Source organism: Pseudomonas sp. LBUM1664, assembly GCF_059695895.1.
The window spans coordinates 1,542,596-1,599,026 of the sequence record NZ_CP166791.1 but is presented as its reverse complement, the minus strand read 5'-3'; the positions used below and the strand labels follow the sequence as shown (position 1 = coordinate 1,599,026).

At 60.7% G+C, this 56,431-nt stretch carries 54 protein-coding genes and 1 pseudogene (2 of these 55 cut by a window edge); 22 read left to right on the top strand and 33 right to left on the bottom strand.

Annotation, left to right across the window (positions count from 1 at the left end; all coding sequences use genetic code 11):
• On the top strand, window positions 1-54 hold the 3' end of the coding sequence (bglX, locus tag ACA047_RS07560) for a beta-glucosidase BglX (RefSeq protein ID WP_497358066.1). Its footprint begins 2,238 nt before the window's first position; the window shows 54 of its 2,292 coding nt (coding positions 2,239-2,292); its start codon lies beyond the left edge, outside the window; it ends in the stop codon at window positions 52-54.
• Window positions 55-143: 89 nt separating this feature from the next.
• Here bglX and ACA047_RS07555 read toward each other — a convergent pair whose 3' ends face one another.
• The 5 genes from ACA047_RS07555 to ACA047_RS07535 form a co-directional block, all read right to left on the bottom strand.
• Entirely contained in the window at window positions 144-1,301 is a 1,158-nt protein-coding gene (locus ACA047_RS07555) for a phospholipase D-like domain-containing protein (protein WP_497358064.1), read from the bottom strand.
• A gap of 1 nt (window position 1,302) precedes the next feature.
• Window positions 1,303-1,893 carry a YceI family protein gene (locus ACA047_RS07550; RefSeq protein ID WP_497358062.1) on the bottom strand — a complete coding sequence of 197 codons (591 nt, stop codon included), beginning with the start codon at window positions 1,891-1,893 and terminating at the stop codon, window positions 1,303-1,305.
• 120 nt (window positions 1,894-2,013) lie between these two features.
• On the bottom strand, window positions 2,014-2,325 hold the full coding sequence (locus ACA047_RS07545) for an amidase (RefSeq protein WP_497358060.1): 312 nt from the start codon (window positions 2,323-2,325) through the stop codon (window positions 2,014-2,016).
• Entirely contained in the window at window positions 2,322-3,416 is a 1,095-nt protein-coding gene (locus ACA047_RS07540) for a serine hydrolase domain-containing protein (RefSeq protein WP_497358058.1), read from the bottom strand. The genes ACA047_RS07545 and ACA047_RS07540 overlap by 4 nt, the downstream gene beginning before the upstream one ends.
• Window positions 3,417-3,532: 116 nt before the next feature.
• Complete coding sequence (locus tag ACA047_RS07535) at window positions 3,533-4,417, bottom strand: acyl-CoA dehydrogenase middle domain-containing protein (RefSeq protein WP_497358056.1); 885 nt, start codon at window positions 4,415-4,417, stop codon at window positions 3,533-3,535.
• A gap of 153 nt (window positions 4,418-4,570) precedes the next feature.
• Between ACA047_RS07535 and olsB the strand changes: the two genes are divergently transcribed.
• Window positions 4,571-5,326 (top strand): L-ornithine N(alpha)-acyltransferase, encoded by a 756-nt coding sequence (olsB, locus tag ACA047_RS07530; protein ID WP_497358054.1) that lies wholly within the window; start codon window positions 4,571-4,573, stop codon window positions 5,324-5,326.
• Complete coding sequence (locus ACA047_RS07525; RefSeq protein ID WP_497358052.1) at window positions 5,326-6,117, top strand: lysophospholipid acyltransferase family protein; 792 nt, start codon at window positions 5,326-5,328, stop codon at window positions 6,115-6,117. Before olsB ends, ACA047_RS07525 begins: the two co-directional genes overlap by 1 nt.
• Before the next feature lie 147 nt (window positions 6,118-6,264).
• On the opposite strand, the gene ACA047_RS07520 is transcribed toward ACA047_RS07525, so the two are convergent.
• The gene (locus ACA047_RS07520) at window positions 6,265-6,849 is read right to left on the bottom strand and encodes an acyl carrier protein phosphodiesterase (RefSeq protein ID WP_497358050.1); all 585 of its coding nucleotides are present in this window, start codon (window positions 6,847-6,849) and stop codon (window positions 6,265-6,267) included.
• A gap of 156 nt (window positions 6,850-7,005) precedes the next feature.
• Here ACA047_RS07520 and ACA047_RS07515 point away from each other — a divergent pair, with 156 nt between their 5' ends.
• The 4 genes from ACA047_RS07515 to ACA047_RS07500 all read left to right on the top strand — a co-directional run bounded on the left by ACA047_RS07515 (window position 7,006) and on the right by ACA047_RS07500 (window position 10,383).
• On the top strand, window positions 7,006-7,308 hold the full coding sequence (locus ACA047_RS07515) for an ArsR/SmtB family transcription factor (RefSeq protein ID WP_283556134.1): 303 nt from the start codon (window positions 7,006-7,008) through the stop codon (window positions 7,306-7,308).
• Between the two features lie 17 nt (window positions 7,309-7,325).
• Window positions 7,326-8,492, top strand: coding sequence for an MFS transporter (locus ACA047_RS07510; protein ID WP_497358048.1), 1,167 nt, complete (start codon window positions 7,326-7,328; stop codon window positions 8,490-8,492).
• A 32-nt stretch (window positions 8,493-8,524) separates the two neighbouring features.
• Window positions 8,525-9,574: an alkene reductase gene (locus ACA047_RS07505; protein ID WP_497358046.1), complete on the top strand. Its 1,050-nt coding sequence runs from the start codon at window positions 8,525-8,527 to the stop codon at window positions 9,572-9,574.
• A 182-nt stretch (window positions 9,575-9,756) separates the two neighbouring features.
• On the top strand, window positions 9,757-10,383 hold the full coding sequence (locus ACA047_RS07500; protein WP_497358044.1) for a hypothetical protein: 627 nt from the start codon (window positions 9,757-9,759) through the stop codon (window positions 10,381-10,383).
• 245 nt (window positions 10,384-10,628) lie between these two features.
• On the opposite strand, the gene ACA047_RS07495 is transcribed toward ACA047_RS07500, so the two are convergent.
• Entirely contained in the window at window positions 10,629-11,261 is a 633-nt protein-coding gene (locus tag ACA047_RS07495; protein ID WP_497358042.1) for a TetR family transcriptional regulator, read from the bottom strand.
• A 252-nt stretch (window positions 11,262-11,513) separates the two neighbouring features.
• On the opposite strand from ACA047_RS07495, the gene ACA047_RS07490 reads away from it, so the two are divergent.
• The 3 genes from ACA047_RS07490 to ACA047_RS07480 are packed head-to-tail and all read left to right on the top strand — an operon-like array spanning window position 11,514 to window position 17,293.
• Complete coding sequence (locus ACA047_RS07490; protein WP_497358040.1) at window positions 11,514-12,671, top strand: efflux RND transporter periplasmic adaptor subunit; 1,158 nt, start codon at window positions 11,514-11,516, stop codon at window positions 12,669-12,671.
• Between the two features lie 3 nt (window positions 12,672-12,674).
• The gene (gene emhB / locus ACA047_RS07485; protein ID WP_497358038.1) at window positions 12,675-15,839 is read left to right on the top strand and encodes an efflux RND transporter permease subunit EmhB; all 3,165 of its coding nucleotides are present in this window, start codon (window positions 12,675-12,677) and stop codon (window positions 15,837-15,839) included.
• The gene (locus ACA047_RS07480; protein ID WP_497358036.1) at window positions 15,836-17,293 is read left to right on the top strand and encodes an AdeC/AdeK/OprM family multidrug efflux complex outer membrane factor; all 1,458 of its coding nucleotides are present in this window, start codon (window positions 15,836-15,838) and stop codon (window positions 17,291-17,293) included. The genes emhB and ACA047_RS07480 overlap by 4 nt, the downstream gene beginning before the upstream one ends.
• A gap of 189 nt (window positions 17,294-17,482) precedes the next feature.
• On the opposite strand, the gene ACA047_RS07475 is transcribed toward ACA047_RS07480, so the two are convergent.
• Entirely contained in the window at window positions 17,483-17,833 is a 351-nt protein-coding gene (locus ACA047_RS07475) for a DUF6124 family protein (RefSeq protein ID WP_497358034.1), read from the bottom strand.
• A gap of 1,131 nt (window positions 17,834-18,964) precedes the next feature.
• Here ACA047_RS07475 and ACA047_RS07470 point away from each other — a divergent pair.
• Complete coding sequence (locus ACA047_RS07470) at window positions 18,965-20,218, top strand: OprD family porin (RefSeq protein ID WP_497358032.1); 1,254 nt, start codon at window positions 18,965-18,967, stop codon at window positions 20,216-20,218.
• A gap of 205 nt (window positions 20,219-20,423) precedes the next feature.
• On the opposite strand, the gene pcaC is transcribed toward ACA047_RS07470, so the two are convergent.
• The 11 genes from pcaC to pcaR form a co-directional block, all read right to left on the bottom strand.
• Entirely contained in the window at window positions 20,424-20,816 is a 393-nt protein-coding gene (pcaC, locus tag ACA047_RS07465) for a 4-carboxymuconolactone decarboxylase (RefSeq protein WP_497358030.1), read from the bottom strand.
• A 10-nt stretch (window positions 20,817-20,826) separates the two neighbouring features.
• On the bottom strand, window positions 20,827-21,627 hold the full coding sequence (gene pcaD, locus ACA047_RS07460; RefSeq protein WP_497358028.1) for a 3-oxoadipate enol-lactonase: 801 nt from the start codon (window positions 21,625-21,627) through the stop codon (window positions 20,827-20,829).
• Between the two features lie 12 nt (window positions 21,628-21,639).
• On the bottom strand, window positions 21,640-23,004 hold the full coding sequence (locus ACA047_RS07455) for a 3-carboxy-cis,cis-muconate cycloisomerase (RefSeq protein WP_497358026.1): 1,365 nt from the start codon (window positions 23,002-23,004) through the stop codon (window positions 21,640-21,642).
• Between the two features lie 45 nt (window positions 23,005-23,049).
• Window positions 23,050-24,345, bottom strand: a complete 1,296-nt coding sequence (locus tag ACA047_RS07450) for an MFS family transporter (RefSeq protein ID WP_497360259.1) — start codon at window positions 24,343-24,345, stop codon at window positions 23,050-23,052.
• 162 nt (window positions 24,346-24,507) lie between these two features.
• Complete coding sequence (gene pcaG / locus ACA047_RS07445; RefSeq protein ID WP_497358024.1) at window positions 24,508-25,074, bottom strand: protocatechuate 3,4-dioxygenase subunit alpha; 567 nt, start codon at window positions 25,072-25,074, stop codon at window positions 24,508-24,510.
• A 1-nt stretch (window position 25,075) separates the two neighbouring features.
• Window positions 25,076-25,780 carry a protocatechuate 3,4-dioxygenase subunit beta gene (gene pcaH, locus ACA047_RS07440; RefSeq protein ID WP_497358022.1) on the bottom strand — a complete coding sequence of 235 codons (705 nt, stop codon included), beginning with the start codon at window positions 25,778-25,780 and terminating at the stop codon, window positions 25,076-25,078.
• 37 nt (window positions 25,781-25,817) lie between these two features.
• Window positions 25,818-27,023 carry a 3-oxoadipyl-CoA thiolase gene (pcaF, locus tag ACA047_RS07435; RefSeq protein WP_497360257.1) on the bottom strand — a complete coding sequence of 402 codons (1,206 nt, stop codon included), beginning with the start codon at window positions 27,021-27,023 and terminating at the stop codon, window positions 25,818-25,820.
• Window positions 27,020-27,802 (bottom strand): CoA-transferase subunit beta, encoded by a 783-nt coding sequence (locus tag ACA047_RS07430; protein WP_497360255.1) that lies wholly within the window; start codon window positions 27,800-27,802, stop codon window positions 27,020-27,022. The genes pcaF and ACA047_RS07430 overlap by 4 nt, the downstream gene beginning before the upstream one ends.
• Window positions 27,799-28,656: a CoA transferase subunit A gene (locus ACA047_RS07425; RefSeq protein ID WP_497358021.1), complete on the bottom strand. Its 858-nt coding sequence runs from the start codon at window positions 28,654-28,656 to the stop codon at window positions 27,799-27,801. Before ACA047_RS07425 ends, ACA047_RS07430 begins: the two co-directional genes overlap by 4 nt.
• Before the next feature lie 283 nt (window positions 28,657-28,939).
• Window positions 28,940-30,286, bottom strand: a complete 1,347-nt coding sequence (gene pcaK, locus ACA047_RS07420) for a 4-hydroxybenzoate transporter PcaK (protein WP_497358020.1) — start codon at window positions 30,284-30,286, stop codon at window positions 28,940-28,942.
• A gap of 288 nt (window positions 30,287-30,574) precedes the next feature.
• Window positions 30,575-31,417 carry a pca regulon transcriptional regulator PcaR gene (gene pcaR, locus ACA047_RS07415; RefSeq protein WP_497358018.1) on the bottom strand — a complete coding sequence of 281 codons (843 nt, stop codon included), beginning with the start codon at window positions 31,415-31,417 and terminating at the stop codon, window positions 30,575-30,577.
• A gap of 596 nt (window positions 31,418-32,013) precedes the next feature.
• Between pcaR and ACA047_RS07410 the strand changes: the two genes are divergently transcribed.
• On the top strand, window positions 32,014-32,214 hold the full coding sequence (locus tag ACA047_RS07410; RefSeq protein WP_003184509.1) for a hypothetical protein: 201 nt from the start codon (window positions 32,014-32,016) through the stop codon (window positions 32,212-32,214).
• A 364-nt stretch (window positions 32,215-32,578) separates the two neighbouring features.
• Window positions 32,579-34,054 (top strand): inorganic phosphate transporter, encoded by a 1,476-nt coding sequence (locus tag ACA047_RS07405; protein WP_497358017.1) that lies wholly within the window; start codon window positions 32,579-32,581, stop codon window positions 34,052-34,054.
• A gap of 153 nt (window positions 34,055-34,207) precedes the next feature.
• Here ACA047_RS07405 and ccoM read toward each other — a convergent pair whose 3' ends face one another.
• The 3 genes from ccoM to ACA047_RS07390 form a co-directional block, all read right to left on the bottom strand.
• On the bottom strand, window positions 34,208-34,324 hold the full coding sequence (gene ccoM, locus ACA047_RS07400; RefSeq protein WP_497358016.1) for a cytochrome c oxidase subunit CcoM: 117 nt from the start codon (window positions 34,322-34,324) through the stop codon (window positions 34,208-34,210).
• 145 nt (window positions 34,325-34,469) lie between these two features.
• Complete coding sequence (locus ACA047_RS07395) at window positions 34,470-34,631, bottom strand: hypothetical protein (protein WP_440798106.1); 162 nt, start codon at window positions 34,629-34,631, stop codon at window positions 34,470-34,472.
• Window positions 34,632-34,724: 93 nt separating this feature from the next.
• Entirely contained in the window at window positions 34,725-35,066 is a 342-nt protein-coding gene (locus ACA047_RS07390) for an aspartate-semialdehyde dehydrogenase (protein WP_497358014.1), read from the bottom strand.
• Window positions 35,067-35,315: 249 nt separating this feature from the next.
• On the opposite strand from ACA047_RS07390, the gene rapA reads away from it, so the two are divergent.
• Window positions 35,316-38,162: an RNA polymerase-associated protein RapA gene (rapA, locus tag ACA047_RS07385; protein ID WP_497358013.1), complete on the top strand. Its 2,847-nt coding sequence runs from the start codon at window positions 35,316-35,318 to the stop codon at window positions 38,160-38,162.
• Window positions 38,163-38,252: 90 nt separating this feature from the next.
• Here rapA and ACA047_RS07380 read toward each other — a convergent pair whose 3' ends face one another.
• The 4 genes from ACA047_RS07380 to ACA047_RS07365 form a co-directional block, all read right to left on the bottom strand.
• Window positions 38,253-39,095: a cache domain-containing protein gene (locus ACA047_RS07380; RefSeq protein ID WP_497358011.1), complete on the bottom strand. Its 843-nt coding sequence runs from the start codon at window positions 39,093-39,095 to the stop codon at window positions 38,253-38,255.
• Between the two features lie 192 nt (window positions 39,096-39,287).
• Window positions 39,288-40,133, bottom strand: a complete 846-nt coding sequence (locus tag ACA047_RS07375) for an ATPase (protein ID WP_497358010.1) — start codon at window positions 40,131-40,133, stop codon at window positions 39,288-39,290.
• Between the two features lie 129 nt (window positions 40,134-40,262).
• On the bottom strand, window positions 40,263-41,255 hold the full coding sequence (locus ACA047_RS07370; RefSeq protein ID WP_497358009.1) for an NAD-dependent epimerase/dehydratase family protein: 993 nt from the start codon (window positions 41,253-41,255) through the stop codon (window positions 40,263-40,265).
• An 86-nt stretch (window positions 41,256-41,341) separates the two neighbouring features.
• On the bottom strand, window positions 41,342-42,241 hold the full coding sequence (locus tag ACA047_RS07365) for a LysR family transcriptional regulator ArgP (RefSeq protein WP_497358008.1): 900 nt from the start codon (window positions 42,239-42,241) through the stop codon (window positions 41,342-41,344).
• A 98-nt stretch (window positions 42,242-42,339) separates the two neighbouring features.
• On the opposite strand from ACA047_RS07365, the gene ACA047_RS07360 reads away from it, so the two are divergent.
• The 4 genes from ACA047_RS07360 (at window position 42,340) to ACA047_RS07345 (ending at window position 47,675) form a co-directional block, all read left to right on the top strand.
• Complete coding sequence (locus ACA047_RS07360) at window positions 42,340-42,942, top strand: LysE/ArgO family amino acid transporter (RefSeq protein ID WP_497358007.1); 603 nt, start codon at window positions 42,340-42,342, stop codon at window positions 42,940-42,942.
• A gap of 176 nt (window positions 42,943-43,118) precedes the next feature.
• Window positions 43,119-43,715, top strand: coding sequence for a superoxide dismutase (locus tag ACA047_RS07355; RefSeq protein ID WP_497358005.1), 597 nt, complete (start codon window positions 43,119-43,121; stop codon window positions 43,713-43,715).
• A gap of 305 nt (window positions 43,716-44,020) precedes the next feature.
• Window positions 44,021-46,072, top strand: coding sequence for a putative bifunctional diguanylate cyclase/phosphodiesterase (locus tag ACA047_RS07350; protein ID WP_497358003.1), 2,052 nt, complete (start codon window positions 44,021-44,023; stop codon window positions 46,070-46,072).
• A 259-nt stretch (window positions 46,073-46,331) separates the two neighbouring features.
• On the top strand, window positions 46,332-47,675 hold the full coding sequence (locus tag ACA047_RS07345) for an imelysin family protein (protein ID WP_497358001.1): 1,344 nt from the start codon (window positions 46,332-46,334) through the stop codon (window positions 47,673-47,675).
• Between the two features lie 180 nt (window positions 47,676-47,855).
• On the opposite strand, the gene ACA047_RS07340 is transcribed toward ACA047_RS07345, so the two are convergent.
• The 3 genes from ACA047_RS07340 to ACA047_RS07330 all read right to left on the bottom strand — a co-directional run bounded on the left by ACA047_RS07340 (window position 47,856) and on the right by ACA047_RS07330 (window position 49,944).
• Window positions 47,856-49,088: an RNA polymerase sigma factor gene (locus tag ACA047_RS07340; RefSeq protein WP_497357999.1), complete on the bottom strand. Its 1,233-nt coding sequence runs from the start codon at window positions 49,086-49,088 to the stop codon at window positions 47,856-47,858.
• The gene (locus ACA047_RS07335; protein WP_497357997.1) at window positions 49,088-49,441 is read right to left on the bottom strand and encodes a YciI family protein; all 354 of its coding nucleotides are present in this window, start codon (window positions 49,439-49,441) and stop codon (window positions 49,088-49,090) included. The genes ACA047_RS07340 and ACA047_RS07335 overlap by 1 nt, the downstream gene beginning before the upstream one ends.
• A 68-nt stretch (window positions 49,442-49,509) precedes the next feature.
• Window positions 49,510-49,944, bottom strand: a complete 435-nt coding sequence (locus ACA047_RS07330) for a YybH family protein (RefSeq protein ID WP_497357995.1) — start codon at window positions 49,942-49,944, stop codon at window positions 49,510-49,512.
• 141 nt (window positions 49,945-50,085) lie between these two features.
• Here ACA047_RS07330 and ACA047_RS07325 point away from each other — a divergent pair, with 141 nt between their 5' ends.
• A complete protein-coding gene (locus ACA047_RS07325; RefSeq protein WP_497357993.1) occupies window positions 50,086-50,571 on the top strand; it encodes a GNAT family N-acetyltransferase in 486 nt (161 codons plus the stop codon).
• 78 nt (window positions 50,572-50,649) lie between these two features.
• Window positions 50,650-50,841 (top strand): annotated as a pseudogene (locus tag ACA047_RS07320) (pyridoxamine 5'-phosphate oxidase family protein); the annotation flags it as partial.
• 26 nt (window positions 50,842-50,867) lie between these two features.
• Here ACA047_RS07320 and ACA047_RS07315 read toward each other — a convergent pair.
• Window positions 50,868-51,353, bottom strand: coding sequence for a GyrI-like domain-containing protein (locus ACA047_RS07315; RefSeq protein ID WP_497357992.1), 486 nt, complete (start codon window positions 51,351-51,353; stop codon window positions 50,868-50,870).
• A 79-nt stretch (window positions 51,354-51,432) separates the two neighbouring features.
• Window positions 51,433-52,095 carry a LysE family translocator gene (locus ACA047_RS07310; RefSeq protein ID WP_497357990.1) on the bottom strand — a complete coding sequence of 221 codons (663 nt, stop codon included), beginning with the start codon at window positions 52,093-52,095 and terminating at the stop codon, window positions 51,433-51,435.
• A 208-nt stretch (window positions 52,096-52,303) separates the two neighbouring features.
• On the opposite strand from ACA047_RS07310, the gene alaC reads away from it, so the two are divergent.
• Window positions 52,304-53,521: an alanine transaminase gene (alaC, locus tag ACA047_RS07305; RefSeq protein WP_497357989.1), complete on the top strand. Its 1,218-nt coding sequence runs from the start codon at window positions 52,304-52,306 to the stop codon at window positions 53,519-53,521.
• 120 nt (window positions 53,522-53,641) lie between these two features.
• Here alaC and ACA047_RS07300 read toward each other — a convergent pair whose 3' ends face one another.
• Together ACA047_RS07300 and ACA047_RS07295 are read right to left on the bottom strand one after the other, a co-directional pair.
• Entirely contained in the window at window positions 53,642-54,994 is a 1,353-nt protein-coding gene (locus ACA047_RS07300) for a GntP family permease (RefSeq protein WP_497357988.1), read from the bottom strand.
• A 92-nt stretch (window positions 54,995-55,086) separates the two neighbouring features.
• Entirely contained in the window at window positions 55,087-55,620 is a 534-nt protein-coding gene (locus tag ACA047_RS07295) for a gluconokinase (protein WP_497357986.1), read from the bottom strand.
• Window positions 55,621-55,835: 215 nt separating this feature from the next.
• Between ACA047_RS07295 and gntR the strand changes: the two genes are divergently transcribed.
• A protein-coding gene (gene gntR / locus ACA047_RS07290) for an HTH-type transcriptional regulator GntR (protein WP_497357985.1) crosses the window boundary here: on the top strand, window positions 55,836-56,431 show its 5' portion. 436 nt of this gene lie beyond the right edge of the window; only the first 596 of its 1,032 coding nucleotides appear in the window; its start codon is at window positions 55,836-55,838; its stop codon lies off the right edge, out of view.

The window sequence follows — 56,431 nt, the reverse complement described above, 5'->3', positions numbered from 1 at the left end:
CAGATCGGCCTGGATTCCCAGGATGTGAAGCAGCAGAGTTTTGAGTTGCTCTGACCCTCAAAAGATCGCAGCCTCGTTGCACTCGTCAGCTCCTGCAGGGAAAGGTGATCACCTGTAGGAGCTGCCGAAGGCTGCGATCTTTTTCAGCCCCGCCGATCCAACAAATTCACCACCAACCGATCCACCCACCCCCACAACCGCTGCTTGACCCGCTTCCACAGCGGCCGGCGCTGCCAGGCTTCGAGGCTGACTTGCAGGCTCTGGGCGAAGTCCCGTTCGAAACTCGCCGCCACCGCGCTGCTGAGCCCGGAATCGAGGGCTTCCAGGTTGGCTTCCAGGTTAAAGCGCAGGTTCCAGTGATCGAAATTGCAGGAGCCGATGCTGACCCATTCGTCCACCAGCACCATCTTCAGGTGCAGGAAACACGGTTGGTATTCGAATATCTTCACCCCGGCCTTGAGCAACCGCGGGTAATAACGGTGCCCGGCGTAGCGCACGGACGGGTGATCGGTGCGCGGGCCGGTCAGCAGCAGGCGTACGTCAATGCCCCGGGCCGCGGCCTTGCGCAAGGAACGGCGCACGTTCCAAGTCGGTAGGAAATACGGGGTCGCCATCCAGATCCGTTTCTGGCCGCTGTTCAGTGCCCGGGACAGCGATTGCAGAATGTCGCGATGCTGGCGGGAGTCGGCATAGGCCACTCGGGCCATGCCCTCGCCCACCGGCGGAACGCGAGGCAAGCGTGGCAAACCGAAGTTGGAAGCCGGCTTCCAGGCGCGGCGATGATGGTTGGCGAGCCACTGGCGATCAAACAGCAACTGCCAATCCAGCACCAGCGGGCCGACGATCTCCACCATCACTTCGTGCCACTCGCAGCTGTCATCGAGGGGGTTCCAGAATTCATCGGTCACCCCGGTGCCGCCGACCACCGCCAGGCGTTGGTCCACCAATAACAGCTTGCGGTGGTCACGGTAGAGATTGCGTACCCAGCGGCGCCAGCTCAGGCGATTGTAGAAGCGCAGTTCGACGCCGGCCTCGGTCAGGCGGTTGCGCAGGCTCAGGGTAAACGCCAGGCTGCCGTAGTCATCGAACAGGCAACGCACCCGAACACCGCGCTCGGCGGCCTGGACCAGTGCCAGGACCATCGCCTCGGCACAGGCCCCCGCCTCCACCAGGTACAGCTCCAGTTCGACCTGCTCCCGGGCGCGGGCAATTTCCACCAGCATGCGTGGGAAGAACTGCGGACCATCGATCAACAGCTCGAAGCGATTGCCTTCGCGCCAGGGAAATACCGGGCCGCTCATGTCAGCGCGCCGTAAAAATCAGCACCGCATTCACCGGCACCGAGAGGCTGATGGCCGACAACCCAGCCAGGTTTCGCAGCGTTTCCAACCCCGGCGCCAGATCGAAATCCGCCGCGTTGAGCACCACCGGCTCCAGGGTCACGACTTGAAAGCGGCGTTCATCCAGGCGGGTCGCCAGCAGTTCAACGTTGTATTCATGCTGCTTGCCGTGCAGGTTCACCGTCAGCGGCAGGCGCAATTCCAATTGCGCACCGCTGGCCAGGTCCTGGATGGGCGCCAGATCGATCTGCGCGCTGATGGTGGCTTCGGCAAACTGCTTGATCTCGAACAGCTCGGCCCGCATGCGTTCGTCCCGCAGGGGGATGCCGCTGTTAATCGAGTCCAGCTCCACTTCCAGGCGCGCCACCCCGTTGGGCTGGACTTGACCATGAAGCACCAGAAATCGCTGGACCTCGGAAACATTGCCGTTTTTGCTGCTGATGAACGACAGCCGTGACGATTCGCCGTCCAGGTACCAGTCGGCCTGGGCCGGCAGCGCAGCGCAGGCCAGCAGCAAGGTCGCAACAGCGTGAGAGAGAGACCGCTTGAACATACACACTCGGGGGAAGATAAACCTGTGGCGAACCTTAACCGCGCCGAGGGCGCTTGCAAACCTTCTGTTTCAACAGCAGCCCAGGAACACAAGATCCTGTGGCGAGGGGCCGCTTTCGGATTACGGCTCCAACCGACACCCCTGCCGCGTCCCCACCCATTGCGCGCTGTTGGTACGCCCCAACCCGGTGACGGTGATGCGTTTCGCTTCGGGGGTTTCGAAAAAATGGCTGATGGATACCGATTGCTTCACGTAACCGCGGCAATAGTCGGCCGGTTGCTGCATTACGTAGCGGCACGAGCAATATTCCTTGGCGGTGTAGGCACTGATGATGTCGGGGAAAGCCCGCAGCGCCACCCGTTCGAACCAGCCCCAGCTGAGCAGAGCGATAAAAAGCCCCAATAATAGGGTCAACAACAGTCTGCGCCTCATGGCTGTACCGTCCCGGCGAATGCCGCCACGGCTCGTTTGAGCAGTTCGTTGTGGCTATAGCTGCCGTCGCGGTCATCCCCGTAGCGCACGATCACCAGCCTGGCGCTGGGGATGATGTACAACGCCTGGCCCCAGTGGCCCAGCGCAGCGAACGTATCCGTCGGTGCATCGGGCCAGGGGCGGATGGCCGGATCGGCGGCGCGGTTGAGCCACCAATGGCCGCCAGGCACGGCTTCGTCCTGGCCGGCCTGGAACCGGGCGAAGGGCTCGCGATTGAACGCGACCCAGTCCTGGGGGATCAGTTGCCGATCGCCCCAGCGTCCGTCCCGTTGCATCAACAACCCCACGCGCGCCAGGTCCCGAGCCGTGAGATAGGCATAGGACGATCCAACGAAGGTCCCACTGGCATCGGTTTCCCAGGTGGCGTGACGGATGCCCAGCGGATCGAACAGGGCCGTCCAGGGGTAATCGGGATAACGCGCCGGGCCGACGATGTTTTTCAGCGCGGCGGCCAGCAGGTTGCTGTCGCCGCTGGAATAACGGAACGCCTGCCCCGGCGGGCTGTAGCTTTCATGCTGAGCGGTGAACGCCGCCATGTCGCGGCGTCCCCGGGTATAAAGCATCGCCACCACCGAGGAGTTGAGCGGTGCGTATTCGTAGTCCTCCTGCCAGTCCAGGCCCGAGGCCCAGTGGAAAAGATCGGCGAGGGTCATGCTCGGGTACTTGCTCAGGGCTGGGTAATACCTGACGACTGGATCCTGCAGCCCAAACAGCTTTTCACCGTAGGCCACGCCGAACACCGTCGCCATCAGGCTTTTGCTGATGGACCAGGTCAAGTGCGGGGTGTCGGCGGTGGTTGGCCCGGCGTAGCGTTCGTAGACCAGTCGACCGTCCTGGATCACCAGCAGCGCGTCGGTACGGATGCCTTGGCGGGTGGCATCGTCCCGAAGTGGGAAGGCGTATTGCTCCAGGGCTTCGATGGCCGGCCCGGTGGGGGTCGGGCCGGTTGGCCACTGCTCGCCGGGCCAGTCTTCAGCGTGGGCACTCAGGGTGAGCAGCAGGAGCGGGATCAGGAACCAGCCTTTGAACATGCTTGGGCCTCGCAGGATTGAACCTGCTGAGCTTAGGCAGGCTTGATGACAGTTTCAGTGCCTGTGTCGACAGTACCGACGCCATCGCGGGCAAGCCTTGCCCGCGATGAGGGCCCTCAAATCAATGAAGATCCCAACGCCTTGGCCAACCGCTTGGCCCGTGCCCCCGCCGCCATTTCCATCACGGTTTTATCCCGCGTCCACATTTCGCGCCACGACGCAGGCCCGGCCGCCAAGGCGCCGTTCAGTTCGTCTTCGAGCCCGTTGAGCTGGGCGAACAACCCGCCCAGCAGCACATGCCCGGCAGCGCTGGACGGGTTGTGGCGGCTCACTTCTGCGCAACCTGCCAGCAACGCCAGCAGGCGCAACTGCAAAGCCTGGGGCCAGTCGCATTCCTGCCCCACGCCATATAGCCATGCGGTCATGGCGCTGAGTACATAAAGGTCTTCCAGGGTACGGAACGGTTTGACATACGCATCCCAGCCATCCCCCGCCAGCAACTCGCACAGCGCGCCGTCGAGCAATACCCGGCCATGGCTGATGTCTGGCATCAAGGTAATGGCCGGCAGTTTTTCCAGGGTCACGCCGGGCTCGCCGGGATAGACCACCGCCAGGTTCAGCTGCGGCGTTTCCCCGGGCGCTTCGCTGCGGGCGGCGATCAACAGCCATTCAGCGGCGTCGCCGGCGGTGACGAAATCCTTACGCCCGCTCAGGCGCAAATCGATGAGGCGAGTCTGCATGTCCGCCGGGCGCAGGCTGCGTTGTTCGGTGGCACACAAGGCACCGAGGCTTTGAGGCGCGCTCGGCCAAAGCACCCGCAGCGCCGCCTGATACCCCACCAGAAACGCCAGCCCCGGCGTTGCCATTAAACGAGCCCCGGCCACGGCCAACTCGAATGGCGTGACCGGCCCCAGGCGTTGCAACAAGGTCGCATAACCCTCGGCCAGGTCCGGTTGGGCGGCTAGGCGTTCGCCGCGTTCGATCAGGGTTTGCCAGGGCATGGGAGGCTCCTTGTGGGCTGTCACATAAGCATCACCAAAGCTTCATGGCGATGACACCGGGGCTACATAGCCTGACTTTGCACAACATGGCTGCATAAAGAAAGTCGATTGGCTCACCCCAAGACGGGTGCACAGCCCGCACGGAGATTCGCTATGACTCAGATCGCCCGCATCAGCGACACCGGCAATGAACGCCGCCTGCAAGCCGAACGCCTGATTGGCGCCAACGCTCTGCAAGAAGCACAGGCCCTGCGCTTCAACGTCTTCAGCGGCGAATTCAACGCCAAGCTCAAAGGCGCGGAAGTGGGTCTGGACATGGATGATTATGATGTTCACTGCGCCCACATCGGCGTACGCGACCTGAACACCGGCCGTCTCGTAGCGACCACCCGCCTGCTCGACCACCAGGCCGCCAGCAGCCTGGGCCGGTTCTACAGCGAAGAAGAATTCAGCCTCCATGGCCTGGTCCATCTCAAGGGCCCGATCCTGGAAATCGGCCGCACCTGCGTCGACCCGGCCTACCGCAACGGCGGCACCATCGCGGTGCTCTGGGGCGAACTGGCCGAGGTATTAAACGAAGGCGGCTACAGCTACCTGATGGGTTGCGCAAGCATTCCGATGCAGGATGGCGGTATTCAGGCCCAGGCGATCATGCAGCGCCTGCGCGAACGCTACCTGTGCACCGAACACCTGCAAGCCGTGCCGAAAAAACCGTTGCCGAGCCTGGATGTGCCGTCCAACGTCATCGCCGAAATGCCGCCGCTGCTCAAGGCCTACATGCGCCTGGGGGCGAAGATTTGCGGCGAGCCGTGCTGGGACGAGGATTTCCAAGTGGCCGACGTGTTCATCCTGCTCAAGCGCGACGAGCTCTGCCCGCGCTACGCCCGCCACTTCAAGGCGGCAGTGTGATGAGTCGGTTGCGGGTGTACGCGCGTATCGCGCGAGTGCTGCTGGTGGTCGCGCTGGGCTTGAGCATGGCCTGCCTGTTCGGTCTGTTCGAACGCCTGGGCGTCGCCAACTCCATGGTGCGCCGCCAGCGCTGGTCGCGATTCTTCATGGCGCGGCTGAGCAATGCCCTGCCCTTTTGCGTGACCGTCCACGGCCAACTGCCGCAAAAGCCGATGCTGTGGGTCAGCAACCATGTGTCCTGGACCGACATCCCGCTGCTGGGCATGATCACGCCGCTGTCGTTCCTGTCCAAGGCCGAAGTGCGCACCTGGCCGGTGGCCGGATGGCTGGCGGCCAAGGCTGGCAGTTTGTTTATCCGTCGCGGCTCGGGTGATAGCCAGTTGATCCGCAAGCAGATGAGCCGCCATCTGGAACAGGCCCATTCGCTGCTGATGTTTCCCGAAGGGACCACCACCGATGGCCGCTCCCTGCGTACCTTTCATGGTCGCCTGTTGTCGGCCGCCATCGATGCTGATGTGGCGTTGCAGCCGGTGGCGATCCGTTACCTGCGCAATGGTGAGCCTGATTCGCTGGCACCGTTCATTGGCGATGATGACTTGCTGTCGCACCTGATGCGGCTGTTTGCCCACGACCGCGGTGACGTGCACATCTATATGCTGCAGCCGATCGCCTGCCACGGCCAGGAGCGCGCGGCCCTGGCGTTCCAGGCGCAACAGGCGGTGCACAAGGCGTTGTTCGGCAAAATCCCGGAAAAGCAGCAAGCCCCGATGCGACCTGCAATCGCGGCCTGACCCGTGTCTCTATGAGGCCCCCTGTGGGAGCGAGCCTGCTCGCGATAGCGGTTTGTCAGTCAGCTGATTCTTGACTGCCAGGCCCTCATCGCGAGCAGGCTCGCTCCCACATTTGATCTTCAGCAGCCACAAGATCCAGCCCTCACATCACCCCCGCCGTATTGTTTGGCTCAACGCAAAATCCTGGAGCTGCGGGTAGAACAACCGGAAGTCCTCGCTCAACGGTTCATAGAGTTTGATCAGCTCTTGCATCGCTCCGGCCAGTTCCTGTGGCCGGGACAGGCGTCGAGAAATGACTCGCAGCACTTGCCCAATCACTTCGAATTCCCGGTAGGAGCCGAGCCAGTCATCGGCGGCCATATAAGGTGCAATTTGCGCCAGGCGTCCCGGCAGCTGCGGTTCGGCCGCGAGCACCCGGTACACCTGGGAAGTGAACTCCACCAGCGGCCCTTCGCCGTACAGCGTCCAGTCCCGGGCCAGGCAGTGATCGAAAAACACGTCCAGCACGATCCCGGCATAGCGCCGCCGCACCGTGGAAAACCGCGACAGGGCGATGTCCACCAGCGGATGGCGGTCGGTGTACGTGTCGATGCGCCGATGCACGGCAATCGCCGCTTCGATCTGCGGATCGTACTGCCCTTGCAGCGGCCCTTTGACGAAGTCGCCGTAGAGGCTGCCGAGCAGTTGTTCCCGGCCAGGGCCGCCGAGGTGCAGGTGTGCGAGATAGTTCATGACGCGCAGCTTAGCACTGCAGCGCCAATATCGTTATAACCCGATATAGCGATTTGTTCGGCATTCAGATCAAATACATATTGGTATATCGCGAAATAACGATTTAAGGTTCGCCTCATCGCGATACAGCGTTTTACTCATCATGAGCTGCCCACCATGCCCCTCGACCTCGACGAAATAATAAAAGCCCTGGCGCACCCAGTAAGGCGAGACATCCTCAACTGGCTCAAAGACCCCAAGGTCCAGTTCCCCGAACAGTTGCACAACCATGAATTCGGCATTTGCGCCGGGCAGATCGACCAGCGTTGCGGCCTGTCGCAGTCCACGGTTTCGGCCCACCTGGCGGTGTTGCAACGAGCGGGGCTAATCAGCAGCCAGAAGGTCGGGCAATGGCACTTCTTCAAACGCAACGAGGAAGTGATTCAGCAGTTCCTCAAGCAAATGAGCCAAGAGCTCTGATCTGACAAGGACCTACCATGCCCCTCTCACTTCTCATCCTGGCCTTGAGTGCCTTCGCCATCGGCACCACCGAGTTCGTCATCATGGGGCTGTTGCCCGATGTGGCGGCCGACCTGGGTGTGTCGATACCCGGTGCCGGCTGGCTGGTGACCGGCTATGCCCTAGGCGTGGCCATTGGTGCACCGTTCATGGCCCTGGCCACCGCCCGGCTGCCGCGCAAGGCCGCCCTGGTGGCGCTGATGGGGATTTTCATCATCGGCAACCTGCTCTGCGCCATCGCCAGCGACTACAACGTGCTGATGTTCGCCCGGGTTGTCACCGCCCTGTGCCACGGGGCGTTCTTCGGCATCGGCTCGGTGGTGGCCGCCGGCCTGGTTGCGCCCAACAAGCGCGCCTCGGCCGTGGCCCTGATGTTCACCGGCCTGACCCTGGCCAACGTACTTGGCGTGCCTCTGGGCACCGCGCTGGGCCAGGAAGCCGGCTGGCGTTCGACGTTCTGGGCGGTGACCGTCATTGGCGTGATTGCCCTGATTGGCCTGATCCGCTTCTTGCCGGCCAAGCGCGATGAAGAAAAACTCGACATGCGTTCGGAACTGGTGGCGCTCAAGGGTGCAGGTTTGTGGCTGTCCCTGAGCATGACCGCGCTGTTCTCCGCCTCGGTGTTCACCCTGTTCACCTACGTCGCCCCACTGCTGGGGGAAGTCACCGGCGTGTCGCCCCGTGGCGTGACCTGGACCCTGGTGCTGATCGGCCTGGGCCTGACCCTGGGCAACATCATCGGCGGCAAGCTGGCGGACAAGAGCCTGGCGAATACGCTGATGGGCGTTTTCATCACCATGGCTGTGGTGTCCACCGTCCTGAGTTGGACCAGCGTTGCGTTGATTCCCACTGAAATCACCCTATTCCTCTGGGCCACCGCCTGCTTCGCCGCTGTGCCGGCCCTGCAAGTCAACGTGGTGACCTTCGGCAAAGCCGCGCCGAACCTGGTTTCCACCCTGAACATCGGCGCCTTCAACATCGGTAACGCCCTGGGCGCCTGGGTCGGCGGCAGCGTCATCGATCACGGCCTGGGCCTGACCACCGTGCCCCTGGCCGCCGGTGCATTGGCCGTACTGGCGCTGCTGGTCACCCTGATCACTTTCCGCCAGGGCGGCAATGCCGACCTGGCACCCGCCACTCACTGACTTTTAACCCTTCACTTTCGAGGTTGTAATTCATGACGACTATTTTCGATCCGATCAAACTGGGCGACATCGAGCTGAAAAACCGCATCATCATGGCTCCGCTCACCCGCTGCCGCGCCGACGCAGGTCGCGTGCCCAACGCGCTGATGGCCGAGTACTACGTGCAGCGCGCCTCCGCCGGCCTGATCCTCAGCGAAGCAACCTCGGTAACGCCGATGGGTGTGGGCTACCCGGACACCCCAGGCATCTGGTCCAACGATCAGGTGCGCGGCTGGAGCAACGTGACCAAGGCGGTCCACGGCGCCGGCGGCAAGATTTTCCTGCAACTGTGGCACGTGGGCCGGATCTCTCACCCTTCGTACCTGAACGGCGAAACGCCGGTGGCGCCGAGCGCCATCCAGCCCAAAGGTCACGTCAGCCTGGTGCGTCCGCTGGCCGATTACCCGACACCGCGCGCACTGGAAAGCGCTGAGATCGCCGACGTAATCGATGCCTACCGCGTCGGTGCCGAGAACGCCAAGGCAGCCGGTTTCGACGGCGTTGAAATCCACGGGGCCAACGGTTACCTGCTCGACCAGTTCCTGCAAAGCAGTACTAACCAGCGCACCGACAACTACGGCGGCTCCCTGGAAAACCGTGCGCGCCTGTTGCTGGAAGTGACCGACGCGGTCATCGAAATCTGGGGTGCCGGCCGGGTCGGCGTGCACCTGGCACCACGCGCCGACTCCCATGACATGGGCGACGAGAACTGCCTGGAAACCTTCAGCTACGTGGCTCGCGAGCTGGGCAAGCGTGGCATCGCCTTCATCTGCTCTCGCGAGAAAGAAGGCGACGACAGCATCGGCCCGCAACTCAAGCAAGCCTTCGGCGGCCCGTACATTGCCAACGAACGCTTCACCAAGGACAGCGCCAATGCCTGGCTGGCCGAGGGCAAGGCTGATGCAGTCGCCTTCGGTATCCCGTTCATTGCCAACCCGGACCTGCCAGCACGCTTGAAGGCCGACGCACCGCTGAACGCGCCTCACCCGGAAACGTTCTATGGAAAAGGGCCGGTGGGATACATCGACTACCCGGTACTTTGATACCCCATTGAAATAACAAAGCCCTGCCTTGAAAGAGCCAGGGCTTTTTTATTCGATTTAATATTCGGTCAAACATCCGAACTTCCTAAAACCCGTTCAACGGGTCATATTAAGTTCTACAACAAGACGGACCATCTTGTCGACCAACAACCAATGAAAGCATTATTTAAAAGGATTTAATAATGAACAACGTTACTGCGAACACTGATCAAGGCGACCAGAGTTTTTATGGAAAAATTCTTTCTCAATTCAATTACGCCCCCCTGACTGTCCTGTACAAATTCATGGAATCGCTCGACACGCAAGAATACATGGAGGTGCTCAGGGCCATGATGGAAAAGGCCAGGCGGAACGAAGATATCAACAAGCAGATTCACGCCTGGGAACAAGAGAGGCTTCGCCCAAACCGAACCCGCTTCGTTGTAAAGCTAATCAACCATACCGATAAGTCTTTTGCCGTGGGTAATAACAACCTCAACTTGAATACAGACGAACAGCATTTCATCAGCATCGTCCCTTGGGACATACAGACCTTGAAGTTCGATTTAACTTACGCCAGGCGATTAGGCAACCCAAGCAAAGATATATTCAAGCACTTTATTATGTTCGGCGACCAAGACCTCGGATTCCGCTTTGACTTCGGTTTGCGCGTCAATACTTCTTTCGGTGTTATTTCGCCGACGCTGACGCCCGTGCAAACACACAAAGTGACCTCTGTCGGCGCGACACCCATTAAATGCATAACCCGGATCACTCATGCGGCGAGTGAAGAACCCTACAGCTTTACCGTGGAAATCGTACTGAGCTGAAAATCGGCCCCGTCAGGTACGTCTGGCGGGGCACCTGCCTGCCCGTTCGGGTCACCTTGTCGGCCGGATTGCTCACACACCTTCACAAGCGCGAAACAAATTTCCTACAAAGTTCACCATCGATTGCCTATCAACCACGGCAGCGTCCGTTTATAAAAGCGCTCTTAGGCGCCTAGCGTGAGCGATTAGCCCTGCTACATTAATCTCACGTATTGACACAAACCGACGCAATTACGCATTTTGTTTCATTTGCGCAGACTAGGGCTCAGGTGCAGCATGTCCAGCCCGATATCCACCCAGCGCTCGGCCTCAGTGGCCAGTGCGAAGCTCTCGGGGGCCAGCAGCCACTGATACAAAATACCGTCGATGTAGGCGTGAATAGCGACCGCCGCTCTTTCGGGATCCAGATCATCCAGCAACTGGCCGCGCTTCATCGCATTGCGCAACGACAGCACGATACGTACATTGCAGTCGAGGCTGACCTCGCGCCGCTGCTGGCGCAGATCGCACATTTCATCGGTGAATTCGCACTTATGGAACAGAATCTCATTAATGCGTCGGGTTTTCGGGTCCAGGGTCACCTGTTGAAACAACTGCACCAGCAGCTTGCGAATACAGCCGAGCGGGTCAAGCTCCTCTTCACTCTCACTGGCGCGGGCCAGCTCATCGAGCGGCTCGTTCAGCGTATCAAGCAGGGCCTGGAGCAGATCCGCCTTGTTGCTAAAATGCCAGTAGATGGCGCCGCGCGTCACACCGGCCAGCGTCGCGATGTCGGCCAGCGTCGTTCGGGCCACGCCCCGTTCGAAAAAGGCTTTTTCGGCCGCTTCAAGTATCTGGCTGCGAGTCTCCAGGGCTTCCTCTTTGGTTCGACGGACCATGGCAGTAAACACCTCAATCAGGATGCATCAGCAGTGCTAAAGGAAATATGAGGCAACGTCTCTCGGACGCGTCCCCGACCTACAGGGGCCTTTATCTGGCTTTTGTAAACTCGGATGGTACGCAATTTGGCTGTTTACAAACAGCCATGAATGTAAGTATATTTCTTAGCAAGCTACTAATTGAATAAAGCCCCCTTTTTAACCTTCACCTTTTCGAGTGCGCCTGTTGCGCGCCTGCACCCGAGGACTTCCATGCAATTCAAGCCAGCTGTTACCGCCCTGGTTACCGCCATCGCCCTGGCATCGCTGCTCAGCGGATGCAAAAAGGAAGAAGCGGCACCGCCCCCCCCAACCCCTCAGGTCGGCGTCGTAACTCTCAAGACCCAGCCTTTCACCCTGACGTCAGAGCTTCCAGGCCGCACCACTGCGTTCCGTGTCGCGGAAGTTCGCCCACAGGTCGATGGCATTGTCCTCAAACGTCTGTTCAAGGAAGGCGCTGACGTCAAGGCCGGCCAGCAGCTGTACCAGATCGACCCGGCCGTGTACGAAGCGACCCTCAAAAGCGCCGAAGCCAGCCTGCGGTCCACCAAGTCGATTACCGATCGCTACAAGCAACTGGTGGACGAAGAGGCTATCAGTCGCCAGGAATACGACACCGCCGTGGCCAACCGCCTGGAGTCGGAAGCCAGCCTGCAATCCGCCCAGATCAATATGCGCTACACCAAGGTCTACGCGCCGATTTCCGGTCGTATCGGCCGCTCTTCGGTGACCGAAGGTGCGCTGGTGAGCAACGGCCAGTCCGACGCCATGGCGACCATCCAGCAACTGGACCCGATCTACATCGACGTGACGCAGAGTTCGGTCGAGCTGCTGCAACTGCGTCGCGAGCTGCAAAGCGGCCGCTTGCAGAAGGCCGGCGACAACGCCGCCATGGTCAAGCTGACCCTGGAAGACGGCAGCCAATACCCGCTCGAGGGTAAGCTGGAGTTCTCCGAAGTGTCAGTCGACCAGTCCACCGGTTCCGTGACCTTGCGCGCCGTGTTCCCCAACCCGGAACACACCCTGCTGCCGGGCATGTTTGTCCACGCGCAGTTGCAGGCAGGTGTGAACAGTGCGGCGATTCTCGCGCCGCAGCAAGGCGTGACCCGCGACCTTAAAGGCATGCCAACCGCCCTCGTCGTGGGCCCGGACAACAAGGTTGAACTGCGTCAGCTCAAGGCCAGCCGCACCGTCGGCAGCCAGTGGCTGATCGAAGACGGGCTCAAGGCCGGTGATCGCCTGATCACCGAAGGGCTGCAGTACGTACGGCCAGGGGCTGAAGTCAAAGCCACCGAGGCGACCAACGTTGATGCCAAAAACCCGGCCCCCGCTCAGGCAGCTGATAAAGCAGCCAGCGGCAAAGGGGAGTAAACCATGTCGAAATTTTTTATCGACCGTCCGATTTTCGCCTGGGTTATCGCCCTGGTGATCATGCTGGTCGGGGCTCTATCGATCCTTAAATTGCCGATCAACCAATACCCGAGCATTGCACCTCCGGCCATTGCCATCTCGGTGACCTACCCAGGCGCGTCCGCACAAACCGTGCAGGACACCGTGGTGCAGGTCATCGAGCAGCAGCTCAACGGTATCGACAACCTGCGTTATGTCTCCTCGGAAAGTAACTCCGACGGCAGCATGACCATCACCGCGACCTTCGAGCAAGGCACCAACTCCGATACCGCGCAGGTCCAGGTCCAGAACAAACTTAACCTGGCCACCCCGCTGCTGCCGCAAGAAGTGCAGCAACAGGGCATCCGCGTGACCAAGGCAGTGAAAAACTTCCTGATGGTGATCGGCGTGGTGTCGCGTGACGGCAGCATGTCCAAGGACGACCTGTCCAACTACATCGTGTCCAACATGCAGGACCCGATCTCGCGCACCGCCGGTGTCGGTGACTTCCAGGTCTTCGGTGCCCAGTACGCGATGCGGATCTGGCTCGACCCGGCCAAGCTGAACAACTACAGCCTGACCCCGTTGGACGTGGAAAACGCCATCACCGCGCAGAACGTTCAGGTTTCGTCCGGTCAGCTCGGCGGCCTGCCTGCGGTGCCCGGCCAGCAACTGAACGCGACCATCATCGGCAAGACCCGCCTGCAGACCGCCGAGCAATTCAAGGCGATTCTGCTCAAGGTCAACTCGGACGGCTCGCAAGTGCGCATCGGTGACGTGGCCGATGTGGCCCTGGGTGGTGAAAGCTACAGCACCAGCGCCCAGTTCAACGGCTCCCCAGCCTCGGGGCTGGCGGTAAAACTGGCCAACGGTGCCAACGCCCTCGACACCGCCAAGGCCCTGCGCAAGACCATCGACGACCTCAAGCCGTTCTTCCCGCAAGGTCTGGAAGTGGTGTTCCCGTATGACACCACCCCTGTGGTGAGCGAATCGATCAAGGGCGTGGTAGAAACCCTGGTCGAAGCGGTCGTGCTGGTGTTCCTGGTGATGTTCCTGTTCCTGCAGAACTTCCGCGCCACCATCATCACCACGATGACCGTGCCGGTGGTACTGCTCGGTACCTTTGGGATCCTCGCGGCATTCGGTTTCAGCATCAACACCCTGACCATGTTCGGCATGGTGTTGGCCATCGGCTTGTTGGTGGACGACGCCATCGTCGTGGTGGAAAACGTCGAACGGGTGATGAGCGAAGAAGGCCTGTCGCCCAAGGAAGCCACCAAGAAATCCATGGGCCAGATCCAGGGTGCCCTGGTGGGTATCGCCCTGGTGCTCTCGGCGGTACTGCTGCCGATGGCGTTCTTCAGCGGCTCCACCGGTGTGATCTACAAGCAGTTCTCCATCACCATCGTCTCGGCCATGGCCCTGTCGGTCATGGTTGCGCTGATCTTCACCCCGGCCCTGTGCGCCACCATGCTCAAGGCTATCCCGAAAGGCGAGCACGGCACGCCGAAACGCGGCTTCTTCGGCTGGTTCAACCGCAACTTCGACCGTGGCGTCAGAAGCTACGAGCGCGGTGTGGGCAACATGCTCAAGCACAAAGCCCCGTACCTGCTGGCCTACGTGATCATCTTGGTCGGCATGGTCTGGCTGTTCACCCGCATTCCTACGGCGTTCCTGCCGGAAGAAGACCAGGGCGTGTTGTTTGCCCAGGTTCAGACACCGGCCGGCTCCAGCGCCGAGCGTACCCAGGCGGTGGTGGACAAGATGCGTGAGTTCCTGCTGCGTCCGAGCAAGGACGGCGGCGAAGCCGATGCCGTGGCCTCGGTGTTCACCGTAAACGGCTTCAACTTCGCCGGTCGCGGCCAGAGCTCCGGCATGGCATTTATCATGCTCAAGCCGTGGGACGAGCGTAACGCCCACAACAGCGTTTCCCAGCTCGCGACTCGCGCCCAGCAGCACTTCTTCAGCTTCCGCGACGCGATGGTGTTCGCCTTCGCCCCGCCAGCGGTAATGGAGTTGGGTAACGCCACCGGTTTCGACGTGTACTTGCAGGACCGCGCCGGCCTCGGCCACGATCAGTTGATGCAAGCCCGTAACCAGTTCCTGGGCATGGCCTCTCAAAGCAAGATCCTGTCCCAAGTGCGTCCGAACGGCCTGAACGACGAACCGCAATACCAGCTGGAAATCGATGACGAGAAAGCCAGCGCGCTGGGCCTCACCCTCTCGGACATCAACGACACCCTGTCGATTGCCCTGGGCAGTAGCTATGTGAACGACTTCATCGACCGTGGTCGGGTGAAGAAGGTCTACATACAAGGCCAACCGAGTGCTCGCATGAGCCCGGAAGACCTGCAGAAGTGGTACGTACGCAACAGCGCCGGGACCATGGTGCCATTCAGCGCGTTCGCCAAGGGCGAGTGGATCTACGGCTCGCCAAAACTGGCCCGTTACGACGGCGTGGAGGCGATGGAAATCCTGGGTACCCCGGCGCCGGGTTACTCCACCGGCGAAGCCATGGCCGAAGTTGAAGCCATTGCCAAGAAACTGCCGGCCGGTGTGGGTATTTCCTGGACGGGCCTGTCCTACGAGGAACGTCTGTCAGGCTCCCAGGCGCCAGCGTTGTACGCCTTGTCGCTGCTGATGGTATTCCTGTGTCTGGCGGCGCTGTATGAAAGCTGGTCAATTCCGATCGCGGTCATGCTCGTGGTGCCGCTGGGGATCATCGGTGCCCTGCTGGCTACCAGCCTGCGTGGCCTGTCCAACGACGTGTACTTCCAGGTGGGCCTGTTGACAACCATCGGTCTGGCGGCGAAAAACGCCATTCTGATCGTGGAATTCGCCAAGGAACTTCACGAACAGGGCCGGACCCTGACGGAAGCCGCCATTGAAGCTTGTAGGATGCGTCTGAGGCCGATCATCATGACATCCCTGGCGTTCGTCCTCGGCGTGGTACCGCTGGCAATTTCCACCGGTGCCGGCTCGGGCAGCCAGCACGCCATCGGTACCGGTGTGATCGGCGGTATGTTGACCGCCACCATCCTGGCGATTTTCTGGGTGCCATTGTTCTTCGTGACCGTGTCGTCGATGGGCCGTCGCAAAAATGTCGACCAGGATGACACTACTGAAACTACTAAAGAGGCTGGCCAATGAGCAAGTCGCTACTTTCTCTGACCATCGCTGCCGTCGTGCTTAGCGGCTGCTCGCTGATCCCCGACTATCAGCGGCCCGAAGCGCCGGTGGCAGCGCAATACCCGCAAGGGCCGGCGTACGACCCGGCCAAGGCGGCCGAGCAGTCGGCCGCCGAGCAGGGCTGGAAACAGTTTTTCCATGATCCGGCGCTGCAACAGCTGATCCAGCTATCCCTGGAAAACAACCGCGACCTGCGTGTCGCGGTGCTGAACATCGATGCCTATGCCGCGCAATACCGCATCCAGCGGGCGGACCTGTTCCCGTCGGTCTCGGCCACCGGTTCCGGCAGCCGCCAGCGAACGCCGGCACGGTCTTCGCAGACTGGTGAAACAACCACCAGCGGTACCTACTCGGCGACTCTGGGCATCAGCTCCTATGAACTGGACCTGTTCGGCCGGGTTCGCAGCCTGACCGAGCAATCGCTGCAAAGCTACTTCGCCACAGAAGAAGCCCGCCGCAGCACTCAGATCAGCCTGGTGGCCAGCGTTGCCAATGCCTACCTGACCTGGCAGGCCGACAGGGAATTGCTCAAGCTGACCCAGGAAACCCTGGCCGCTTATGAGAAAAGCTTCAAGCTGACCTCCCGCAGCGCCGAAGTCGGCGTGTCCTCGGCCCTGGACCTGGCCCAGTCCCGCACCTCGGTGGAAAACGCCCGCGTGCAACTGGCGACCTACACCCGCCAGGTCGCCCAGGACGAAAACAGCCTGGTCTTGCTGCTGGGCACCGGTCTGCCGGCCAACCTGACCCCTCGACCGCTCAGCGATGACCTGCTGAGCGAAGTGCCGGCCGGGCTGCCGTCGGACCTGCTGCAACGTCGTCCCGACATTCTCGAGGCCGAACGCAACCTGCTGGCCGCCAACGCCAACATCGGCGCCGCGCGGGCCGCGTTCTTCCCGAGCATCAGCCTGACGGCCAACGCCGGTACCATGAGCCCGGACCTGTCCGGCTTGTTCAAGGGCGGCTCGGGCACCTGGACCTTTGCTCCGGAGATCAACATCCCGATTTTCAATGCCGGGAACCTGCGGGCAAGCCTCAATTACGCCAAAATCCAGAAAGACATCAATGTCGCGGATTACGAGAAGGCGATTCAGACGGCGTTCCAGGAAGTCTCCGATGGCTTGGCCGCGCGCCGGACCTACAACGAACAGTTGCAGGCCCAGACCGCCTACGTCGCCTCCAACCAGGACTACTACCGCCTGGCCGAGCGGCGCTACCGCATCGGCGTCGACAGCAACCTGACCTTCCTCGACGCCCAACGCCAGTTGTTCAGCGCCCAACAATCGCTGATCTCCGACCGCCTCTCGCAATTGACCAGCGAGGTCAATCTGTACAAGGCACTCGGCGGTGGCTGGAACACCAACACGGGCAAGAACGAACCGGTGAAAGACAAAGCGCCGGAGACAACACTGTTCTGATTACGCTTGAACGCTGAAACACGAAGCCCACCGAAAGGTGGGCTTTTTGTTTCTGAGCACCTTAACACCGGCCTTTGTGGGAGCAAGGCTTGCCCGCGATGAAGACGATGCGGTCTTTCAGAAATCGAGGCGCCTGTTTCGCGAGCAAGCTTTGCTCCCACAGCCCAGCATGGGATAAATCCCACTTGGCTAACGCGGGTCGACGATATCCAGTGCACGATTGGCCAGCAACTCACTCAACTCGATCATCTGCGCCACGCCCAGCGCGACATGCCGCCGGGAGCCTTCCAGGTCGAACGCCAGATCGCTGAGCATGGCATTGGCCGAGGCCAGGGTTTCGCTGAGATTGGCCAGCAAACACTCGGTGTCGATGGTATCGATGACGGTGAAGACTTGTGTGGATGAGGTCTTGGTTTGGGGATGGGTGCCGAGATGGAAATCGAGTGCTCGGTCTGCGGCCTCCTGGAGCTTGGCCGGGTCGGGGTCGTTGTAGGGGAAAGTGGATCCAGGCGCTGGGGGATTAGGTGTTTCTTTGATCATGATGGTGCTCCTAACGAAAATGAGAGTCGCCAGCATCACTTGCAGATGATAGGTGGCAGCTGTATGCGGGTCTGCAAGACCGAGTCGTTAGGCAACCTCGGCAGACCCGAAGGTCTCCCGCACACAGCCACCATAAAACGATGGCACCAAAAAGCGCCATGGATTATAGGGGCGCGGCTAGGCGCCTAACAAATTCGGCGGGCTTGCAGTCCCGGTCGCTGAATGGGCAGCGACCCGAACAAGCTAGAGATACCGCTTCCGAGCAGCAACCTTAAAACCTCGTCGGAAAATTCGCCGCGTCTGTCAGACCGTCCACGAATTCTGTGGGGAGCGAGCTTGCTCGCGATGGCGGCCTGACGGCCGGTCTGTCTCTGGCGGCTGTATTTCGATCCAACTGTGTGCGGGCGTACTAGCGAAGGCGGCACATTCAACATCTCTGCAGACTGACCCGACGTCTTCGCGAGCAAGCCCGCTCCCACAGGATTAACGCGATCATCAAAAAAACAGGTCGGCTATAAGGCCGCCTCGCGCCGGACGTTGATCTCGGCGCCCCGTTAACCACGATGGCCGAACGCAGGCATTGTGGAGTGGGCATCCCGGCATGGATGCCGGGATAGCCGCGCTGGGCCATGGATGACCCTTCGCGGCGGCCCACGGAGCAATGCCTTCGTTCGGGCACACCGAGCCTAGGCGAGGTGCCGAGTGGTGGGGCAGAAGCGCTTTGCTTACTTTCGCCTGGGCCGGCTTCCGGATTTTCGAAAGTGACCCGCCGTCAGGGCGAAACCATAAGTAGCCGTTACCGCAGCAATGGATATGTACTCGATCAACAACATCCTGGTCGGCTGCAACGCCGCTATCGCGAGCAGGCTCGCTCCCACAGGAATTACGTCCGTCCAACCGGCTCTTTTGCCGTTCGATAATCGCCCAAAACCCGAAAACGCCAATTGAAGCGATCCCGCCCCGCCCTTCACCATCGCTCGCACAAAACCAATAACAACAATAGGTTCGACGCTATGCCCACACTCCCCACCTCTCCCGGCTGACCTTCGATCCCCCTTAGCACCTACTACCGTCTGCAACCCAAGGTTGCGGCAACGGCTTACCTCGCCCACAAAAATTAGAGACACGCCCATGAAGCCAACACAGCATTTGTTCCCCAGCCTCATTGCCATCGCCCTGGCCAACACCGCCCTCCCCGTTTTGGCAGAGGAGTCGGGGTTTATCGAAGATGCCAAGGTCAACCTCAACCTGCGTAATTTTTACTTCAATCGCAACTTCACCAACCCAAGCGCCACCCAGGGCAAAGCCGAGGAATGGACCCAGAGCTTCATCCTCGACGCCAAGTCCGGCTTCACCCAGGGCGTGGTCGGTTTCGGTGTGGACGTGCTGGGGCTGTACTCGGTCAAGCTCGATGGCGGCCGAGGTACCGCGGGTACGCAACTGCTGCCGGTGCACGATGACGGTCGTCCGGCCGATGACTTCGGTCGCCTGGGTGTCGCCCTCAAGGCCAAAGTGTCGAAAACCGAGCTGAAGGTCGGTGAATGGATGCCGGTGCTGCCAATCCTGCGCTCTGACGATGGCCGCTCCCTGCCGCAAACGTTCCGCGGCGGCCAGGTCACGTCCACCGAGATCAACGGCCTGACCCTTTATGGCGGTCAGTTCCGCGCCAACAGCCCGCGCAACGACGCGAGCATGGAAGACATGTCGATGAACGGCCGCAGTGCCTTCACCTCCGACCGTTTCAACTTCGGCGGCGGCGAATACGCCTTCAACGATAAACGCACCCAGGTCGGCGTCTGGTACTCGGAACTGTCCGACATCTACCAGCAGCAGTATTTCAACCTGACCCACAGCCAGCCCATCGGCGACTGGACCCTGGGCGCCAACCTCGGCTACTTCATCGGCAAGGAAGACGGCAGCGCCCTGGCGGGCGACCTGGACAACAAAACCGCGTTCGCCATGCTCTCGGCCAAATACGGCGGCAGCACCTTCTATGTCGGCCTGCAAAAACTCAGCGGCGACGATGCCTGGATGCGCGTCAACGGCACCAGCGGCGGCACCCTGGCCAACGACAGCTACAACTCCAGCTACGACAACGCCCGGGAAAAATCCTGGCAAGTGCGCCACGACTTCAACTTCGCTGCCGTCGGCGTGCCGGGCCTGACCCTGATGAACCGCTACATCAGCGGCGACAATGTGCACACCTCCACCGTCGACAACGGCAAGGAATGGGGCCGTGAAAGCGAACTCGCCTACACCGTGCAGAGCGGCGCGCTGAAAAGCCTCAACGTGAAATGGCGTAACGCGACGATTCGTCGGGATTTCAGCACCAACGAATTCGACGAGAACCGGTTGATCGTCAGCTATCCGATCAGCTTGTTGTAAAAGCCAGCATGGGGGTGGCTGTGCCACCGTCATCGCGAGCAGGCTCGCTCCCACAAGGGATTTGCGGCGAACGCAGATTCAATGGCCACCAAAAATCAAGGTGGGAGCGAGCCTGCTCGCGAAGGCGTCGGCACATTCAACTTCTTCACAAGCTGAACCACCGCTTTCGCGAGCAAGCCCGCGCCCACAGGGCTGGCGGCGATGCTTAGGCGCGTGACTCGATGCCCAATTCATCCCACACCGACTCAGCCAGGTGGAAGGTGGCGTTGGCCGCCGGGATGCCGCAGTAGATGGCGCTCTGCATGATCACTTCCTTGATCTGGCTGCGGCTCACGCCATTGTTGGCGGCGGCGCGCAGGTGCAGTTTGAGTTCTTCGTTGCGGTTCATGCCGATCAGCATGGCAATGGTGATCAGGCTGCGGGTGTGGCGCGGCAGGCCCGGGCGAGTCCAGATGTCACCCCAGGCGTGGCGGGTGATCATTTCCTGGAACTCGCTGTTGAACTCGGTCAGGGCTGCAAGGCTGCGGTCGACATGCGCATCACCCAGCACCGCGCGGCGTACTTGCATGCCTTCGTCGTAACGTTGTTTCTCGTCCACAAAAAACTCCTCAGGCGCGGTTGGAATCAAGCAGGAAATCCAGCACCCGCTCGCTGAACGCGGCGCCGGCCTGAACGTTGGACAGGTGCGCGGCATAGAACTCGGCATACTCGGCGCCGCTGACGCGCTCCTGGATGAAGTGCCCACCCGACGGCGGCGTCACGGCATCTTCGGTGCCGGCGATCACCAGCAGTGGTACGCGGATCGACGACACCTGCTCGCGAAAATCAGCATCGCGCACGGCCGCACAGTTCGCCGCATAGCCCTTGGGCGAGGTGGCAGCGAGCATGTCGGTGATTTTCTGGACCTTCTCTGGCTGGGCCTCGGCGAAGTCCGAAGTGAACCAGCGGGCAATCGACGCATCCCGCAACGCCACCATCGCAACCTTGCCATCACGCAGCACGGTTTCGATGCGCGGGTTCCACACCGACGCGTCCGCTATCTTGGCGGAGGTGTTGCACACCACCAGTTTATGCAGCCGAGTACCGGCGTTGATCCCCAACCATTGGCCGATCAGGCCACCCATGGACAGCCCGCAGAAATGCACCTTGTCGATGCCCAGAGCATCGAGCATCGCCAGCACATCGCGGCCCAGTTGTTCGATGCTGTAGGGCCCTTCGGTGACCAGCGACTGGCCGTGGCCACGCGTGTCGAAGCGCAACACGCGAAAGTGTTCGCTGAAGGCCGCGACCTGCTCGTCCCACATGTGCAGGTCGGTGCCCAGGGAGTTGGAGAGCACCAGCACCGGGGCGTCTTGCGGCCCGTCGAAACGGTAGTTCAGTTCGCCGTCGGCGAGTTTGACGAATCCCACAACATTCTCCTTTCAGGCATTTAATGCAAGGTGTTCAGCCACTGCCCGGGCGACCCAGGTCTGGGCCTGGCCAAGGTAGTGGGCGGGGTTGAGCAAATGATCGAGCTCGGCAGCGGACAACTGCGCGGTGACCTGGGGTTCGTCCCCCAGCACATCGCGCAAATGCCGTTGTTCGGCCACGGCACGCTTGCAGCATTGCTCCAGCAGATGGTGCGCGGTGTCGCGCCCGACCCGCTGGGCCAGGACGATGCTCACCGCTTCGGCCAGCACCAGCCCCTGGGTCAGTTCGAGATTGTGGGCCATGCGCGCCGCGTCCACTTCCAGCCCTTCGGCCAGCAGCCGTGCCTGTTGCAGCGCGCCAGACACCAGGCAGCAAATGTCCGGCAGGGTTTCCCATTCGGCGTGCCACAGGCCCAGGCTGCGCTCGTGTTCCTGGGGCATGGCGCTGAACAGCGTCGACAACAAGCCAGGCACCCGCGTCGCCGCGCCGATCAGCACCGCCGCGCCCACCGGGTTGCGCTTGTGGGGCATGGTGGACGAACCGCCCTTGCCCGGCGCCGATGGCTCGAACACTTCACCGGCTTCGGTTTGCATCAACAGGCTGATGTCACGGCCCAGTTTGCCCAGGCTGCCGGCGATCAACCCCAGCACCGAACCGAACTCCACCAGACGATCGCGCTGGGTGTGCCAGGGTTGTTCCGGCAGGTTCAGTTGCAGCTCCGCGGCCAGGGCTTCGGCGATGGGCAAAGCGTGTTCACCCAACGCGGCGAGCGTCCCGGAGGCGCCGCCGAATTGCAGCACCAGCAAGCGCGGCTTGAGCTCACTCAGACGTTGACGATTACGGGTGATTGCCCCCAGCCAACCGGCGATTTTCATACCCAGGGTCACGGGGGTTGCGTGTTGCAGCCAAGTGCGCCCCGCCATCGGCGTGGCGGCGTAGCGTTCGGCTTGCCGGGCGAGAGTGCTGGCCAGTAGCGCCAATTCAGCTTCGATCAGCCCCAGCGCCTGACGCAGTTGCAACACCAGCCCGCTGTCCATCACATCCTGACTGGTAGCGCCCAAGTGCACATAGCGCTCGGCGTCGGCGCTCTCGGTTGCGATGCGCTTGCCCAACGCCTTGACCAGCGGGATCGCCGAGTTGCCGGCACTGGCAATCGCTTCGCTCAACGCCGAAAAGTCATACAGTTGGGCACGACAGGCCTTCTCAATCGGCGCCACGGCGCTCTGGGGGATCAACCCCACCCGCGCCTCGGCCCGGGCCAGTGCGGCCTCGACATCCAGCATGGCCTGCACCCGGCCCGCATCGCAAAACACCTCGCGCATGTCGCGGGCCGTGAAGTAGGCATCGAACAGCTGATTGCCCGGTCGTTCGCTCATAAACAGTCCTTGGGTGCGCAGGCTGCAAGGCCGGGCGCGGTTGGGTCAAAGGTCATGGTGCAAATACGCCGGCTGTTTGGGCAGGCGCAAGCTGAACAGGAACGCCACGACCATCATGACCGTGACATACCAATAAAAGGTGTTCTCCATGCCCTGCGCTTTCAGGCTCAAGGCGACGTACTCGGCCGAACCACCAAAAATCGCATTCGCCACCGCGTAGGCCAACCCTACGCCGAGCGCCCGCACTTCGGGTGGAAACATCTCAGCTTTTACCAGGCCGCTGATGGAGGTGTAAAAGCTGACAATCGCCAACGCCAACGTAATCAGAACAAACGCCAGGAACGGGCTGCTGATGCTTTTGAGGGTTAGCAGAATCGGCACGGTGCACAACGTTCCCAGGCCGGCAAACCAGAGCATGGAATTACGTCGACCGATCTTGTCCGCCACCATGCCGAACAATGGCTGCATGCACATATAAAGAAACAGCGCGCCGGTCATGATGTAACTGGCGGTCTTGGCGTGCAGGCCGGCAGTGTTCACCAGGTATTTCTGCATGTACGTGGTGAACGTGTAGAAAATCAGCGAGCCGCCCGCGGTGTAGCCCAGCACGGTGATGAACGCCACCTTGTGGTCGCGAAACAGCGCGACAATGCTGCCGGCGTCCTTGTTTTCACGCATTTCCTTGCTGCTGGTTTCTTTCAGGGAACGACGCAGAAACAGGGAAATCACCGCGGCCACGGCGCCCACCACGAACGGGATTCGCCAGCCGTAGGCACGCAGTTCTTCTTCGCTGAGAAACTGTTGCAGGACCACTACCAGCGACACCGCCAGCAGTTGCCCGCCGATCAGCGTCACGTATTGGAACGAGGCAAAAAAACCGCGCTGGCCCTTGAGGGCAACTTCACTCATGTAGGTGGCGGTGGTGCCGTACTCGCCGCCCACCGACAGGCCTTGCAGCAACCGGGCAAGCAACAGCAGCACCGGAGCCCAGACGCCAATGTCTTTGTAAGTAGGCAGGCAGGCAATGAGCAACGAGCCGAAACACATCATCAGCACCGAAATCATCATCGAGTTCTTGCGTCCGTGACGGTCCGCCACCCTGCCGAAAATCCAGCCGCCAATGGGGCGCATCAGGAATCCGGCAGCGAACACGCCCGCCGTATTGACCAGTTGAACCGTGGGGTTGTCGGACGGGAAAAACGCTGGGGCAAAATAAATCGCACAGAACGCGTAGACGTAAAAGTCGAACCATTCGACCAAGTTGCCGGAGGAGGCACCAACGATGGCGAAAATGCGCTTGCTGCGTTCTTCGCCGGTGTAATGGCTGACTGGGGTGGTCATCGTCATGGGTTATTCACTCATTGGGGACTGAACAGAGTCTAGACACACTTGGTAACAGCCCCGTTCCGCAGTTATTGCGTTACCTGTGCAGATGCCATCACGAGCAGGCCTTGACGAGGATCGTTCCTACGATGCGCGTGGGAACGATCATCAAACGGCCACTCAGTAATCGAAGAACACCGTTTCGGCATCCGTCCCCTGCAAGATCACATTCCACTGGTACACACCCGAAGCATCGGGTTTGCTCACGAGAGTGGCGCGGCGCTCCTCGGGCACGCAGGCCAGCAACGGGTCGGCTTCGTTGGCCTGTTCGCCATCGAAGTAAATGCGCGTCAGCAAGTGCTTGACCAAGCCGCGGGCAAACACCAGCACCACCAGGTGCGGTGCCTGGGTCGTACCGCCCAGCCCTGGCACGGTGCCTGGCTTGATGGTGGTAAAGCGAAAGCGCCCTTCGGCGTCCACCGGCACCCGGCCGAAACCTTCGAAGTTCGGGTCCAGGGGTTTGTCTTGTTCATCTTCCGGGTGAGCGTATTTGCCGGCGGCGTTGGCCTGCCAGACTTCCAGCATCGCATCGTTGACGAACTCGCCGTTGCCGTCGACCACCTGCCCGGTGATCGCCACCCGTTGGCCGAGGGTTTCGGCGACGGTCAGGTCTTCGCGGTTCAGCCAGGTCAGGCCGATGTGGTAGTAAGGGCCAACGGTGTGGGACGTGGTAGCGATGAGCGTCATCTTATTTCTCCATCGGCGTGGCATCGCGGCCGCGCAATACGATGTCCCAGCGATAACCGAGGGCGTAGGAAGGGATGGTTTTTTCCAGGTCGAAACTGGCGATCAGGCGTTCCTTGGCACGGGTGTCCGGCACACAGTTGTAGATCGGATCGTAGGCCAGCAGCGGGTCACCGGGGAAATACATCTGGGTCACCAGGCGCGTCAGAATGCTCGGCCCGAACAGTGAGAAATGAACATGCGCCGGGCGCCAGGCATTGTGGTGGTTGCCCCATGGGTAGGCGCCAGGTTTGATGGTCTGGAACTGATACCAGCCGTCGGCGTCGGTGACGGTACGACCGGTGCCCGTGAAGTTGGGGTCCAGCGGCGCATCATGCTTGTCGCGGTCATGGTTGTAGCGACCGGCGGCGTTGGCCTGCCAGATCTCCACCAGAATGCCCGGCACCGGCTGACCGTGCTCATCCAGCACACGTCCGTGAATGATGATCCGCTCGCCCTGCGGCTCGCCGGTATGCTGGGCGGTCAGGTCGTTGTCCTTCTCCTGCACGCGGTCGGCGCCTATGGTCGGGCCAGTAATTTCCGACAGCGAATGGGGCAGGTACACCAACGGCTTGGACGGCGAGCGCAGGTTGGTGGACTGGTACGGCGGGTGCAAGTACTCCGGCTGGGTGCCCGCTTGGGGGCGACGATAACCAGGCTTGTCAGTCATGAAGCATTCCTCGGTTTCTTATAAGTGGAACGACGTGTCAGACACGTTCGATCGCCAGCGCCAGCCCCTGGCCGACGCCGACACACATGGTCGCCAGGCCTTTCTTGCCGCCGGTTTTTTCCAAATGATGCAGCGCCGTCAACACCAACCGTGCGCCACTCATGCCCAGCGGATGGCCGAGGGCGATGGCGCCGCCGTTCGGGTTAACCTGCGGCGCATCGTCCGCCAGCCCCAAATCACGCAGCACCGCCAGGCCCTGGCTGGCAAAGGCTTCATTGAGCTCGATCACGTCAAAATCTTCGACGGCCACGCCCAGGCGCTCAATGAGCTTGCGCACCGCCGGCACCGGGCCAATGCCCATCACCCGTGGCGCCACACCGGCACTGGCCATGCCGAGCACTTTGCCTCGGGGAGTCAGGCCGTGCTTTTTCACGGCTTCGGCCGACGCCAGGATCAACGCCGCCGCCCCGTCGTTCACACCGGAGGCGTTGCCAGCGGTGACGGTCTTGTCCGGGCCGTTGACCGGTTTGAGTTTGCTTAAGGTTTCCAGCGTGGTGTCGGCACGAGGGTGCTCATCGTGCTCGACCACGGTTTCCCCTTTTTTGTGGGCAATGCGTACCGGAACGATTTCTTCGGCGAAAAATCCTGCAGCCTGGGCCGCCGCCGTGCGCTGTTGGCTGCGCAATGCGAAAGCATCCTGGTCGGCGCGGGACACCGCGTAATCATCAGCCACGTTGTCCGCCGTCTGCGGCATCGCGTCCACGCCGTACTGGGCTTTCATCAATGGATTGATAAAGCGCCAGCCGATGGTGGTGTCTTCCAGTTTCATGTTGCGAGAGAACGCCGCGTCGGCCTTGCCCATCACAAACGGCGCGCGGGACATCGACTCCACGCCGCCGGCAATGGCCAGCTCCATTTCGCCGCTGGCGATGGCGCGGAACGCCGTGCCAATGGCGTCCATGCCCGAAGCGCAAAGGCGATTGAGGGTCACGCCGGGAATGCTTTCTGGCAGGCCCGCCAGCAACAGCGCCATGCGCGCCACGTTGCGGTTGTCTTCACCGGCCTGGTTGGCGCAACCGAAGAACACCTCGTCCACCGCGGTCCAGTCCACTGAAGGGTTGCGCTCCATCAGCGCCTTGATCGGCACGGCCGCCAGGTCATCGGCGCGTACGGCGGACAAACCACCGCCGAACCGGCCGATGGGGGTTCGAATCGCATCACAGATATAAACGTCGCGCATCAGGCTTCTCCCGGTGCCTGGCCGTGGGCCGCGGCGGTACGAGCTTCCAGATCGCGCAGTGCGCGCAGCTCCACCTCAGTCGGCTCGGCCGTGGTTTGGACTTGGTCGGCGAAACGGATCGCCCATCCGGTAGCAGCGATGACTTGCTCGCGGGTCACGCCAGGGTGCAGCGAGGTGACCACGAATTCATGGCTGTCGGCTTCCGGTTCCATGATGCACAGGTCCGTGATGATGCCTACGGGTCCGGCGCCCGGCAGGCCCAGGCGTTTGCGCGAATCGCCCCCCTCGCCGTGACCGACCGAAGTGATGAAGTCCAGCTTGTCGACAAACGAACGCGCCGACTGCTTGAGGATGATCAACACACTCTTGGCCGAACCGGCGATTTCCGGCGCGCCACCGGCACCCGGCAGACGGACTTTGGGCCGATGGTAGTCGCCCACCACCGTGGTGTTGATGTTGCCGAAACGGTCGACCTGAGCCGCGCCCAGGAAACCGACGTCGATACGCCCGCCCTGCAGCCAGTAGCGAAAAATCTCACCGGTCGGTACGACGGTATCGGCGGTTTCAGCCAGTTCGCCGTCGCCGATGGACAGTGGCAATACGCTGGGCTTGGCACCGATCGGGCCGGATTCGTAAATCAGCACGACATCCGGCGACGAGGTGAGCCGCGCCAGGTTGGCCGCTTTTGACGGCAAGCCGATGCCAACGAAGCACACGGCGTTGTTCTTCAAGCGACGGGCCGCAGCGACGGTCATCATTTCGTTGGTGGAGTACGTCATTATTTCGCCTCCGAAGCGGCTGCCAGTCTGGCCTGGAATTCACTGAAATCTTTGGTGCCGTGGATGTATTCGTTGATCCATGCGGTAAACGTCTCACGGTCCCGGGCGATCGGATCCCACGCCTGATAGAAACGATTGTCACGTTCGGTGTAGCCCAAAGCGTAGGACGGATGGGCGCCGCCCGGTACGTGGCACACTGCGCTCAATGCCCAGGTTGGCAGTACGCAGGCATTCATCGGCGCATTCAGGTCGTCGACGATTTCTTCTACGGTGACGATGCAGCGCTTGGCGGCCAACGCGGCTTCTTTCTGCACGCCGAGGATACCCCACAGCAGCACATTGCCCTTGCGGTCGGCTTTCTGAGCATGGATCACCGTGATGTCCGGGCGCACGGAAGGTACGGCAGCGAGGACTTCCCCAGTGAAAGGACAGGTCACGCTTTTGATCAGCGGGTTGACCTTTGGCAGGTCAGAACCGGCGTAGGCCCGCAGCACCGCGAACGGCAGGCCAGAGGCGCCGGCAACGTAGGCGTTGGCCAGGTCGGCGTGGCTGTGTTCTTCGATCTCCAGCGGTTGCGGCCATTGCTTTTCTACGGCATCGCGCAGCCGGTGCAACGACCCTACGCCCGGGTTACCGCCCCAGGAGAAAATCAGCTTGCGAGCACAACCGGCGCCGATCAACTGGTCGTAGATCAGGTCAGGGGTCATCCGCACCAGAGTCAGATCTTTCTTGCCCTGACGAATGATTTCATGACCCGCTGCGGTCGGAATCAGGTGAGTGAAGCCTTCGAGCGCGACGGTATCGCCGTCGTTGACGAATTGCTTCACCGCGTCGTGCAGCGAAAGGATTTCAGCCATGGGCAGGCTCCCGTTTTTCAGTAGACCGACATGAAGAAAAAGGCGCGAGGTTAGCGCCGCAGTGACTGAAGATTAAGCTGCGGGCCAAAGCCAAACAATCCGATAATCGACTGAGTGTTCGTTTATCGAACAAATTGTTGCTTGGCTATCAATCTACCCGCCACCGCAATTCATGTGGGAGCGAGCCTGCTCGCGATGGCGGAGAATCAGTACCAAACGTATCGGCTGACACACCGCAAATCGCGAACAGGCTCGCTCCCACATTAGGGTTTAGCTGCCTGTCTCACGTCGCATCCGCATGGCTGACCATGCCCTTGACCACCACCGCGATGGTCGCCAGGGCGGCGGGAATGACCAGGGCGGTCAGGACCTGTTCGAAGTTCCACCCCAAGCCCAGCAGTGTTGCGCCCATCCAGGCGCCGAGGATTGCCCCGAAACGACCGATGCCCAGCATCCAGGAAACGCCGGTAGCCCGACCCTGGGTCGGATAGAAGCGCGCCGCCAGGGAAGGCATCGCCGATTGCGCGCCGTTGACGCACATGCCGGCCACCAGCACCAGTGTGGCAAGCAAGGTGATGTTGCCGAGGCTCTGCCCTACCGCGTAGGCAAATATCCCGGCCATCAGATAGAAAAGACCGATGACCTTGTGCGGATTGAACCGGTCCATCGCCCAACCCACGCCGACTGCGCTCAATACACCGCCGAACTGAAACAACGCGCCGATAAACGCCGCCTGCTCCATGCTCGCGCCACTGTCACGCATCAGGGTCGGCAACCAACTGGTCAGCAGGTACACAATCACCAGGCCCATGAAATAGGTGAGCCACAGCAGCAACGTGCCCGCGCTGTAGGTGCCGGAAAAGATCACCGCCAGCACATTGCGAGCCTTCACGGTTTTCTGTTCCGGCACGCTGAAACTTGCCGCCTGGGCCACGGCGTGCGGATCAATCGGCGCCAGGGCCTTGCGTACCTTATCGGTGCCGCGATTGCGCACCACCAGATAACGCGCCGACTCAGGCAGCCAGAACAACAGCACCACTGCCAGGATCAACGGCAGGATGCCGCCGATCATCAACAGGCTGTGCCAGCCGAACGCCGGTATCAACTTGGCCGAGATAAACCCACCGCCGGCCATGCCCAGGTTGAAGCCGCAGAACATACAAGTCACCAGCAAGGACTTCTTGCGCTCCGGGGTGTACTCCGACAGTAAGGTGGTGGCGTTTGGCATCCCGGCGCCCAATCCCAGGCCAGTGAGAAAACGCAGCACCAGCAACTGATCGATATTGCTGCTATAGGCCGACGCCAGGCTGAACGCGCCGAATAGCAGGACCGCCCCCACCAGTACGATTTTTCGCCCGAAGCGGTCAGCCAATGGCCCAGAGCCCAGTGCGCCGAACACCATGCCGATCAGCGCTGCACTCATCACCGGACCAAGGCTGGCGCGATCAATACCCCAATCCTGGGACAGGGCCGGGGCAATGAAGCCCATGGCCGCCGTGTCGAGGCCGTCGAGGAAGACAATCAGGAAGCAGAGAATCACTACCCGCCACTGATAGCGCGAGATGGGTTGAGCGTTGATGAAAGACTGCACATCGAGGCAGTTGCCTACGGAGGTCTGGGGCTGGTTCATCTTATTTTTATTCCACACAAGAAACGCAGGCGAGCAGAGATCGGCAAAAAAGGCCGGAAGATCATGAAGGAAGTATTGAGCTATCGGGCGACCGAGTCCGGACGCACCAGACGATCATCAAGGCGGAGGCTGAGGGAGCTATGCATGACAGGTGTGCCTCTCATTATTATTGGGTCGCCAACCCTCCAACCGAGCCAGACTCGGTCGGAGGGCGCTGCCGCGACATTAATGAGGCGCAGCGAATACCGTCAATTCGCCAGACGCGACTCTGTGCGTTTATCGAACAGCTTAAGTGAACAGTTGCGCGCTCAGGTCGCGGCTGGCTCCCAGCAGGCCTGGCAGGAAACGCTGTTCCAACTCATTGCGGCTGACTCGCCCGGCATGGGTACTGACATTCAGCGCCGCCACCACCTGGCCGGAGGCGTCGTAGACCGGCACGGCAATCGAACGCAGGCCCTGCTCCAGTTCCTGGTCGACGATGCACCAGCCCTGCTGCCGCACCTGTTGCAGGCATTCAAGCAGTGCCTCGGGTGTATGCAGGGTCCGGCTGGTCTTGGCCTGAAGATCGGCGTGGTCGAGGTAATCATGCAGCGAAGCGTCATCCAGGGCCGCCAGAAGAATCCTGCCCATTGAAGTGCAATAGGCTGGCAGACGCCCGCCAACGGACAGGTCCACGGAAATCAGCCGCTGGGTGGTGGCCGACCGAGCGATGTAGAGGATGTCGTCGCCTTCAAGCGTTGCCATGTTGCAGGCCTCGTGCAGCTGTTCGCTCATACGGTCCAGGTATGGCTGGGCAGAAACCGCCAGGGGCGTCGATGACAAATAGGCGTGACCGAGGGTCAATACTTTGGGTAACAGCGAATAGGTGCGTCCATCGGTAGTGGCGTAGCCAAGCTTGATCAAGGTATGCAGGCAACGTCTGACGGCGGCGCGAGGGATTTCCGTGCGGTGGCTGATCTGGGCGATGGTCAGGTGCCGCTTGCGCTCCTGGAATGCCTGGACCACGGCCAGCCCGCGAGCGAGAGACGTCATGAAGTCCGGATCGCCGGTAAGGGCCTGGATCCGCTTGGCCGGTGAGGCGACAATCGGTGGCGCTACTGAGGTGAAGGCGTTGCGCATTTGGTCGTTCATGTGTGCTCCTTCTCCAGGAATGACGGCTGTTACAAGCAACAGCCCCGCCAAGATCGTTCGATTATCGAACCTGCGACCGATAATCGCAATCAGGGAGGCCATCCAGGCAATCCGCCTCACCCGCCGGGCGAACTCGATAACAAGTTTGAAGGGCAGCGCCAAACGGTTCGAGGAACAGCGTCAAGCGCTTTAGACTTGAACAAGGCACCCAGGAATTGAACTTGTCGCTTTGAATGGCGTCAGCATACCGGCACTTGCTGTCAGGCCCTGACCCGTTGCAACAAGTTGCACATACAAACATTGATTCACATAACGCCAGACACTTTATAACTTTATTGATAGTGTTCTTCGGGTTGACCGCTATAATACAATTCAGTGACGGTACGGCCAATCGACCGATCCGTCCGCAGGCACCTCGGTTTTATACTGTGGTGCCGGCAACAGGTGCATGAAGCACCCCGTGGCCGCTTCCCCTGTATCGGCAACAACACGAACCCCTGATGCTACGTCAGCTGTCAGCTCTGGTGCCGTGGCCGTCTGCATGTTTTCATGCAGTGCGTATCACCAGATTCAATTTCAATTTATTAGGTAAAACTGTGACGAAAGACGAACTGCGCGCGGAACTTGAGCGCCAGGAACAACGTTACAAGGAAGTTTACGGCGGGGAAGTCACCACCTACGCTGCGCAACCTGAACCGGAACGCAAACCCTGGCGTAAACGCGCCACCGTTCAGGACCAGGCGTTTACCCAGGAACTTCAGAAAATGGAAAAAGAACTCAAAGCCGAGGAGCAATGACGCTCGGGGCTTGATGTTCTTGTGAAGCGGTATCCGGCCGACATCCAGGCCGGACACCGGCACTGGACGCCCGTCATGAGCGGGCGCATCTCCTATAGCCAATGGTTGAGGAGTGTCCATGGCCGACCCTCTTTTCAGATATTTCACACAATCGCTTGAGGCCCTTTCAGCTTCGAGGCGAACCTTGCCTGCTGCGCTTTCCACCCCGGAATCAATGGGTTGCGCAGCCCGGTGAACACCTCGCCCCCGGGGGCTTTCTAAAAATTATTTCGTTGAAGAATGTTACCGACGCGCAGGCAATGCATCGATTACCAAGGTTTTCTGGCATAATCGCGCCCCCTTACGACCGGGTCAGAAAACCTTCATGATCGATTTATTCAGCGGACTGGATGCTTGGGTGCTTGTGAGCCTCTTGCTCGCCCTGGCTTTTGTCCTCGCCTTCGAGTTCATCAACGGCTTTCATGACACCGCTAACGCGGTTGCCACTGTTATATACACCAAAGCCATGCCGCCTCATCTGGCCGTGTTTTTTTCCGGTGTGTTCAATTTCCTTGGCGTGCTGCTGGGCGGCGTGGGGGTGGCGTATGCCATCGTTCACCTGTTGCCCGTGGAACTGCTGATCAATGTGAACACCGGACACGGGCTGGCCATGGTGTTCTCGCTGCTCGCAGCGGCCATCACCTGGAACCTGGGTACCTGGTACTTCGGTATCCCGGCGTCCAGTTCCCACACGCTGATCGGCTCGATCCTCGGCGTGGGCCTGGCCAACGCGCTGATCAACGATATTCCGCTGGCCGACGGGGTGAACTGGCAGAAAGCGATCGATATCGGTGCCTCCCTGGTGTTCTCGCCCATGGCCGGTTTCCTGATCGCCGCCCTGGTATTGATTGTCCTGAAATGGTGGCGTCCGCTGTCAAAGATGCACAAGACGCCGGAACAGCGCCGCAAGCTCGACGACAAGAAACATCCACCGTTCTGGAACCGCCTGGTGCTGGTGATTTCGGCCATGGCCGTCAGCTTCGTCCACGGCTCCAACGATGGCCAGAAAGGCATCGGCCTGATCATGCTGGTGCTGATCGGTATCGTGCCTTCGCAGTTCGTACTCGACCTGAGCAGCACCACCTACCAGATCGAGCGAACCCGTGACGCGACCCTGCACCTGAGCCAGTTCTACAAGCGCAACAGCGAATCCCTGGGTGAATTCCTGGCACTGGGCAAAAGCGTGGAAGGCGATCTGCCGGAAAAATTCCGCTGCAACCCGCAGCAGACCGAACCCACCATCAACGCCCTGCTCGACACCCTCAAAGGCGTATCGGACTACCATTCGCTGCCGTCGGAAAGCCGTATCGAAGTGCGTCGCTACCTGCTCTGCCTGGATGACACGGCGAAGAAGGTTGGCAAGTTGCCAAACCTGGCGGCTCGCGAGAAAGACGACCTCAACAAGCTGCGCAAGGACCTGACCGGCACCACCGAATACGCCCCGTTCTGGGTGATTCTGGCGGTCGCCCTGGCTCTGGGCCTGGGCACCATGGTCGGCTGGAAACGTGTGGTGCTGACCATCGGCGAGAAGATCGGCAAGCAAGGCATGACCTATGCCCAGGGCATGTCGGCCCAGATCACCACCGCGTGCATGATCGGCATGGCGAACATCTTCAGCCTGCCGGTTTCCACCACCCATGTGCTGTCCTCGGGCGTGGCTGGCACCATGGTCGCCAACAAGAGCGGCCTGCAAGGTGGCACGGTGCGCAACATCCTGCTGGCCTGGGTGTTGACCCTGCCGGCGACGGTGACCCTGTCGGCCGGGTTGTTCTGGCTGGCGTCCAAGGCGCTGGGCAGCTGATTTCAGCGGCCCACAAAAAAGGTGCGATCCTTGCGGATTGCACCTTTTTTTATGCCTGTTCCCACAGCGGTTTGGTGAACCAAAAAAATCGCAAAAAAAAGGGCGACCGAAGTCGCCCAAAATGCCTTGCGTGCTCGTTGTAACCAGAAAGACCTACGGTTTTTTGCGCTTGTGTGCGTCTTTCCAGATGAATAATCCAAAACCTGCGAAAAATACGAACATGAGGCCGACCGTCGCCACCCCGGCAAACACCACATTATCGAAAAACATGACTGGCCTCCTGGTCTTGCCCCTGTTGCGATGGGTTCAAGTTAACCAATCAGGCCTGGATGAAAATTGACCGGGGTCAATAACGCCCGCAACGGGGCGCAAAGGTGGGGAAATAACTGATCTGCATCAATGGATCGAGGGGTCTTCAGCGCTTTTTCGGTTTGTTTTTCGTCTTTTTCTTGGGTTTGCCCAGAGGCATGGCTTGCTCGAAAGCCTGGCGGACTTCGTTGAGGCGTTTTTCATTGAGATCATGAACGCGCTTGGCGCGCTCGGCGCTGAGGTCGATCAGTTTGTCGTCTTGGCTCATGGCGTGTCGGCATCGTGCAGTGAATGGCGAATGCGCCCATGATGCGGGCTGTTGGCGGCGTTGACCAGCCTGCGTACGTCGGCAAAACCTGAATCAGATCTGGATATCGACCCACAGGCCCTGGCGCGACTCTTCTTCCATCAGCGGCACCACTGGCACGGTGTTATCGGCGTTCAGTTCGGTACCTGGTATGGCCAAGTGCTCTTCGGGGTCTTCATCGGCCTCGCGACGGCGCTTGTTGCGTTCCTGCTGGCGACGCTGTTCCTCACGCAGCAACAGCGCGGCTTCTTCCGGATCGCGATTTTGCAGGTCGATGGTGCTTTCGTTGGAGCTTTGCTGCACCGGGACCACGGGCGGTATGTCCGGTCGCTGGCGAATCGGATCCTGTTGAGCGGTGATGGGGACGGCGCTCAAAGGGAGCATGGGTGGCAACATAAAGGTCTCCTGTCTTCAGGTTGTCGGCTACGATGATGGCGACTTGAGCCGCCGGTCTGAAACTTGTGACCCGGTTCGCATTGCAACAATGCGTGGGGCCGAGCTTGTTTGATCGCTGAACACACTTAAGTTCCGCGCAGCCGGTTAACGCATCGGCCCTCATGACTGCTTACTGCGTACGTAAATCCTTTGGTCTGGAGGATCATTCCGTTAAGATAACCGGCTTTTTCAAGGCGGGAGTCAGGCAGCATGGCGCAGCAGTATCAACCGGGGCAACGCTGGATCAGTGACAGCGAAGCCGAGCTGGGTTTAGGCACCGTTCTGGCACAGGACGGCCGCTTGTTGACCGTGCTCTACCCGGCCACCGGCGACACTCGCCAGTACGCGCTACGGAATGCGCCCCTCACCCGTGTACGGTTTTCGCCGGGCGATGTGATCACTCACTTCGAAGGCTGGAAAATGACCGTGCGCGAAGTCGATGATGTCGACGGGCTGCTGGTTTATCACGGCCTCAACGGGCAGAACGAAGTCGTCACTCTGCCGGAAACCCAGCTGTCGAATTTTATCCAGTTCCGCTTGGCCAGCGACCGTCTGTTTGCCGGCCAGATCGACCCGCTGCCCTGGTTTTCCCTGCGCTACAACACCCTGGAACACACCAGCCGCCAGTTACAGTCCTCGCTCTGGGGCCTGGGCGGCGTACGTGCCCAGCCCATCGCCCACCAACTGCACATTGCCCGTGAAGTGGCCGACCGCATTGCACCGCGAGTGTTGCTGGCGGACGAAGTGGGCCTGGGCAAGACCATCGAAGCCGGCCTCATCATCCACCGTCAACTGCTTTCCGGCCGCGCCAGCCGCGTACTGATCCTGGTGCCGGAAAACCTTCAGCACCAGTGGCTGGTGGAAATGCGTCGACGCTTCAACCTGCAGGTCGCGCTGTTTGACGAAGAACGCTTCATCGAAAGCGATGCCAGCAACCCGTTCGAAGACACTCAGCTGGCCCTGGTGGCGCTGGAGTGGCTGGTGGACGACGAGAAGGCCCAGGACGCGCTGTTCGCCGCCGGCTGGGACCTGATGGTGGTCGACGAAGCTCACCACCTGGTGTGGCATGAAGATCAGGCCAGCCCGCAATACGCGCTGGTCGAACAGCTTGCTGAGACGATCCCGGGCGTGCTGCTGCTGACCGCGACCCCGGAACAACTGGGCCAGGACAGCCACTTCGCCCGTTTGCGCCTGCTGGACCCGAACCGCTTCCACGACCTCAAGGCCTTCCGCGCCGAGAGCGAGAATTATCGCCCGGTAGCCGAGGCCGTGCAGGAGCTGCTGGATAAGGGCCGTCTCTCGCCCGAAGCCCACAAGACCATCCACGGCTTTTTGGGTAACGAAGGCGAGGCGTTGCTGACCGCCGTCAATGATGGCGATGTCGAGGCCAGCGCCCGTCTGGTCCGCGAATTGCTGGACCGTCACGGCACCGGCCGCGTGCTGTTTCGCAACACCCGCGCCGCCGTGCAGGGCTTCCCGGAGCGCAAGTTGCACGCCTACCCGCTGCCGTGCCCGGACGAATACCTCGAGCTGCCGTTGGGCGATCATGCCGAGCTGTACCCGGAAGTCAGCTTCCAGGCCCAGCCGGACGCCAGCGAAGAAGAACGCTGGTGGCGTTTCGACCCACGGGTTGAGTGGCTGATCGACACCCTCAAGATGCTCAAGCGCACCAAAGTGCTCGTGATCTGCGCCCACGCCGAAACCGCCATGGACCTGGAAGACGCCCTGCGCGTGCGCTCCGGTATCCCGGCCACGGTATTCCACGAAGGCATGAACATTCTGGAGCGTGACCGCGCGGCGGCCTATTTCGCCGACGAAGAGTTCGGTGCCCAGGTGCTGATCTGCTCGGAAATCGGCAGTGAAGGTCGCAACTTCCAATTCGCCCATCATCTGGTGCTGTTCGACCTGCCGGCGCACCCGGACCTGCTGGAGCAGCGTATCGGGCGTCTGGACCGGATCGGCCAGAAGCACACCATCGAGCTGCATACGCCGTACCTGGAAACCAGCCCGCAAGCGCGCCTGTTCCAGTGGTATCACGAAGCCCTGAATGCGTTCCTCAACACCTGCCCGACCGGCAACGCCTTGCAGCATCAGTTCGGCCCGCGCCTGCTGCCCTTGCTAGAAGAAGCTGACGATGCCCAGTGGCAAGCGCTGATCGACGAGGCCCGCACCGAACGCGAACGCCTGGAAGCCGAGCTGCACACCGGCCGCGACCGTCTGCTGGAGCTCAATTCCGGCGGCGCTGGCGAAGGCGATGCGCTGGTGGAGGCCATTCTCGAGCAGGACGACCAGTTCACCCTGCCGATCTACATGGAAACCCTGTTCGACGCATTCGGCATCGACAGCGAGGACCACTCGGAAAACGCGCTGATCCTCAAGCCGAGCGAAAAAATGCTCGACGCCAGCTTCCCGCTCGGCGACGACGAAGGCGTGACCATCACCTACGACCGCAACCAGGCGCTGTCTCGCGAAGACATGCAGTTCATCACCTGGGAACACCCGATGGTGCAAGGCGGAATGGACCTGGTGCTGTCCGGCTCCATGGGCAACACCGCCGTGGCGCTGATCAAGAACAAGGCCCTCAAGCCCGGCACCGTGTTGCTGGAACTGCTCTACGTCAGCGAAGTGGTTGCCCCGCGCTCGCTACAACTGGGCCGGTACCTGCCGCCGGCCGCCCTGCGCTGCTTGCTGGACGCCAACGGCAACGACCTGGCCGCCCGGGTCTCGTTCGAGACCCTGAACGACCAGCTCGAAAGCGTGCCCCGTGCCAGCGCCAACAAGTTCATCCAGGCCCAGCGAGACCAGCTCACGCCACGGATCAACGCCGGTGAAGAGAAAATCGCCCCGCGTCACGCCGAACGCGTGGCCGAGGCCCAGCGCCGCTTGGCCGCCGATACCGACGAAGAACTGGCACGCCTGAGCGCCCTGCAAGCGGTCAACCCGACCGTGCGCGACAGCGAACTGGAGGCCCTGCGCCAACAGCGCGAACAAGGCCTGGCCATGCTTGAGAAGGCTGCGCTGCGGCTGGAAGCGATTCGGGTGCTGGTGGCGGGCTGAAAAACCCACGCGCCACCCGATTCATCGGTGGCGCAGAGCTTTTGTGGCGAGGGAGCAAGCTCCCTCGCCACAATGGCCAGCGCTTGAGCCTCAAGGGCTGTAATACCCCACCGCCACCAGGAAATGCCCGACCTTTTTCAGGTAGGCGTGTTTGTCCTCGATCTTGCCGGTCACCGGGTTCTTCCAGCGGTACTCATACTCCCCCACGTCCTGCTTGCCGATCAGCGCCAGGATCGGCTCGCCCACCGGTTTGCCATCCGGGTCCTTGACCTTGGCGAAATCGGTATTGATCAGCCGCAGGTTGGTGCCGTGACCAACATACCGTCGGGTGTTGAGGTCAACGACAAAGACATACAGATCATCCTGCAAGTAGCCGCCCTTGAGGGAGTTGATCGCCGTCAACGTGGTTTTCTCGTTCTTCAGCAGATCGCTCGAAGCCTTGTCCAGCAGCACCTTGGCCTGTTCGGCAGAGGCCCGTGGCAGGTAATAGCCGACGGCCAGGATCCGCTCACCGACCCGCTGGAAATACACATGCTTGAGCTCGACCTTGCCGTCCGCCCAGTTCTGCCAACGGTATTCGGCCTGCTGGATACCGCTGGCTTCGGGGGTTTTCAGAGCGTCCTTGAAGACCTTGCGCAAGTCCGGCCCCAACACGTCGGAAACGTCTCGCCCGATCAGCGCCGAGGAGGGACCGCCGCTGGCGAGCATCACGCCTTGGGTATCCACCACAAACACGTAGCGGTCCTTGTCGACGAATTCTCCTTGGCGGCTGAAGGCGGCAAACGCCTTGTCGCCGTTGTCGTGGTAATAGGCCAAGGCCTTTTCCAGCAGCGCCCGAGCCGCCTGGCCGTCGTCAGGCGTTGCGGCCTGAACCTGTGTCAGCCCCAGCACGAGCATTGCGCCCAGCCAAGCCATCCTGTGAAAAAAACCCATACGCGCGCCCTCGTTCCTGTTGGTGTTTCAAGAGCGTAGACGGCGTGGGGTGATGTAGGAGTATTCAGGACACTGCTGTGGGTGCGAAAGTGTTGGCGATAGTGGTGGGCCAGTCCGTATTGGATTGACTGTTACTAAGCCTTCGCGAGCAAGCCCGCACCCACAGGTTTTATCTTGCTAACCGGTGTTGAATCATTGAGCCCGGCTGCTGAGTTGCTGCTGCAGGTTCTGGATCTGCGCTTGCAGGGTATTGATATTGCGGGTGACCTGGCCGCGGAAGGCATCGAACTCGGCGGTGTTGGAACCACCGTTATCCTGCTGGCTTTTGAGCACAATCATGTCCTGCTCCAGGCGCTCGACGGCAGCGCTCGAGTTGTTTTTCTTCAGGGCTGTGATGTCGGCACCGATGCTCTTGAGCTGGGCATCGAGGGCGCCGCTCTCGCCCTGGCTTTTCAGGGTTGCCACTTCAGCCGCCAGCGCCTTGACCTGGGTCTGCAGCTGCGTGTTGGCGCTCTGCAATTGGGTGTTGGCATTCTGCTGCTCGGTGGCCTGGGCGGTGATCTGCGCCAGTCGTTTGTCCAGGTCGGTGGCCTGGCCGAGCACCCCTTGCTGTTGCTTGCTCTGATCCTGCAGCTTGCTTTCGAGCTGTTTGATCTGCAACTTCAAGGCTTCACTGTCGCTCATGACATTGGACTGGCCAGCGACGACCTTGCCGGAGATGTCCTGCAAGCGCCCCGCCGCGTCCTCACTGATCCGGGCGAAGCTTTCCTGGGTGGCCACCAGTTGCTGCTCCATCAAGGAAATCTGCTGGAAGCTCCACCATGCCAGGAAGGCGAAAGCACACAGCAGCGCGCCGACCAATGCCCACAACGGCCCGGTGCTCGGCCCCCTGACCTTGGCCGCCACAACGGGCGCCGGGCGTGCTTGCACGTGGGGCGGGCGGTTGGGCAGAAAGTCATCGTCATCGGGAATATCGGCCCGCATCCGCAGGCTCGGTACATCGTCGAAGTCGTCGTTGGCATCGTTACGCATGGGCATTGGTTCAACCTTTGAGAAACCGGTGATGGCTTGATGTGGCGAGTATAACTCCCTCGCCCACCGCTCCGATTGACCCCGAACCTGGTACTCGGTTCATGATGGGGCGATCAGTGGGCGTGCTGGGCCAGGTCAGTGGACCTCCTGGGCCTTCCACCAGGCGCAGAACTCATCGAGGGCCGTCCACAGGCTGACCTGCGGATCGTAATCGAGATAATGCCGCGCCCGGCCGATGTCCAGGGTGAAATTTTTGTTCATGACCTGCATGCCCAGGCGCGACAGCGTCGGTTCGGGTCGGCCCGGCCATAACTTGCAGAAACCTTCATTCAGAGCCGCGACGCTGTACGACAACCCGTAGGAACGATACCGCCAGACCTGTGGGACTTCCATCTGCCGCATCACATAATTGACCACATCCCACAGCGGAACCGGCGTTCCATTGCTGATGTTGTAGGCTTTGCCCAAGGCTGAGTCGGTGGCTAGCAAACTGCTGATCAGCGCTTCGTTGAGGTTCTGCACGCTGGTGAAGTCGACCTTGTTCAACCCGTTACCGACAATGGCCAGCCGCCCCTTGCGCTGCATTTTCAACAGGCGCGGAAAAATGCTCATGTCACCGGCACCGGTCACGAAACGTGGCCGCAGGGCCAGCACTTCAAGGCCGAACTCCTGGGCGCCGAAGACTTTCTGTTCGGCCAGGTACTTGGTGGCGGCGTAAGGATGCTTGAAGCGCTTGGGCACTTGTTCTTCGGTCAACCCGAGGTGGTCACGACCGTCAAAATAGATAGAAGGCGAGGACAGGTGAACCAGGCGCCGGACCTTCTGCTTGAGACAGGCCTCGACGACATTTTCCGTGACCTGGACGTTACCCTGGTGGAAATCCTGGTAGCGGCCCCAGAGCCCCACGGAACCGGCGCAATGCACCACGGCCTCGACGTCCTGGCACAGATCGCGGGCCAGCAGCGGGTCGCTCAGATCCCCTTGGATAAACTGCGCACCGCGACGCACCAGGTGCTCCACGCTCTCGGCCCGGCGACCGTTGACCCGCACATCCAGGCCTTGCTCCAGGGCGAAACGCGCAAAGCGTCCGCCAATGAAGCCGCTTGCGCCGGTGACCAGAATTTTCATGAATGCTCCTAAGAAGTGCAGTGCCGAGCCTCAAGCTACAAGCTGCAAATTAATCTGTGCGCCGCTTTTTACCTGCAACTTGACGTTTATTGCGGCTCCCAAGGCACCAGCCACTGCCTGGAGGAACGGACCAACTGTTCGGTCAACAAGCCGAGCAACTGCCCACCATTGCGCCAATGATGCCAGTACAGCGGCACATCGATCGGTTTATCTGCCAACAACTCCACCAACTGGCCCCGCTCCAGTTGTTCACGCATTTGCAACTCCGGCACCAGTCCCCAGCCAAGTCCGGCTTCGGTGAGGCGGATAAAGCCTTCGGACGATGGGCAGAGATGGTGTTCGAAACCGCCTTCGACGCCCAGGGAAGCGAGGTAGCGGTGCTGCAGGAAATCATCCGGGCCGAACACCAACGCCGGGGTACCGGCCAATTGATCGGCGCGCACCCCGTCGGGGAAGTGCCGGGCGATAAATGCCGGGCTGGCCAGCGCACGGTAACGCATGGCCCCCAGCAACACGCTGCGGGCACCGGCCACCGGGCGTTCGCTGGCACACAGACAGGCCGCCACTTCACCGGCGCGCATGCGCTTGAGGCCGACGTTCTGGTCTTCCACCACCAAGTCGAGCAACAGATGATGCTCGGCGCAGAAATCGCCCACGGCAGCCGCCCACCAAGTCGCCAGGCTGTCGGCATTCAGGGCGATGCGCAGGCGCTCGGGCAGGCCCTCCTCATCCAGCGCCGGCACCAGGCTTTGCAGGTCGCGCTCCAGCAGACGCACCTGCTGCACATGGTTGAGCAAGCGGCGGCCGATCTCGGTTGGCGCCGGAGGCGTGACGCGTACCAGCACGGGCTGGCCGACCCGCGCTTCCAGCAGTTTGATCCGCTGGGAAATCGCCGATTGCGACAGCCCCAGCACCTGGGCGGCACGCTCGAAACCGGCCTGCTCGACCACGGCAGCCAGGGCAGAAAGCAATTTATAATCGAACATCAGTTTTCCTAATGAGCAATCAGCAACATTGGTTTTTCTTATACAGCTTTCCACTGGAGAATGACCAGCATTCAAACCATTTTCTAGGGAGTAAACCTATGTGGCAAAGCTACATGAACGGGCTACTGGTGGCCTTCGGGCTGATCATGGCCATTGGCGCTCAGAACGCGTTCGTGCTGGCCCAGAGCCTGCGCCGTGAACATCACTTGCCGGTGGCCGCGCTGTGCGTCACCTGCGATGCGTTGCTGGTGGCAGCTGGAGTGTTCGGGCTCGCCACGCTGCTGGCCCAGAGCCCGACGTTGCTTTCGATTGCCCGCTGGGGCGGCGCGGTGTTCCTGCTCTGGTATGGTAGCCAGGCGTTGCGCCGGGCCTGCTCGAAGCAGAGCCTGCAACAGGGCGAAACCCAGGCCGTGCGCTCGCTACGAGCGGTGCTGCTCAGCGCACTGGCGGTGACACTCCTCAACCCCCACGTGTACCTTGACACCGTGCTGCTGATCGGCTCCCTCGGTGCCCAGCAGAGCGTGCCTGGCGCCTATGTCGTCGGCGCCGCCAGTGCCTCGCTGCTGTGGTTCTTCACCCTGGCCGTAGGTGCCGCGTGGCTGGCCCCTTGGCTGGCCCGGCCAAGCACCTGGCGGATACTGGACGTGCTGGTGGCGGTGATGATGTTTACCGTGGCGGTGCAATTGATAATCACAGGCTGATTATTCCAAACCGCTCTGGAACCTCTATTCCACACAGTTGTTGCGTGGTTATGCCGCACCCCCGGTGCTATGATCCGACTCCTGCGCCGCAAAGAGTACAAACTCCACGGCGCTTAGTCTGGCCGCCCGTGATCGGCCTTGCGCTCACCGCACCTGACCTGATTAGGAGAATCACCATGGCTTTCGAATTGCCGCCGCTGCCCTATCCACACGATGCACTGCAGCCGCACATCTCCAAAGAGACTCTGGAATATCACCACGACAAGCACCACAACACCTACGTCGTGAACCTGAACAACCTGGTGCCTGGCACCGAGTTCGAAGGCAAGACCCTGGAAGAAATCGTCAAGTCTTCCTCGGGCGGCATCTTCAACAACGCCGCTCAAGTCTGGAACCACACCTTCTACTGGAACTGCCTGGCGCCCAACGCTGGCGGCGAACCAACCGGCGCGCTGGCTGAAGCCATCAACAAGGCTTTCGGTTCGTTCGACAAGTTCAAGGAAGAGTTCAGCAAAACGTCCATCGGCACCTTCGGTTCCGGCTGGGGCTGGCTGGTGAAAAAGGCTGACGGTTCCCTAGCCCTGGCCAGCACCATCGGTGCCGGCAACCCGCTGACCAGCGGCGACACCCCGCTGCTGACCTGCGACGTATGGGAACACGCTTACTACATCGACTACCGCAACGTTCGCCCGAAATACGTCGAAGCGTTCTGGAACCTGGTCAACTGGAAATTCGTGGCCGAGCAGTTCGAAGGCAAAACCTTCACCGCTTAAGCCGTGATGCCAGACAAAGAACCCGGCGCTTTGCCGGGTTTTTTTCACCTTGCATAAATGATCGAACATCGACACCGGATGCATGGCCTCAGATCTGAAACGCAACAAAAAATCCCTTTCAGGCCTCAAGTTGCGACCTCTTTCAACCGACACAATGGCCATAGAGCAATCACTCTGAAAAAACTGCATATCGGCCAGGCTTCAGGCGAAAAACCTTGTGTTTGATTGTCCCTTTGACTGACATCACGGGATTGCCAATACTCATGGCAACTTGACGCTACCCGCACGGAACAAGGAACCACTCTTTGAAGCTGGAACTCAAGAACAGCTTGTCTGTGAAGTTGCTCCGAGTCGTGCTCCTCTCGGCATTGATCGTTGGCGTGGTCTTGAGCTGTGCCCAGATCGTGTTCGATGCCTACAAAACCAACCAAGCCGTCGCCAGCGATGCCCAGCGGATTCTCGATATGTTCCGGGATCCTTCGACCCAGGCCGTCTACAGCCTGGACCGGGAAATGGGCATGCAGGTGATCGAGGGGCTGTTTCAGGACGACGCCGTACGCATGGCCTCCATCGGTCACCCCCGGGAAACGATGCTCGCCGAAAAAACCCGACCCTTGCAGCACTCCGAAAGCCGCTGGCTGACCGACCTGATCCTTGGCAAGGAGCGTACCTTCACCACGCAGTTGGTGGGACGCGGGCCTTACAGCGAATATTACGGCGACCTGAGCATTACCCTTGACACCGCCACCTATGGCCAGGGCTTCATTGTCAGCTCCGTGGTGATCCTCATATCCGGAATGCTGCGAGCCCTGGCAATGGGCCTGGTGTTGTACCTGGTTTATCACTGGCTGTTGACCAAGCCGCTGTCGCGGATCATTGAGCACCTGACCGAAATCAACCCCGACCGTCCCAGCGAACACAAGATCCCGCAGTTGCGAGGCCACGAGCGAAACGAGCTGGGCCTCTGGATCAATACGGCCAACCAATTGCTCGAATCCATCGAGCGCAACACGCACCTGCGCCACGAAGCGGAAAACAGCCTGCTGCGGATGGCCGAATACGACTTCCTCACCGGCCTGCCAAACCGTCAGCAGCTTCAAAAGCAACTGGACAAGATTCTGGTGGACGCCGGGCGCCTGCAACGTCGAGTGGCGGTTCTGTGCGTGGGGCTGGATGATTTCAAGGGCATCAACGAACAGTTCAGCTATCAGACCGGCGACCAGTTGCTCCTGGCCCTGGCCGATCGGCTGCGGGCTCATAGCGGACGTCTTGGTGCCTTGGCTCGGCTGGGGGGCGACCAGTTCGCCCTGGTCCAGGCCGACATCGAACAGCCCTATGAAGCCGCCGAGCTGGCCCAGAGCATCCTCGATGACCTGGAAGCGCCGTTCGCCCTCGACGATCAGCAAATCCGCTTGCGGGCCACCATCGGCATCACCCTCTTCCCCGAAGACGGCGACAGCACCGAGAAGCTGTTGCAGAAAGCCGAGCAGACCATGACCCTGGCCAAGACTCGCTCACGCAATCGCTACCAGTTCTACATCGCCAGCGTCGACAGCGAAATGCGTCGCCGGCGCGAACTGGAGAAAGACCTGCGCGAGGCCCTGGCCCGCGAGCAGTTCAGCCTGGTGTACCAGCCGCAGATCAGCTACCGCGACCTTCGCGTGGTGGGCACCGAAGCCCTGATCCGCTGGCATCACCCCGAACACGGCCTCGTGCCGCCGGACCTGTTCATTCCCCTGGCCGAGCAGAACGGCACCATCATTGCTATCGGCGAGTGGGTACTGGACCAGGCCTGCAAACAATTGCGCGAATGGCACGACCAGGGCTTCGTCGACCTGCGCATGGCCGTCAACCTGTCGACGGTGCAACTGCACCACGCCGAACTGCCAAGGGTGGTGAACAATCTCTTGCAGATGTACCGTTTGCCGCCTCGCAGCCTGGAACTGGAAGTCACCGAAACCGGGCTGATGGAAGACATCACCACCGCTGCCCAGCACTTGCTGAGCCTGCGCCGTTCCGGTGCGCTGATTGCCATCGATGACTTCGGAACCGGCTATTCCTCCCTGAGTTACCTCAAGAGCCTGCCGCTGGACAAAATCAAGATCGACAAGAGCTTCGTCCAGGACCTGCTCGATGACGAGGACGACGCAACCATCGTCCGGGCCATCATCCAGTTGGGCAAAAGCCTGGGAATGCAGGTGATTGCCGAAGGCGTCGAGACGGTCGAGCAAGAGGCTTACATCATCGCCGAGGGCTGTCACGAAGGTCAGGGGTATTACTACAGCAAACCGCTGCCGGCACGGGAACTGGGCGTTTATCTGAAGCAGGCGGAGCGCAGCAAGGTCTCCATCATCTGATTCCTTCTCTGGTTTTCATATCTCTGTAGGAGCTGGCGAAGCCTGCGATCCTTTGATTTCGCTTGGGACTCAAGCGCCAGGGGAAAGATCGCAGCCTCGCTTCGCTCGGCAGCTCCTACGCAAGGTGGCGATCGCCACTCATTAAATAAGAAATATTTACAGCTACAACCCTTTACACATAATGCAAATCTTTCGCATTATGTCGCAGTTTTGCGCACCTAGCGCCTGTCCCATCCATCACCGAAGCAGGATGTTCGCCATGATTCGTATGCCTCTGGCTACCGCCAGTCTGCTGGCCATCGCTATTTCCCTCGCCGGTTGCGGCGAAGGCAAAGACAAGGCCGCCGCGCCGCAAGCGCCAACGCCTGCCGCCAGCACCGCGGCACCGGCTGCCCCTGCCGTCGCCGGCAAGATCGACGAAGCCGCCGCCAAGGCCGTTGTCGCGCATTACGCCGAGATGGTCTATGCCGTCTACAGCGATGCCGAATCCACCGCGAAAACCCTGCAAACCGCCGTCGACGCGTTCCTGGCCAAGCCGAACGCCGAAACCCTGAAAGCCGCCAGGGACGCCTGGATCGCCGCTCGCGTGCCTTACCTGCAGAGCGAAGTGTTCCGTTTCGGCAACACCATCGTCGACGACTGGGAAGGCCAAGTGAACGCATGGCCCCTGGACGAAGGCCTGATCGACTACGTCGACAAATCCTACGAGCACGCACTGGGTAACCCGGCCGCCACCGCCAACATCATCGCCAACACCGAAGTCCAGGTGGGTGAAGACAAGGTCGACGTGAAAGACATCACCCCGGAAAAACTCGCCAGCCTGAACGAGCTGGGCGGCTCCGAAGCCAACGTCGCCACCGGCTACCACGCCATCGAATTCCTGCTGTGGGGCCAAGACCTCAACGGCACCGGCCCTGGTGCTGGCAACCGTCCGGCTTCCGACTACCTGGAAGGCGCCGGCGCCACTGGCGGCCACAACGATCGTCGTCGTGCCTACCTCAAGTCCGTGACCCAACTGCTGGTCAGCGATCTGGAAGAGATGGTCGGCAACTGGAAGCCGAACGTGGCCGACAACTACCGCGCCACCCTGGAAGCCGAACCTGCCGAAACCGGCCTGCGCAAGATGCTGTTCGGCATGGGCAGCCTGTCTTTGGGTGAACTGGCGGGCGAGCGCATGAAAGTGTCCCTGGAAGCCAACTCGCCAGAAGACGAACAAGACTGCTTCAGCGACAACACCCACAACTCGCACTTCTACGATGCCAAAGGCGTGCGTAACGTGTACCTGGGCGAATACACCCGCGTAGACGGCACCAAAATGACCGGCGCCAGCCTGTCGTCCCTGGTGGCCAAGGCCGATCCGGCCGCCGACACCGCGCTCAAGGCCGACCTGGCCGACACCGAAGCCAAGATCCAGGTCATGGTCGATCACGCCAACAAGGGTGAGCACTACGACCAACTGATCGCCGCCGGTAACACCGCCGGCAACCAGATCGTGCGCGACGCCATCGCCGCGCTGGTCAAGCAAACTGGCTCGATCGAGCAGGCTGCGGGCAAACTGGGCATCAGCGACCTGAACCCGGACAACGCTGATCACGAGTTCTGATCAACACAAGCCACAAAACCTGTGGGAGCGAGCCTGCTCGCGATGGGGGAATGTCAGTCAACATCGATGTTGGCTGATACTCCGCTATCGCGAGCAGGCTCGCTCCCACAGTTGATTTCGGCTGTTCATAAATGCGATGCCAGCCACAGGCCCTGTGAGAGCGGGCTTGGTGGCTCAGTACTACAATCCCGCAAGCCGCCCTTCGATAAACCGGCGCTCCGGCAGTTGCCGGGTCAATTCCAGCGCCCGTCGATACGCCGCCCTCGCCTCGTCCAATCGCCCCAACTGTCGGCACAACTCTGCCCGCGCCGAGTGGGCCAGGTGATAGTCGAGCAGCTCGTCACGCCCCAGGATCGCATCGATCAAGCGCAGCCCCGCCAGCGGCCCGTCGCGTTTGGCCAAAGCGGCAGCACGGTTGAGTTCGATCACCGGCGACGGCATGACACGCAGCAGCACATCATAAAGCCCGACGATTTGCGGCCAATCGGTCTGCTCTGCCGTCGGCGCTTCGGCATGCACCGCCGCAATTGCGGCTTGCAGGCAATAAGGCCCGAACCGCCGGGTATTGAGCGCAGCTTCCACCAGGGCGCAGCCTTCGGCGATCAACTCGGTGTTCCACAAGGATCGGTCCTGTTCGTCCAACAGAATCAGCTCACCGGTCTGCGAAGTTCGCCCCGGCCGCCGGGACTCGTGCAGCAGCATCAACGCCAGCAACCCCATGACCTCTGCTTCGGGCAACAGCTCCATCAGCAAACGCCCGAGGCGGATGGCTTCGCGGGTCAAGTCTTCGCGGGTCAGCTCGGCGCCCATCGAGGCCGAATAACCTTCGTTGAACACCAGGTAAATCACCCGCAGCACGCTGTCCAGCCGCTCGGGCAGTTCTGTGCGCGAGGGCACCTGATAGGGAATCTTCGCATCGCGGATTTTCGCCTTGGCGCGCACGATGCGCTGGGCAATGGTCGCCGGGGCGGCGAGAAACGCCCGGGCGATTTCCTCGGTGGTCAGGTCGCAGACTTCCCGTAGGGTCAGCGGCACCTGGGCATCAGTGGCCAGGGCCGGGTGGCAACAGGTAAAAATCAGCCGCAGGCGGTCGTCTTCCACGTCTTCGTCACTCCAGACGACCTGCTCCAGTTCTTCGAGCTGGGCAATCAACAATGGCCGGGACGCCGCGAAACGTGCACGCCGGCGCAAACCGTCAATCGCCTTGAAGCGCCCGGCCGACACCAGCCAGGCCCGTGGGTTGTCCGGCACGCCGTCGCGCTGCCAGCGCTCGACCGCAATGAAGAAGGCCTCGTGCAAGGCCTCTTCGGCGAGATCGAAATCCCCCAGCAGGCGAATCAGCGTCGCCAGGATCCGCCGCGAGTCTTGCCGATAAACCTGCTCGACCCGCGCCGTAACCGCTTCGGTCGACATCAATCGGACAGGCCCTGGAGTTGGCGCACCGGGCGCACTTCAACGCAGCCGACCCGGGCCGCCGGGATGTTGCCGGCGACCTGGATGGCTTCGTTCAAATCCTTGGCGTCGATCAGATAGAAGCCCGCCAGTTGCTCCTTGGTTTCGGCAAACGGGCCGTCGGTGATCGACAGCTTGGCGCCACGCATGCGCACTGTGGTGGCGGTTTGCACCGACTCCAGGGCCTCGGCGGCGAGCATCCGGCCGCTGCCCTGGATCGATTCGGCATAGGCCATGCACTCGGCGTCCTCTGGGCTGTCGGGCGAGTTGTGCAGCGTCTGTTCGTTGCTATACACCAGGCATAAGTACTTCATGGAAAAGCTCCGTGATCGAACTGATCAACTATGGACGGCAGAAAGGCGCTTGGCGAAAAAACCGACGATCAGGGTTGCAGGTCGAACAGCGTCGTGCCGGCCATCGGGTCGAACGGTGCGGACCAGTGCTCATGAACGATCTTCCATTGCCCGGCCACACGCTGATAGCAAGCCGTCACGCGCATCCAGCAAGCCTGCTCTTCGCCTTTGTCGTTGGTGCCGCCGCAATAAGCCAGCCAGTGGGCGAAGGCGATGTTGTCGGCCGAGGTGATCTCGACTTGATGGAAGTCGAACTTGTGCGGCCCGGGGCACATCTCCATGCAGGCCTGCCAGTGGGCCCGGTAAGCGACCTTGCCTTTGAATTGCAGGGCCTGGATGGCATCGAACGAGACGATGCTCTCGTCATAGAGCGCCATGACCTTCTCCACATCCTTGGTCATGACGGCCTGGCGATAGGTGTCGATCAAGGCCTGGATTTCGGTTTTAGTGACGTGGGTATTCATGGTGATTCTCCGCAGGTTTTTGTTGAAGACACCCTTTGTCGTTTGGAGAAACTTCGAATCGACAACCCAACAAAAATAATTCAAAGAAAAAAATTCGCTAGAATCCCAGACCCATCCTGCCGGCAAACAATGGACGCTTTTGTGACCGCTCAGCTCGTACCTTACGAAGCCCTCACCCCACGCCAACGCGAACAGGTCGAAGCCATCGAAATCCACCCTGAACAGATCAAGTTCGCCGGCGACATCCACGGAGCGCTGCATACGCTGCTGTCCAAGCCCGGCCCGGGGGTGAAGGGGTTTGCGTTGTTGGCCGACGATGTGCCGGTGGCGTTCCTTCTGCTCAAGCGCCCGCCAGTACTGCCTTCCTGGGCCAACGAACACAGCGCTACCCTGCACGCCCTGCAAGTCGATCATCGGGTCCAAGGCAAGGGGTACGGAAAAGCCTGCCTGCAAGCGCTACCCGCCGTGGCACGCGCGGCGTGGCCGCAAATCAGAGGGCTGGAACTCTCGGTCGACGCCGACAATGACTCCGCCATTGCCCTGTACACTCGGCTGGGCTGGGTCGACAGTGGCGAGGCGTACAAGGGCCGCATCGGTTATGAGCGGCGGATGGAGCTGGTGTTCTGATTGCCTGGCCATCAGCAAGGAGGAGTTGAGCGATGTTGACGTCGATTGAACAGCTGGAAACCATTTATGGCCTGCCCCACGGTTGAGGCCGCGTTTTTCCATTGCTCCAAAGCTATTGTGCGCTCAGACCTGTGGAATCCGGATCGCCACCTCGAACGCTCGGCACTGCCCCGCGCCGGGGCGATTCACAAACGCTTGAACGATGGGCAATTCGATGCCGAGGCGTATGACCGTGAAGCGCCAGCACGCGTACAGGCCAGTCTGTACTGAAGCCGCACCTCGCCACTTTTTTATGCTCAGGACTTGAGCGGTATCCAGATGTCCAGGGTGCCTTCGCCAGTCTTGGGGTTGAAGTCTTCGCTGTAGCGCTCGAATACCGGGGCGTCCGCCGCTTCATGACCGGACTGCGGCAGCCAGACATCCCAGATGTAGCGGAACGTGTCCGGTATTTTATTCACCGGCCCTTTGTGTTCGAACACCGCGTAATGCCCGGGATGAAGTTCAATCCAGCGGTATTGTTCCGGCAAATCGTCGAGCCGGCTGATTTCCACGCCGGAGATGTATTCGAACCCACCCTTCGCGTCCTGGTTGCAGCACACACCGTAGGTCACCTCATCCTTCTGCCCTGGCACCTTACCGAGCCAGGGCAAAAACTTTTCCCAGAGCAAGGGAATATCTTGGGCTGTGTCCTGGGTAAAACGTTCGCCAAAACCGGCGATGAGCTGAAAGCGTCCCTGTTCAAAGCGTGGTTCGGCTGCGTTATCGCGTTTGTGCTTGTCCATGCGTCAACACTCCAGAAAAGGGTGAGGTCGAGCTTGGCAGTATAGAAGCCAAACCGCGATTGCCAGGCTGTTTCGTTTTTCAGAGTCCAGGAAGCACGGCCACGGAGGCTTTTCCTACAAACTCGTTGTAACCAGAAACAATCACATACACAGCGAAATAGCAGAAGATCGCGGCGGATGCCCAGTAGGAATAGCGCAACAGTTTATCGCCCAACAATTTGCCACCCTGGGTCGCCGCCAGGCACAAGGCCGCGCACCACAGCAGCCCGGCGCAGAGAAAACCGCTGAGAAACAGCGCCGAGCTGAGCAATGTTCCACCGCCTGAACGAGCGATCAGCGTACCGCCCACCGCCGCGAACCAAAGGATGGCACTGGGCGAGGACATGGCCAGGAAAATTCCGCGAAAAAATTCCTGGCGAGACGAATTGCCCCGCACCTCACCCGCCTGCGCCAGCACTGCGCTGTGGTAAATCGCCGAGTGGATCATCTTCGCCGCAAAATACAGCAGCAATACTGAGCCGCCGATCCACAGCACCCAGCGCACCGCTTCGTATTGCAGCAGTACGGTCATGCCGGCCAGGGCCAGGACCGCGTAGACCAGGTCGCCCACGCAGGTGCCCAGGCCCAGGGCGAAACCCTGAAAGTAGCCGCGCTGCATCGCCAGGGTGATCATTGCGATATTGGCCACGCCAATGTCCAGGCACAGGGAGAGGCTCAGCAAGAAACCGCTGGAAAATTCCATCATCATTCCGTTCGAATTTTGGTTATGGCGAGTTGAACAGCCCGCAGACGCCGTGATCGCCGCGCGGCCAGGTCGACAGTGTCGTCGAAAATAGTTCTGCGCCGCTACTGGACAATTGGCCATCAGCCACTTTATCTTGCGCCGCAGGCCACCGCAGTGGCCAACGTCGCTCGGACGGTTCCGGGCGCTCACGTATCTCGAGGCAACAATGGCCGAACAAGGTTCGCCGCGCCGCTTTGCGCGCATCGATCGACTCCCCCCGTATGTATTCAATATCACTGCCGAGCTGAAGATGGCTGCGCGTCGGCGCGGCGAAGACATCATCGACTTGAGCATGGGTAACCCCGACGGCGCCACGCCCCCGCACATTGTGGAAAAAATGGTCACCGTCGCCCAGCGTGAAGACACCCACGGCTATTCCACCTCCAAAGGCATCCCGCGCCTGCGCCGCGCCATTTCGCGCTGGTACAAGGACCGCTACGAGGTGGACATCGACCCGGAAACCGAAGCCATCGTCACCATCGGCTCCAAGGAAGGCCTGGCGCACTTGATGCTGGCGACCCTGGACCAGGGCGACACGGTGCTGGTGCCCAACCCCAGTTACCCGATCCACATCTACGGCGCAGTGATCGCCGGCGCCCAGGTGCGTTCGGTGCCGTTGGTGCCGGGGGTGGATTTCTTCGAGGAACTGGAGCGGGCCATTCGCGGTTCGATTCCAAAACCGAAAATGATGATTCTCGGTTTCCCGTCCAACCCTACCGCGCAATGCGTGGAGCTGGATTTCTTCGAACGGGTCATCGCCCTGGCCAAGCAGTACGACGTCCTGGTGATTCACGACCTGGCCTACGCCGACATCGTCTACGACGGCTGGAAAGCCCCGTCGATCATGCAGGTGCCCGGCGCGAAAGACATCGCGGTGGAATTCTTCACCCTGTCCAAAAGCTACAACATGGCCGGCTGGCGCATCGGTTTCATGGTGGGCAACCCGGAACTGGTCAACGCCCTGGCGCGGATCAAGAGCTACCACGACTACGGCACCTTCACCCCCTTGCAAGTGGCTGCCATCGCGGCCCTTGAAGGCGACCAGCAGTGTGTTCGTGACATCGCCGAGCAATACCGCCAGCGCCGCAATGTGCTGGTCAAGGGTCTGCATGAACTGGGCTGGATGGTGGAAAACCCCAAGGCGTCGATGTACGTCTGGGCCAAGATTCCCGAGACTTATGCACACCTGGGCTCACTGGAGTTTGCCAAGAAGCTGCTGGCCGAAGCCAAGGTCTGCGTCTCGCCGGGGGTGGGGTTCGGGGAATATGGGGATGATCATGTGCGCTTTGCGCTGATCGAAAACCAGGACCGGATTCGCCAGGCCGTACGCGGAATCCGCGGGATGTTTCGGGCGGATGGGTTGATAAACAAAACCAACGCCTGACACAAAACCCAAATGTGGGAGCGGGCTTGCTCGCGAAGGCGATATAACATTCAACATCCTTGTTGATGTCAGTGTCCCTTCGCGAGCAAGCCCGCTCCCACAGTTGTTATGGGCTGTTAGTTAGACCACCAGCGACAACAGCAGAATAAAGCCCAGCGCCACCACGGACAGAATGGTTTCCATCGCGGTCCAGGTCTTGAAGGTTTCGGCCACGGTCATGTTGAAGTACTGCTTGACCAGCCAGAAGCCTGCATCGTTGACGTGAGACAGGATCAACGAACCGGCGCCGGTCGCCAGGACCAGCAACTCGCGGTTCACACCCGGAATCATCCCCACCACCGGCACCACGATTCCGGCACCGGTAATGGTCGCCACTGTCGCCGAACCTGTGGCGATGCGGATCACCGCGGCCACCAGCCAGGCCAGCAGGATCGGTGAAATCTGCGCGCTCACCGCCATGTGGCCGATCACGTCACCCACACCACTGGTAACCAGCATCTGCTTGAAGCCACCACCGGCACCGATGATCAGGATGATCGCGGCAGTCGGCGCAAGGCTGGCGTCCAGCAGCTTGAGAATCTGTTTCGAACCGATGCCCTGCTTGTGGCCAAAGGTATAGAGCGACAGCAACAATGCCAGCAGCAACGCCGAGATCGGGTGGCCGATCATGTCCATCCAGGTGCGGAAGAAGTTACCGTCCGGCAGCGCCACGTCTGCGAAGGTCTTGAGCAGCATCAGAAACACCGGCAGCAGCACGGTGATCAGGGTGATGGTAAAGGTCGGCAAAACGGTGGAGCTCGTCTCACGCGCCAGTTGATCCACCAGTTCCTGATTCGGATGGCCGGGGATATGTTTGGCAATGAACGTACCGAAAATCGGCCCGGCAATAATGGCCGTTGGCAGCGCCACGATCAGACCATAGAGAATGGTTTTACCGATGTCGGCACCGAACACGCCAATCGCCAGCAGCGGCCCCGGGTGCGGTGGCACCAGGCCGTGGACTGCAGAAAGACCAGCCAGCAGCGGGATGCCGATCTTGATGATCGAGACGCCGGTGCGACGCGCAACGATGAACACCAGCGGGATCAGCAGCACGAAGCCGATTTCGAAGAACAGCGGGATGCCCACCAGGAACGCGGCGAACATCATGGCCCACTGCACCTTATCCTTGCCGAAGGCACGGATCAGGGTCTGTGCGATCTGATCGGCCCCGCCCGACTCAGCCATCATCTTGCCGAGCATCGTGCCCAGCGCCAGGATGATGCCGACAAAGCCCAATACGCCACCGAAGCCGTCCTGGAACGCCTTGAGGATGGTGCCAGTCGGCATGCCCGACGTCAGGCCGAGGAACGCAGCGGCAATGGTCAGCGCAATGAACGGGTGGAATTTGAATTGGGTGATGAGGACGATGAGTCCGATCACCGTGACCACTGCATCAAGCAGTAGAAACGTTTCGTGGGACATGCCAAACATGGGGGGTGTCTCCTGATTTGTTGTTGTTATTGAAGCAGTTATTTGTAAATCGTCGGGACAGCGCTATCTTTCTGACGCAAAATTTTTCAGGCTCAGCTGGCGAGCTTCAAACCGTGCGCCACCCACCAGTCATAGGCCTGATGGGCCAATTCATCGATGCTGTGGCTGGACGCGTCCAGAGCCAGGGTCAGGGGCTCGCCGACAGGGGATTGGAGGGTGGCAAACTGGCTGTCGATCAGGGTCGACGGCATGAAATGGCCGGGACGATGGGAAACACGGTCGGCGGCCACTTCGGGGGTCAACTCAAGAAATACGAAGCCCAGGCCTGGCAAGGCGCTACGCAGACGTTCGCGATAACTGTGCTTGAGGGCCGAACAAGTCAACACCGGGCGCTCGCCCGTGGCGTCGACACGGCGCAACTCGTCGCACAGGCTGTCGAGCCAGCCGGCACGGTCGTCGTCGTTCAAGGGAATACCGGCACTCATCTTCTGGATGTTGGCCGCAGGATGGAAAGTGTCGCCTTCGATGGCGGTGGCGCCGCTCAACTGGCACAGGGCCTGGCTGACGCACGTTTTGCCGCAACCGGCAACGCCCATGATGACCAGGGCGGTGATGGGATTGTTCATGAAACACCTCAGCGCGCAGACAGCGCTACCTTTGCCAGTTATGACACCAGAGCAAAAGCAGAAGTTGCCGACGCCTTCTTGTCATTTTTGTGGTTGCAGCATGTTCGTTCACGACACCAACGGGCAAGGCTCAGGCAAACCTCACTCTCGCATTTGCAGCCGCGTCGAGACAGCGCTACCTTAGTACCTTGATTTTTGTTTGGCAAGCCGCCCTGATGACTGTCCCTAAAAACGATAAAAATACTCGCACCACCGGTCGCCCTACGCTCAACGAAGTCGCACGCCTGGCCGGTGTCAGTCCCATCACCGCCTCCCGTGCCCTGCGTGGCGTCAGCACCGTAGCCGTCGACCTGGTGGAAAAAGTCCGCCAGGCCGCCGTGGAACTCAACTACGTCGTCAACCCCGCCGCCCGCGCCCTGGCTTCGGCCCAGAGCCATTCGGTGGTGGTACTGGTGCCGTCGTTGTCCAACCTGTTGTTCATCGACACCCTGGAAGCCATTCATCGCGTGCTGCGGCCCAAGGGCTTCGAAGTGGTGATCGGCAACTATCACTATTCCCGGGACGAAGAAGAAGACCTGCTGCGCAACTACATGGCCTACCAGCCGCGAGGGTTGCTGCTGACCGGTTTCGACCGTACCGAAAGTGCCCGACGCATGATCGAGGCCAGCAACATTCCTTGTGTGTACATGATGGAACTGGACCCCGGTGCGGGCCTTAATTGCGTTGGTTTTTCCCAACTCAAGGCCGGTGAAACGGCGGCTGAGCATCTGATCTCCCGAGGTCGCAAGCGCCTGGCCTACATCGGTGCGCA

Excerpts from the sequence above, each read along its gene's own strand:
- ACA047_RS07450 (WP_497360259.1), bottom strand. The coding sequence starts at position 24,345 with ATGACCACCCCAGTCAGCCATTACACCGGCGAAGAACGCAGCAAGCGC.
- ACA047_RS07525 (WP_497358052.1), top strand. The coding sequence starts at position 5,326 with ATGAGTCGGTTGCGGGTGTACGCGCGTATCGCGCGAGTGCTGCTGGTG.
- pcaH (WP_497358022.1), bottom strand. The coding sequence starts at position 25,780 with ATGACTGACAAGCCTGGTTATCGTCGCCCCCAAGCGGGCACCCAGCCG.
- ACA047_RS07475 (WP_497358034.1), bottom strand. The coding sequence starts at position 17,833 with ATGATCAAAGAAACACCTAATCCCCCAGCGCCTGGATCCACTTTCCCC.
- ACA047_RS07370 (WP_497358009.1), bottom strand. The coding sequence starts at position 41,255 with ATGAAAATTCTGGTCACCGGCGCAAGCGGCTTCATTGGCGGACGCTTT.
- ACA047_RS07505 (WP_497358046.1), top strand. The coding sequence starts at position 8,525 with ATGACGACTATTTTCGATCCGATCAAACTGGGCGACATCGAGCTGAAA.
- ACA047_RS07345 (WP_497358001.1), top strand. The coding sequence starts at position 46,332 with ATGATTCGTATGCCTCTGGCTACCGCCAGTCTGCTGGCCATCGCTATT.
- ACA047_RS07310 (WP_497357990.1), bottom strand. The coding sequence starts at position 52,095 with ATGGAATTTTCCAGCGGTTTCTTGCTGAGCCTCTCCCTGTGCCTGGAC.
- ACA047_RS07330 (WP_497357995.1), bottom strand. The coding sequence starts at position 49,944 with ATGAATACCCACGTCACTAAAACCGAAATCCAGGCCTTGATCGACACC.
- ACA047_RS07375 (WP_497358010.1), bottom strand. The coding sequence starts at position 40,133 with ATGCCCATGCGTAACGATGCCAACGACGACTTCGACGATGTACCGAGC.
- ACA047_RS07495 (WP_497358042.1), bottom strand. The coding sequence starts at position 11,261 with ATGGTCCGTCGAACCAAAGAGGAAGCCCTGGAGACTCGCAGCCAGATA.
- pcaK (WP_497358020.1), bottom strand. The coding sequence starts at position 30,286 with ATGAACCAGCCCCAGACCTCCGTAGGCAACTGCCTCGATGTGCAGTCT.
- ACA047_RS07510 (WP_497358048.1), top strand. The coding sequence starts at position 7,326 with ATGCCCCTCTCACTTCTCATCCTGGCCTTGAGTGCCTTCGCCATCGGC.
- ACA047_RS07545 (WP_497358060.1), bottom strand. The coding sequence starts at position 2,325 with ATGAGGCGCAGACTGTTGTTGACCCTATTATTGGGGCTTTTTATCGCT.
- ACA047_RS07315 (WP_497357992.1), bottom strand. The coding sequence starts at position 51,353 with ATGGACAAGCACAAACGCGATAACGCAGCCGAACCACGCTTTGAACAG.
- ACA047_RS07355 (WP_497358005.1), top strand. The coding sequence starts at position 43,119 with ATGGCTTTCGAATTGCCGCCGCTGCCCTATCCACACGATGCACTGCAG.
- pcaG (WP_497358024.1), bottom strand. The coding sequence starts at position 25,074 with ATGACGCTCATCGCTACCACGTCCCACACCGTTGGCCCTTACTACCAC.
- ACA047_RS07365 (WP_497358008.1), bottom strand. The coding sequence starts at position 42,241 with ATGTTCGATTATAAATTGCTTTCTGCCCTGGCTGCCGTGGTCGAGCAG.
- ACA047_RS07550 (WP_497358062.1), bottom strand. The coding sequence starts at position 1,893 with ATGTTCAAGCGGTCTCTCTCTCACGCTGTTGCGACCTTGCTGCTGGCC.
- olsB (WP_497358054.1), top strand. The coding sequence starts at position 4,571 with ATGACTCAGATCGCCCGCATCAGCGACACCGGCAATGAACGCCGCCTG.
- ACA047_RS07340 (WP_497357999.1), bottom strand. The coding sequence starts at position 49,088 with ATGTCGACCGAAGCGGTTACGGCGCGGGTCGAGCAGGTTTATCGGCAA.
- emhB (WP_497358038.1), top strand. The coding sequence starts at position 12,675 with ATGTCGAAATTTTTTATCGACCGTCCGATTTTCGCCTGGGTTATCGCC.
- ACA047_RS07300 (WP_497357988.1), bottom strand. The coding sequence starts at position 54,994 with ATGTTTGGCATGTCCCACGAAACGTTTCTACTGCTTGATGCAGTGGTC.
- ACA047_RS07455 (WP_497358026.1), bottom strand. The coding sequence starts at position 23,004 with ATGAGCGAACGACCGGGCAATCAGCTGTTCGATGCCTACTTCACGGCC.
- ACA047_RS07500 (WP_497358044.1), top strand. The coding sequence starts at position 9,757 with ATGAACAACGTTACTGCGAACACTGATCAAGGCGACCAGAGTTTTTAT.
- ACA047_RS07470 (WP_497358032.1), top strand. The coding sequence starts at position 18,965 with ATGAAGCCAACACAGCATTTGTTCCCCAGCCTCATTGCCATCGCCCTG.
- pcaR (WP_497358018.1), bottom strand. The coding sequence starts at position 31,417 with ATGAACGACCAAATGCGCAACGCCTTCACCTCAGTAGCGCCACCGATT.
- rapA (WP_497358013.1), top strand. The coding sequence starts at position 35,316 with ATGGCGCAGCAGTATCAACCGGGGCAACGCTGGATCAGTGACAGCGAA.
- ACA047_RS07490 (WP_497358040.1), top strand. The coding sequence starts at position 11,514 with ATGCAATTCAAGCCAGCTGTTACCGCCCTGGTTACCGCCATCGCCCTG.
- ACA047_RS07405 (WP_497358017.1), top strand. The coding sequence starts at position 32,579 with ATGATCGATTTATTCAGCGGACTGGATGCTTGGGTGCTTGTGAGCCTC.
- ACA047_RS07390 (WP_497358014.1), bottom strand. The coding sequence starts at position 35,066 with ATGTTGCCACCCATGCTCCCTTTGAGCGCCGTCCCCATCACCGCTCAA.
- ACA047_RS07360 (WP_497358007.1), top strand. The coding sequence starts at position 42,340 with ATGTGGCAAAGCTACATGAACGGGCTACTGGTGGCCTTCGGGCTGATC.
- ccoM (WP_497358016.1), bottom strand. The coding sequence starts at position 34,324 with ATGTTTTTCGATAATGTGGTGTTTGCCGGGGTGGCGACGGTCGGCCTC.
- ACA047_RS07520 (WP_497358050.1), bottom strand. The coding sequence starts at position 6,849 with ATGAACTATCTCGCACACCTGCACCTCGGCGGCCCTGGCCGGGAACAA.
- alaC (WP_497357989.1), top strand. The coding sequence starts at position 52,304 with ATGGCCGAACAAGGTTCGCCGCGCCGCTTTGCGCGCATCGATCGACTC.
- ACA047_RS07555 (WP_497358064.1), bottom strand. The coding sequence starts at position 1,301 with ATGAGCGGCCCGGTATTTCCCTGGCGCGAAGGCAATCGCTTCGAGCTG.
- ACA047_RS07380 (WP_497358011.1), bottom strand. The coding sequence starts at position 39,095 with ATGGGTTTTTTTCACAGGATGGCTTGGCTGGGCGCAATGCTCGTGCTG.
- ACA047_RS07540 (WP_497358058.1), bottom strand. The coding sequence starts at position 3,416 with ATGTTCAAAGGCTGGTTCCTGATCCCGCTCCTGCTGCTCACCCTGAGT.
- ACA047_RS07480 (WP_497358036.1), top strand. The coding sequence starts at position 15,836 with ATGAGCAAGTCGCTACTTTCTCTGACCATCGCTGCCGTCGTGCTTAGC.
- ACA047_RS07535 (WP_497358056.1), bottom strand. The coding sequence starts at position 4,417 with ATGCCCTGGCAAACCCTGATCGAACGCGGCGAACGCCTAGCCGCCCAA.
- ACA047_RS07425 (WP_497358021.1), bottom strand. The coding sequence starts at position 28,656 with ATGGCTGAAATCCTTTCGCTGCACGACGCGGTGAAGCAATTCGTCAAC.
- ACA047_RS07395 (WP_440798106.1), bottom strand. The coding sequence starts at position 34,631 with ATGAGCCAAGACGACAAACTGATCGACCTCAGCGCCGAGCGCGCCAAG.
- ACA047_RS07335 (WP_497357997.1), bottom strand. The coding sequence starts at position 49,441 with ATGAAGTACTTATGCCTGGTGTATAGCAACGAACAGACGCTGCACAAC.
- ACA047_RS07295 (WP_497357986.1), bottom strand. The coding sequence starts at position 55,620 with ATGAACAATCCCATCACCGCCCTGGTCATCATGGGCGTTGCCGGTTGC.
- ACA047_RS07515 (WP_283556134.1), top strand. The coding sequence starts at position 7,006 with ATGCCCCTCGACCTCGACGAAATAATAAAAGCCCTGGCGCACCCAGTA.